The organism is Aneurinibacillus sp. REN35 (genome assembly GCF_041379945.2).
Classification (GTDB): domain Bacteria; phylum Bacillota; class Bacilli; order Aneurinibacillales; family Aneurinibacillaceae; genus Aneurinibacillus.
This window is the reverse complement of sequence record NZ_JBFTXJ020000010.1, coordinates 1-57,671: the sequence shown is the minus strand read 5'-3', so window position 1 is coordinate 57,671 and position 57,671 is coordinate 1. Positions and strand designations below refer to the sequence as shown.

At 41.9% G+C, this 57,671-nt stretch carries 50 protein-coding genes, 5 tRNA genes, 1 other RNA gene, 2 pseudogenes and 1 riboswitch (1 of these 59 running past the window's edge); of the genes and pseudogenes, 23 read left to right on the top strand and 35 right to left on the bottom strand.

The genetic code is table 11. The features are described 5' to 3' along the window. Nucleotides 1–83, top strand: partial view of a hypothetical protein gene (locus tag AB3351_RS17150; protein ID WP_371148369.1) — the 3' portion only. 49 nt of this gene lie to the left of the window's left edge; the window shows 83 of its 132 coding nt (coding positions 50–132); its start codon lies off the left edge, out of view; its stop codon occupies nt 81–83. A 24-nt stretch (nt 84–107) separates the two neighbouring features. Here the strand turns inward: AB3351_RS17150 and AB3351_RS17145 are convergent, their stop codons facing one another. The 3 genes from AB3351_RS17145 to AB3351_RS17135 form a co-directional block, all read right to left on the bottom strand. Continuing rightward, complete coding sequence (locus tag AB3351_RS17145) at nt 108–1,484, bottom strand: ammonium transporter (protein ID WP_371148368.1); 1,377 nt, start codon at nt 1,482–1,484, stop codon at nt 108–110. A 154-nt stretch (nt 1,485–1,638) separates the two neighbouring features. Beyond that, nucleotides 1,639–2,370 (bottom strand): class I SAM-dependent methyltransferase, encoded by a 732-nt coding sequence (locus tag AB3351_RS17140; protein WP_371148367.1) that lies wholly within the window; start codon nt 2,368–2,370, stop codon nt 1,639–1,641. Between the two features lie 149 nt (nt 2,371–2,519). Then, nucleotides 2,520–2,591, bottom strand: a tRNA-Gln gene (locus AB3351_RS17135). A gap of 77 nt (nt 2,592–2,668) precedes the next feature. Between AB3351_RS17135 and AB3351_RS17130 the strand changes: the two genes are divergently transcribed. From AB3351_RS17130 to AB3351_RS17120, 3 genes are all read left to right on the top strand, one after another. Then, a complete protein-coding gene (locus AB3351_RS17130) occupies nt 2,669–3,436 on the top strand; it encodes a glycerophosphodiester phosphodiesterase (RefSeq protein WP_371148366.1) in 768 nt (255 codons plus the stop codon). A gap of 80 nt (nt 3,437–3,516) precedes the next feature. After that, the gene (locus AB3351_RS17125) at nt 3,517–4,035 is read left to right on the top strand and encodes a TlpA family protein disulfide reductase (protein ID WP_371148365.1); all 519 of its coding nucleotides are present in this window, start codon (nt 3,517–3,519) and stop codon (nt 4,033–4,035) included. Nucleotides 4,036–4,142: 107 nt separating this feature from the next. Next, nucleotides 4,143–4,277, top strand: coding sequence for a YqzM family protein (locus AB3351_RS17120; protein WP_371148364.1), 135 nt, complete (start codon nt 4,143–4,145; stop codon nt 4,275–4,277). Between the two features lie 110 nt (nt 4,278–4,387). Here AB3351_RS17120 and ssrS read toward each other — a convergent pair. The 3 genes from ssrS to AB3351_RS17105 all read right to left on the bottom strand — a co-directional run bounded on the left by ssrS (nt 4,388) and on the right by AB3351_RS17105 (nt 5,498). Further along, a non-coding RNA gene (ssrS, locus tag AB3351_RS17115) (6S RNA) lies at nt 4,388–4,568 on the bottom strand. Between the two features lie 117 nt (nt 4,569–4,685). Then, complete coding sequence (locus AB3351_RS17110) at nt 4,686–4,886, bottom strand: hypothetical protein (protein WP_371148363.1); 201 nt, start codon at nt 4,884–4,886, stop codon at nt 4,686–4,688. 93 nt (nt 4,887–4,979) lie between these two features. Beyond that, on the bottom strand, nt 4,980–5,498 hold the full coding sequence (locus AB3351_RS17105) for a ferritin (RefSeq protein ID WP_371148362.1): 519 nt from the start codon (nt 5,496–5,498) through the stop codon (nt 4,980–4,982). 151 nt (nt 5,499–5,649) lie between these two features. On the opposite strand from AB3351_RS17105, the gene AB3351_RS17100 reads away from it, so the two are divergent. The 4 genes from AB3351_RS17100 (at nt 5,650) to AB3351_RS17085 (ending at nt 9,704) form a co-directional block, all read left to right on the top strand. After that, the gene (locus AB3351_RS17100) at nt 5,650–6,249 is read left to right on the top strand and encodes a DedA family protein (protein WP_371148361.1); all 600 of its coding nucleotides are present in this window, start codon (nt 5,650–5,652) and stop codon (nt 6,247–6,249) included. Between the two features lie 107 nt (nt 6,250–6,356). Further along, entirely contained in the window at nt 6,357–7,511 is a 1,155-nt protein-coding gene (locus AB3351_RS17095) for an S-layer homology domain-containing protein (protein ID WP_371148360.1), read from the top strand. Nucleotides 7,512–7,533: 22 nt separating this feature from the next. Next, nucleotides 7,534–8,013, top strand: a complete 480-nt coding sequence (locus AB3351_RS17090; RefSeq protein ID WP_371148359.1) for a dihydrofolate reductase — start codon at nt 7,534–7,536, stop codon at nt 8,011–8,013. A 383-nt stretch (nt 8,014–8,396) separates the two neighbouring features. Continuing rightward, nucleotides 8,397–9,704: a PAS domain S-box protein gene (locus AB3351_RS17085; protein WP_371148358.1), complete on the top strand. Its 1,308-nt coding sequence runs from the start codon at nt 8,397–8,399 to the stop codon at nt 9,702–9,704. A 52-nt stretch (nt 9,705–9,756) separates the two neighbouring features. Here AB3351_RS17085 and AB3351_RS17080 read toward each other — a convergent pair whose 3' ends face one another. The 3 genes from AB3351_RS17080 to AB3351_RS17070 form a co-directional block, all read right to left on the bottom strand. Further along, the gene (locus AB3351_RS17080; RefSeq protein ID WP_371148357.1) at nt 9,757–11,688 is read right to left on the bottom strand and encodes a heavy metal translocating P-type ATPase; all 1,932 of its coding nucleotides are present in this window, start codon (nt 11,686–11,688) and stop codon (nt 9,757–9,759) included. Between the two features lie 470 nt (nt 11,689–12,158). After that, on the bottom strand, nt 12,159–13,019 hold the full coding sequence (locus AB3351_RS17075; RefSeq protein WP_371148356.1) for a DegV family protein: 861 nt from the start codon (nt 13,017–13,019) through the stop codon (nt 12,159–12,161). A 223-nt stretch (nt 13,020–13,242) separates the two neighbouring features. Further along, entirely contained in the window at nt 13,243–13,677 is a 435-nt protein-coding gene (locus AB3351_RS17070; protein ID WP_371148355.1) for a Dps family protein, read from the bottom strand. 410 nt (nt 13,678–14,087) lie between these two features. Here AB3351_RS17070 and AB3351_RS17065 point away from each other — a divergent pair, with 410 nt between their 5' ends. After that, complete coding sequence (locus tag AB3351_RS17065; RefSeq protein WP_371148354.1) at nt 14,088–14,342, top strand: DUF1507 family protein; 255 nt, start codon at nt 14,088–14,090, stop codon at nt 14,340–14,342. A 60-nt stretch (nt 14,343–14,402) separates the two neighbouring features. On the opposite strand, the gene AB3351_RS17060 is transcribed toward AB3351_RS17065, so the two are convergent. Beyond that, the gene (locus AB3351_RS17060; RefSeq protein ID WP_371148457.1) at nt 14,403–15,347 is read right to left on the bottom strand and encodes an ABC transporter substrate-binding protein; all 945 of its coding nucleotides are present in this window, start codon (nt 15,345–15,347) and stop codon (nt 14,403–14,405) included. Between the two features lie 250 nt (nt 15,348–15,597). On the opposite strand from AB3351_RS17060, the gene AB3351_RS17055 reads away from it, so the two are divergent. Genes AB3351_RS17055 through AB3351_RS17045 form a run of 3 tightly spaced genes read left to right on the top strand, consistent with a single transcriptional unit; the run spans nt 15,598 to nt 18,466 of the window. Next, nucleotides 15,598–16,608, top strand: a complete 1,011-nt coding sequence (locus AB3351_RS17055) for a FecCD family ABC transporter permease (RefSeq protein WP_371148353.1) — start codon at nt 15,598–15,600, stop codon at nt 16,606–16,608. Next, on the top strand, nt 16,605–17,645 hold the full coding sequence (locus AB3351_RS17050; protein WP_371148352.1) for a FecCD family ABC transporter permease: 1,041 nt from the start codon (nt 16,605–16,607) through the stop codon (nt 17,643–17,645). The genes AB3351_RS17055 and AB3351_RS17050 overlap by 4 nt, the downstream gene beginning before the upstream one ends. Before the next feature lie 20 nt (nt 17,646–17,665). Further along, nucleotides 17,666–18,466, top strand: a complete 801-nt coding sequence (locus tag AB3351_RS17045) for an ABC transporter ATP-binding protein (protein ID WP_371148351.1) — start codon at nt 17,666–17,668, stop codon at nt 18,464–18,466. 48 nt (nt 18,467–18,514) lie between these two features. Here the strand turns inward: AB3351_RS17045 and AB3351_RS17040 are convergent, their stop codons facing one another. Next, nucleotides 18,515–19,786 (bottom strand): ATP-binding protein, encoded by a 1,272-nt coding sequence (locus tag AB3351_RS17040; RefSeq protein WP_371148350.1) that lies wholly within the window; start codon nt 19,784–19,786, stop codon nt 18,515–18,517. Nucleotides 19,787–19,999: 213 nt separating this feature from the next. On the opposite strand from AB3351_RS17040, the gene AB3351_RS17035 reads away from it, so the two are divergent. After that, the gene (locus tag AB3351_RS17035) at nt 20,000–20,725 is read left to right on the top strand and encodes a sulfite exporter TauE/SafE family protein (RefSeq protein WP_371148349.1); all 726 of its coding nucleotides are present in this window, start codon (nt 20,000–20,002) and stop codon (nt 20,723–20,725) included. A gap of 53 nt (nt 20,726–20,778) precedes the next feature. On the opposite strand, the gene AB3351_RS17030 is transcribed toward AB3351_RS17035, so the two are convergent. From AB3351_RS17030 to AB3351_RS17015, 4 genes are all read right to left on the bottom strand, one after another. Further along, complete coding sequence (locus tag AB3351_RS17030) at nt 20,779–21,588, bottom strand: MetQ/NlpA family ABC transporter substrate-binding protein (protein WP_371148348.1); 810 nt, start codon at nt 21,586–21,588, stop codon at nt 20,779–20,781. Between the two features lie 143 nt (nt 21,589–21,731). Continuing rightward, nucleotides 21,732–23,327, bottom strand: coding sequence for a class I adenylate-forming enzyme family protein (locus tag AB3351_RS17025; protein WP_371148347.1), 1,596 nt, complete (start codon nt 23,325–23,327; stop codon nt 21,732–21,734). Between the two features lie 17 nt (nt 23,328–23,344). After that, the gene (locus tag AB3351_RS17020; RefSeq protein WP_371148346.1) at nt 23,345–24,109 is read right to left on the bottom strand and encodes an SDR family NAD(P)-dependent oxidoreductase; all 765 of its coding nucleotides are present in this window, start codon (nt 24,107–24,109) and stop codon (nt 23,345–23,347) included. A gap of 203 nt (nt 24,110–24,312) precedes the next feature. Next, nucleotides 24,313–25,680: a sigma-54 interaction domain-containing protein gene (locus tag AB3351_RS17015; RefSeq protein ID WP_371148345.1), complete on the bottom strand. Its 1,368-nt coding sequence runs from the start codon at nt 25,678–25,680 to the stop codon at nt 24,313–24,315. A gap of 216 nt (nt 25,681–25,896) precedes the next feature. Between AB3351_RS17015 and AB3351_RS17010 the strand changes: the two genes are divergently transcribed. Genes AB3351_RS17010 through AB3351_RS16990 form a run of 5 tightly spaced genes read left to right on the top strand, consistent with a single transcriptional unit; the run spans nt 25,897 to nt 31,531 of the window. Continuing rightward, complete coding sequence (locus AB3351_RS17010; protein ID WP_371148344.1) at nt 25,897–27,123, top strand: acyl-CoA dehydrogenase family protein; 1,227 nt, start codon at nt 25,897–25,899, stop codon at nt 27,121–27,123. After that, on the top strand, nt 27,083–28,132 hold the full coding sequence (locus AB3351_RS17005; protein WP_371148343.1) for a phosphotransferase family protein: 1,050 nt from the start codon (nt 27,083–27,085) through the stop codon (nt 28,130–28,132). Before AB3351_RS17010 ends, AB3351_RS17005 begins: the two co-directional genes overlap by 41 nt. A 3-nt stretch (nt 28,133–28,135) precedes the next feature. Then, a complete protein-coding gene (locus AB3351_RS17000; RefSeq protein ID WP_371148342.1) occupies nt 28,136–28,897 on the top strand; it encodes a 2-phosphosulfolactate phosphatase in 762 nt (253 codons plus the stop codon). 42 nt (nt 28,898–28,939) lie between these two features. Next, nucleotides 28,940–30,298 carry an MFS transporter gene (locus AB3351_RS16995; RefSeq protein ID WP_371148341.1) on the top strand — a complete coding sequence of 453 codons (1,359 nt, stop codon included), beginning with the start codon at nt 28,940–28,942 and terminating at the stop codon, nt 30,296–30,298. A gap of 27 nt (nt 30,299–30,325) precedes the next feature. Continuing rightward, a complete protein-coding gene (locus tag AB3351_RS16990) occupies nt 30,326–31,531 on the top strand; it encodes a M20 family metallopeptidase (protein WP_371148340.1) in 1,206 nt (401 codons plus the stop codon). A 132-nt stretch (nt 31,532–31,663) separates the two neighbouring features. Here the strand turns inward: AB3351_RS16990 and AB3351_RS16985 are convergent, their stop codons facing one another. From AB3351_RS16985 to AB3351_RS16975, 3 genes and pseudogenes are all read right to left on the bottom strand, one after another. After that, nucleotides 31,664–32,854, bottom strand: a complete 1,191-nt coding sequence (locus tag AB3351_RS16985; RefSeq protein ID WP_371148339.1) for a beta-ketoacyl synthase N-terminal-like domain-containing protein — start codon at nt 32,852–32,854, stop codon at nt 31,664–31,666. A 236-nt stretch (nt 32,855–33,090) separates the two neighbouring features. Beyond that, nucleotides 33,091–33,585: pseudogene (locus AB3351_RS16980) on the bottom strand (ABC transporter substrate-binding protein); the annotation flags it as partial. A 40-nt stretch (nt 33,586–33,625) separates the two neighbouring features. Continuing rightward, nucleotides 33,626–33,847, bottom strand: coding sequence for an SRPBCC family protein (locus AB3351_RS16975; RefSeq protein WP_371148338.1), 222 nt, complete (start codon nt 33,845–33,847; stop codon nt 33,626–33,628). A 297-nt stretch (nt 33,848–34,144) separates the two neighbouring features. Between AB3351_RS16975 and AB3351_RS16970 the strand changes: the two genes are divergently transcribed. The 3 genes from AB3351_RS16970 (at nt 34,145) to AB3351_RS16960 (ending at nt 37,847) form a co-directional block, all read left to right on the top strand. After that, nucleotides 34,145–35,836, top strand: a complete 1,692-nt coding sequence (locus AB3351_RS16970; protein ID WP_371148337.1) for a methyl-accepting chemotaxis protein — start codon at nt 34,145–34,147, stop codon at nt 35,834–35,836. Nucleotides 35,837–36,022: 186 nt separating this feature from the next. Further along, on the top strand, nt 36,023–36,619 hold the full coding sequence (locus AB3351_RS16965) for a TetR/AcrR family transcriptional regulator (protein ID WP_371148336.1): 597 nt from the start codon (nt 36,023–36,025) through the stop codon (nt 36,617–36,619). A gap of 34 nt (nt 36,620–36,653) precedes the next feature. Further along, nucleotides 36,654–37,847 (top strand): MFS transporter, encoded by a 1,194-nt coding sequence (locus AB3351_RS16960; RefSeq protein WP_371148335.1) that lies wholly within the window; start codon nt 36,654–36,656, stop codon nt 37,845–37,847. Nucleotides 37,848–38,042: 195 nt separating this feature from the next. Here the strand turns inward: AB3351_RS16960 and ggt are convergent, their stop codons facing one another. The 8 genes from ggt to AB3351_RS16920 form a co-directional block, all read right to left on the bottom strand. Further along, nucleotides 38,043–39,704: a gamma-glutamyltransferase gene (gene ggt, locus AB3351_RS16955; protein ID WP_371148456.1), complete on the bottom strand. Its 1,662-nt coding sequence runs from the start codon at nt 39,702–39,704 to the stop codon at nt 38,043–38,045. 152 nt (nt 39,705–39,856) lie between these two features. Continuing rightward, nucleotides 39,857–41,605, bottom strand: coding sequence for a methyl-accepting chemotaxis protein (locus AB3351_RS16950; protein ID WP_371148334.1), 1,749 nt, complete (start codon nt 41,603–41,605; stop codon nt 39,857–39,859). A 156-nt stretch (nt 41,606–41,761) separates the two neighbouring features. Continuing rightward, nucleotides 41,762–41,845, bottom strand: a riboswitch (cyclic di-GMP riboswitch). 441 nt (nt 41,846–42,286) lie between these two features. Beyond that, entirely contained in the window at nt 42,287–42,979 is a 693-nt protein-coding gene (locus tag AB3351_RS16945; RefSeq protein ID WP_371148333.1) for a YetF domain-containing protein, read from the bottom strand. A gap of 440 nt (nt 42,980–43,419) precedes the next feature. After that, nucleotides 43,420–43,593: a hypothetical protein gene (locus tag AB3351_RS16940; RefSeq protein WP_371148332.1), complete on the bottom strand. Its 174-nt coding sequence runs from the start codon at nt 43,591–43,593 to the stop codon at nt 43,420–43,422. A 352-nt stretch (nt 43,594–43,945) separates the two neighbouring features. After that, nucleotides 43,946–44,116 (bottom strand): hypothetical protein, encoded by a 171-nt coding sequence (locus AB3351_RS16935; RefSeq protein ID WP_371148331.1) that lies wholly within the window; start codon nt 44,114–44,116, stop codon nt 43,946–43,948. A gap of 167 nt (nt 44,117–44,283) precedes the next feature. Continuing rightward, nucleotides 44,284–44,355 (bottom strand): hypothetical protein, encoded by a 72-nt coding sequence (locus AB3351_RS16930; RefSeq protein WP_371148455.1) that lies wholly within the window; start codon nt 44,353–44,355, stop codon nt 44,284–44,286. Continuing rightward, entirely contained in the window at nt 44,352–45,059 is a 708-nt protein-coding gene (locus AB3351_RS16925) for an alpha/beta fold hydrolase (protein WP_371148454.1), read from the bottom strand. The genes AB3351_RS16930 and AB3351_RS16925 overlap by 4 nt, the downstream gene beginning before the upstream one ends. Before the next feature lie 44 nt (nt 45,060–45,103). Then, on the bottom strand, nt 45,104–45,697 hold the full coding sequence (locus tag AB3351_RS16920; protein ID WP_371148330.1) for a TetR/AcrR family transcriptional regulator: 594 nt from the start codon (nt 45,695–45,697) through the stop codon (nt 45,104–45,106). Between the two features lie 626 nt (nt 45,698–46,323). Here AB3351_RS16920 and AB3351_RS23700 point away from each other — a divergent pair. After that, nucleotides 46,324–46,467 (top strand): annotated as a pseudogene (locus tag AB3351_RS23700) (tyrosine-type recombinase/integrase); the annotation flags it as partial. Nucleotides 46,468–47,499: 1,032 nt separating this feature from the next. Here AB3351_RS23700 and AB3351_RS16910 read toward each other — a convergent pair. The 5 genes from AB3351_RS16910 to AB3351_RS16890 all read right to left on the bottom strand — a co-directional run bounded on the left by AB3351_RS16910 (nt 47,500) and on the right by AB3351_RS16890 (nt 55,375). Beyond that, nucleotides 47,500–49,935, bottom strand: coding sequence for an AAA family ATPase (locus AB3351_RS16910; protein ID WP_371148328.1), 2,436 nt, complete (start codon nt 49,933–49,935; stop codon nt 47,500–47,502). Further along, nucleotides 49,928–50,467 carry a hypothetical protein gene (locus AB3351_RS16905; protein WP_371148327.1) on the bottom strand — a complete coding sequence of 180 codons (540 nt, stop codon included), beginning with the start codon at nt 50,465–50,467 and terminating at the stop codon, nt 49,928–49,930. Before AB3351_RS16905 ends, AB3351_RS16910 begins: the two co-directional genes overlap by 8 nt. Then, a complete protein-coding gene (locus AB3351_RS16900) occupies nt 50,464–52,086 on the bottom strand; it encodes a hypothetical protein (RefSeq protein WP_371148326.1) in 1,623 nt (540 codons plus the stop codon). Before AB3351_RS16900 ends, AB3351_RS16905 begins: the two co-directional genes overlap by 4 nt. 528 nt (nt 52,087–52,614) lie before the next feature. After that, the gene (locus AB3351_RS16895) at nt 52,615–54,546 is read right to left on the bottom strand and encodes a hypothetical protein (RefSeq protein ID WP_371148325.1); all 1,932 of its coding nucleotides are present in this window, start codon (nt 54,544–54,546) and stop codon (nt 52,615–52,617) included. Nucleotides 54,547–55,012: 466 nt separating this feature from the next. Beyond that, nucleotides 55,013–55,375, bottom strand: coding sequence for a hypothetical protein (locus AB3351_RS16890; RefSeq protein WP_371148324.1), 363 nt, complete (start codon nt 55,373–55,375; stop codon nt 55,013–55,015). Nucleotides 55,376–55,711: 336 nt separating this feature from the next. On the opposite strand from AB3351_RS16890, the gene AB3351_RS16885 reads away from it, so the two are divergent. Beyond that, complete coding sequence (locus tag AB3351_RS16885) at nt 55,712–56,800, top strand: tyrosine-type recombinase/integrase (protein WP_371148323.1); 1,089 nt, start codon at nt 55,712–55,714, stop codon at nt 56,798–56,800. 117 nt (nt 56,801–56,917) lie between these two features. Here the strand turns inward: AB3351_RS16885 and AB3351_RS16880 are convergent. From AB3351_RS16880 to AB3351_RS16865, 4 genes are all read right to left on the bottom strand, one after another. Beyond that, nucleotides 56,918–56,994, bottom strand: a tRNA-Val gene (locus AB3351_RS16880). Between the two features lie 60 nt (nt 56,995–57,054). After that, nucleotides 57,055–57,141: transfer RNA gene (locus AB3351_RS16875), tRNA-Leu, on the bottom strand. A 72-nt stretch (nt 57,142–57,213) separates the two neighbouring features. Beyond that, nucleotides 57,214–57,285 (bottom strand) — tRNA-Cys (locus tag AB3351_RS16870). A 15-nt stretch (nt 57,286–57,300) separates the two neighbouring features. Further along, nucleotides 57,301–57,377 (bottom strand) — tRNA-Pro (locus AB3351_RS16865). Nucleotides 57,378–57,671 lie beyond the last annotated feature (294 nt).

The following is a 57,671-nucleotide window of genomic DNA, read 5'->3' as shown; positions in this document are numbered from 1 at the left end:
TCCCCATCTTTGCATTCCAATCCTTAGAGGCAATTCAAGCATTAATTGAAATCAGTGGCGAGATTGCAAAATTAGGCAAATAAAAACGAGGCTGTACAGCCTCATTTTTATTTCTCTTTTTTTATTGTTTCCTCTTCCGTGACGATCGTTTTCTCCGTTTTCCCGTCTTCTCTTTGCTTAATCTCTTCCTTTTCCTTTTTAATTTCTATTTCTTTATCTTTAATAATTTCTTCCTCTTTTTTCTCAATCGCTATCGTATCTTCATCAGGCATAGCAATCGTACCATGCCAAGCAAGATCCAAACCGACTTTTTCAAGCTTTACCGGCACACGCAGCGAGGTGACTTTTGATATCAGCCAGAAGGTCAATCGTGTTGCGGCATAACCCCAAGCACAAATTGCTATTAGACCAATCAGTTGGACACCTAAAAGCTCCCATCCATCACCATATAAAAGCCCTTTTTCTGTGGAAAAAAGCCCTACCGCAATCGTTCCCAAAGCGCCTGAAACACCATGTACAGGAAAAGCTCCTACAGGGTCATCAATCCCCCATTTATCAAGCAGTGTTGTGGCATACATCATGGCTAACCCGCACACCGCTCCAATTAAAATCGCAGCAAAATTCGTTACGAACGCACTGCCGGCTGTAATGCCCACTAACCCTGCAAGCGTCCCGTTAATAACCATCGTTGCTTCTGCCTTGTTATAACGAAAAAGTAAATATAACATTACGGCCGTTCCCCCCGATGCGGAGGCCAGCATCGTTGTCAGTGCGATGTGTCCGATACGGGGATCTGTAGCGCTCAACGTAGATCCGGCATTAAATCCGAACCAACCAAACCAAAGCAAGAACGCACCTACCGAAGCAAGCGGCACATTCCATGGAACTAGCGCCTCTCCTTTTCGTTCCTTATATTTATCTACCCTGGCTCCAAGTACCGAGGCGGCTGCCAATGCACTAAAGCCGCCAAGTGCGTGAATAGCCGCTGAACCTGCAAAATCGCGCATGCCCATATCAGCCAGCCAGCCACCACCCCATATCCAATGACCCGAAATCGGATAAATAAGCGATGTCATAACGATGGCATAGACGATGTAAGCCTTAAACTCCATTCGCTCAGCTACTGCCCCGGAGACGATAGAGACTACCGCAACAACAAAGGCAGCATGCAGTACAAAGAATGTCTCATTGCCGAATGGATGGTCTAAATGAGATAGATCCCCTTTCAAAAAGAAACCGCTGGTGCCGATGCTGCCAAGCATGTCCTTACCATGCATAAATGCAAAACCTACCGCAAAAAAACATAAGACGCCGAATAAAATGTCGACGAATATTTTCATAATAATGTTAACGGAGTTCTTCTGGCGCACAAGCCCTGCTTCTAGCAGTGCAAAACCGCCTTCCATCAGAATAATCATTGCTGCAGCCAGAACGATCCAAATCGTATCCATGCCTGCGCTCAACAGTTGCAATTGCTGCTCCATCGAATGCCCTCATCCTTTCCACTTCTCTACCTGAAGCTTGTCATACATTCCCTTTCTTTTTATACCCAACTAAGACGCTCCTGAATGGTCTCCTTTATTTTTGCACATAAAAAAAAAGCTGATCCCCACTAAGGGAAATCAGCGCTTCGCTCCTTTATTTATGGCAGCGGCCGTAGATGATCATCCGCTTCCCGTCTTTAGAATACGGACGGAAATCATAGTCACCATATACTTCTGTAACGTCAATACCAACACTCTCTAGCATAGACTTCATCTCTTCACGGTGATACAACCGCACCCGTTCAAAGAATTGCCGGGTTGTCCCACCCTCTGTAATAGTAATTTCTTTTATGACGAAGCCATTCTCGATTTTGCGCCGTTCCACAATTTGTTTTCCTTCCGCTTCACGTGTGGATTCCGGTACAAGATTCTCTTCGATATATAGTGGATTCAAATAATCGATCACCAAATGACCCGTGGGCTTCAATGCCTGACTCATCCGCTGCAGCACCTTGATATTGTCCGCATCTTGCTCAAAATAGCCAAAGCTTGTAAACAGATTGAATAACACATCAAATTCATCCTCGAACGGGATTTCCCGCATATCATATCGGTAATACGTAATGTTTTCCTGTTGTGTTTTCTTTTTTGCTTCAGCAAGCAGATACTCCGATAAATCAAATCCGACTACTTCATAGCCATGCTGTGCAAGCGCGCGCGAATGCCGTCCATCTCCACAGCAAAAATCCAGCACGCGGCCGCTTTTTGGCAGAGGAAGCCGGGAGAGCAGATTATCGATTTCTTGGCGTGCTGACGCTTCATCCCGATGTTGATACAGTGTGGAATAGTCTTCTTGAAACGATCTTACAAACCATGCAGTATCCATTCTTTGTCCCTCCGATCTCATTATTCTAAGTATACTCATACTGGGGCTTTTGTGTACATTTACAAATGTGTTTGATCGTAGACCAACACAAACAACCAGGCTTTTCGCCCAGTTGTTTTACGCTGTTACAGCACTATGTAAGAATGGAACTGGACAGGAAGGGTTCGAACCTTCGCATGACGGAGTCAAAGTCCGTTGCCTTACCGCTTGGCTACTGTCCATCATTATCATTAGTATGGCTTTTGCCGCATACGTTATACAGACAAAATCAAGAAAAATAAGCGAGGCTGCTTGCCATATGAATAATATGTTTCTGATCTACGCGCATCGCGGTTCTTCTATTACCCATCCGGAAAATACGCTCACTGCCTTCTCACGCGCTGTAGACGAAGGCGCAAACGGAATTGAGCTTGATGTACAGCTAACAAAGGATCGCCATGTGGTTGTCTTCCATGACTGGACGCTGCAGCGCATTACGGGACATAAAGGAATTATAAGCGATTATACACTTAAACAGCTTAAGGCGATGGATTTTGGTATATGGAAGCATGCGAAGTTCAAAGGTATTCGTATCGCTACGCTTGATGAGGTACTTACCCGATTTATGGGGAAAAACATCATGATCAACATTGAGCTTAAAAATTTTTTTGCTATGCGAAACGGGCTTGAACAGAAAGTGTTGGAATTGGTAGGCCGCCATAAAATGGCGAAGCAAGTGATTATTTCAACCTTCAACCCGTTCAGCCTCGAACTTTTACGCAGAAACGGATGCCCCTGTGAGATTGCGTTTCTTTATTTTGGGCGCCTCAAGGAGCCTTGGACATACGCAAAGGAATATGCATGCACCTACCTGCATCCCCCAGTACAGGAAGTTACGAGGGAACTGCTCACGTCCTGCCGTAATGAAGAGCTTAAAGTTGTCCCCTATCAAGTCGATACTTTGCTCGAAATAAAAAAAATGATTGATTTGGGAACAGACGGCATTATCACGCCACGACCTGCTCTTGCCCATCAATCCCTGCACGGTACAACAACTACGAAGCGAAAGCGAAAACGAACGCGCTAAGAGTTAAGACCTGTTCCCTCCGCGTAACACAGACTATAATAATAGTTGCTTGCAACCTGTGAAGAAACGGAGTGACTCTTGTGAAAAAAACTTTCGTTGCACTCATTGTCATTGTTGGACTTATCAGCTATTCAGTCTACATGAACGGGGGCTTCACACCAAAAAAGGAAGAAAAAGCAGCCGTAGGCTTCCTTGCTCCGGACTTTACACTGAGCGGATTGGACGGCAAATCGTATCGCCTCTCCGAGATTAAAAAGCCGACAATTATCAACTTCTGGGCCTCTTGGTGCGGTCCTTGCCGGGCTGAAACCCCTGATCTTATGCGCTTGTATGATAAATACGATGGGAAACTTGAAATTCTTGCAGTCAACGTTACGGTCAATGATAAAGAAGAAAACGCGAAGAAGTTCGTACAATTTTTCGGCATGAAGTTTCCTGTTCTTTTTGACCGCAGTGGGGAAGTTGCCAACACGTATCAGGTCATGGCTTTTCCGACCAATGTATTCGTTGACAAGAACGGCACCATCGTACATATTGCTGACGGCGTGCTGCCTATGGAGCAAGTAGAAAAAATTCTGCAGCCGCTGCTTGACCACTAAGATAGTACGACTTAAAAACTAGCAGATTTGTCACTTGTTTGCCTCTTCCCCACATAGCCGGAAACATCTCCCATATGCTATGATGGAAGGACGGAGGTGAGTGACTAATGGCAGATCCAAACCTGAATTTAGACAAGAACCAAAACGATGTAATTGATTCTTCCCTCGGATTTGGCGTCTCATTCGGTGTTTTAATGGTTATCTTTCTGGGGATGATGATTGTTGATTATGTAATGCAATAATCCTTTAGACACAAGAAAACTCTCATCATGGGATGAGAGTTTTTTACACGATACGAAAAAAAAACGCAATAAAAAAGAACACGTCTTGTGAAGTGTCCTCTGCTTCATTATAAAACCCCGCCTATGCCGTTTCATCCTGATGTTTCAAAACCCGCTCTCGCAGGTGGGTGTCCGCAAAGCTATTTCCGCTGTCTTGTCCAAAGCAAGCATAGCGTCCATAACGTAATATTAGACTCCCTTGTAAATCGTAAGGTTCGAAACAAAAAAATGAAACGCACATCGCAGGCTGTATCGTTTACTTCGTTATTTTCATATTAACAGGTTGGCGCGGTTTTTGCAAGTCCAGCAAAAAAAGCATCCGCCATAATGAATGTTGTGGCGAATGCTTTTTTCTGCCTGCTCATGCACTTAGAACATACGCATCGATTCTTCATGAACCTGTTCTTGCTGCTCAGTTCCGTACAATGCTTCATAATGGGTAATAAATTTTTTCGAATGATAAGTGCGTTCATCATCATTGTACGTATCTGTGTACTTATCCAGGTCCTCAATCTTGGATGCGTAGTAATTTGCCCAGGCAGTATGCCATTGCTTAGCAACCCAATTCATCGTTGAAAACCCCTTTACAAAAATGTAGTGCTGATTAATTATTACCCACATTTTTCAGGAGTTATAACATTTCGTTCAAATTTTTTTCAAAAATTATTTAACGCCTTCCGCTTCTTGCGGATCAAACGTCCGTTTTCCTAATTCATCATCAAGCATGTACAATGCATTTCCGTCTCCGCCTATGCGCTCTAGCTTCTTTAAGATACTACTGAATGTAGCCTCCTCTTCAATCTGTTCATCAATGAACCAATTCAAGAAGCTGCTCGTTGCATGCTCTCTCTCCTGTGCCGCCAAATCGGCCAGATGATAAATCCGCTTCGTAACCACCTGCTCATGCTCATACGCCGCACGAAACACATCGACAACAGATGCAAACTCGTTACGAGGTGCCTCCATCCCATCGATCAGCACACGATTTCCGGTAGCATTAAGAAAATGGAAGATTTTCATCGCATGAAAGTTCTCTTCTTGTGCTTGCACCGTAAAAAAGTTCGCGAACCCATCTAAATCTTCTGCTGCACAATAAGCTGCCATGGCTAGATACTGATTAGAAGAATAAAATTCAAAATTAATCTGCTTATTCATTTCCTCTACAAGGTGTTCACTCATCATAGCTATCTCTCCCTCTTCTTTACAAAAAACTCTTTCCATAGTAGCATATTTCTGCCGCTTTGTGGCTTACGCCAGGAATTTGTCGGCAAACTTTCAATCTTGTGCAAAAGTACTTATAATGGGGAAAAAGTAAAATCCATTGGGGGATTGTATGAGCGTCGATACACTGATTTCACTTATTGGACAATATGGATATATCGCTCTGTTTTTTTGTTTATGGCTGGGCATTGTCGGCATGCCGATTCCGGATGAAGTTGTCGTTATGACCGGCGGATTCGTCACGTCCTTACAGTTGCTTGAACCTGTGCCTGCATTTTTGGTTACATACTTAGGTGTCGTCTCTGGCTTATCCATTGGCTACGGACTTGGACGCATCATGGGGCCGCCTGTATTAAATAAACTAAAGAAGAAAAAAAATATCGATAAATATTTGACCAAATCCTATGATTTAATTAACAAATACGGCTCGTATTCCTTATGTATCAGCTACGCCTTCCCGATCGTTCGTCATCTGGTTCCTTATCTTGTGGGCATCGGACGCATGTCATATGCGCGATACGCATTGTTCTCCTATACGATGGGTTTTTTTTGGACGCTTTTATTCTTTGTTGTTGGCCGAACATTCGGGCATCATATTGATAAAATTGGCGTTGCTGTTCATGATTACGGCCTGCTTGCGCTTGGTGTCGTTCTCGGTATGAGCGCATTCCTGTGGATCATTGTACGCTTGCGCAGCAAACCTGCTGCATAGCGGAAAGGCAGTAGGTATAAAGTTTTGTTTCCCTTCCAATGAAGAACCTTGCTTCTTCTATCTTCGTCTAAAATAACAAGAAGAACCTTATAGGAAGGGGACTGCACATGAAGAATCATATGTTTATACGTACTGCCGCTTCTACAGTGATTGCCGCTGCACTACTTACCGGAGGAGATGTGTCGGCTAAGACACCAAGCTTTACAGACATCCCCTCTACGCATTGGGCGCAGAAGAGCGGTACCATTGCGTGGGGAGTCGAGGAGCATGTGATTTCCGGATACAAGGACGGTACATTTAAACCGGATCATCCGGTTACAGAAGCCGAATTCCTCTCCATGCTTATTGGTTTGTATATAGCAGACCTGGGTACGGAAGGAACTCATTGGGCTGATCCTCATTATAAACACGCCCAAGCTCTCAGCTACCCGCTTGCAGGTCTTCAGCATACGCAAGCACGCCAAACCAAGCTTACCCGGACGAAAGTAGCGGAGCTGCTTGCAGCGGCTAACGGGGTACACTATACAAACAACAATGCGATTCGTTATGTGCTTGGAAAGAAAATGGCACAAGGGAAAATCCCTGGCGTCATTAGTATTGAATCTTATCGCGGGCAAGATCTGCTCACACGTGCTGAAGCACTGCAGATGTTACGAACTGCAAAAGAGCGCGGGCTCACGGAATTAAAGCCGCGGCCGGTTGCTCCATCCGATCCCGCACTTCTGCCTCCCCTGCCGGGTGAGCAGGAGCAGCACCTGCCTAAAACAAAAGACAGCTCCATCATGATCGAAGGCATGCCACAGAAAATCACGCTTGCCTTATTTCAGAAACAAAACGTGCCATTTTATACGTATTATCCAACAGATATGATTGCTGAAACAATGAGTTCCGATGAAGGCGGTGCCGCACGCTTTATTGCCAACTTCGGCGGATTCCGCAACGACAAAGCATTCATGCATGTATATTTTCCTGCCGCACATATGCAGACAGAACAAAAGGTCTTGTCATTAATCCAATCATACGGGTACAAAGAGACACAACAACAAAGCACTACGGATGTGTCTTGGGCAGAGAAAGCGTATATGTACACAAAAGACGGACAGAACCACCGCCTGCTGCTTGGCAAGCATGCCGGGCAGTATTTTATCGTACAAATCCAATATCCTGTAGAATACGGTGACGGCATCTCGCCGCGCATTGCGAAGATTTTTGAAGAATGGCGCTGGAGCGATACAAAAAAACCGCTTGTTCCTAGCAAATAATTCCGATGTAAGGAGTTCTGTTATGATTTCCATCGTAGTCGCTATGGATAAGGAACGGGTTATTGGCAGGGATAATCAGCTTCCCTGGCATTTGCCGGCGGACCTTACGCATTTTAAAAATATTACTATGGGGCATGTCATCGTCATGGGCAGAAAAACGTTCGAGGCTATCGGACGTCCTCTGCCCGGACGAACCAATGTCATCCTTACAAAGAACCCAGCTTATCAGGCGGATGGCTGCCTAGTTATGCACACAGTAGAGGATGTGCTGCAACGTTTTTCTAACGAGCCCATAGATGTAATTGGCGGTGCACAAATTGTGCGCCTGTTTCTTCCGTATGTGGATACGCTCCACCTTACTATTATTAATGCCAGCTTTCCTGGTGATGTGTACTTCCCTGAGATTACTATGGAAGAATGGAAACTCGTCTCCAAACAAAAAGGAATCAAGGACGAAGCTAATCCATACGATTATTATTTTCTTACGTATAAAAAATCATAGCTAGCGCAGCCAGTAATGCATATTTTTTACATCGTTCTAACAACCTTTTACATCACAACCTGTTCAATAAGCTTCCTCTTCTCGTATCTTTTCTCCATCTAGCCAGGCCAGCCTGCGGTCAAGCAGGCTCTCAAACCTTCCAGAACGGTTTATCGTACATCCTTTCCTATCAATTCAATCTAAATACACTCGCATGTACCCGACACAGCCATTTGACACCGCTATGAATTCTCCCTTTATATATGACAGAGATGTTTCCTTTATAATCTTTCTCATCGACACTTACTAATGAATACAAAAAACTTTTTCTAACTTTAACTCTAATAAAAACTATCTATATAGTAATATTGAAAAGAACAAGTTCAAAAGACGGAGGAATAAGGATGACGTCCAATTTTAAACCATATAGAATCCCACTTCTTTATGTCTTATTTTCTACAATGTATCTTATGTTATCTGACACAATCGTCGTGAATATACTGCAACAGCCATCTATCGTATTCTGGATGCATTTCACAAAAGCGATTGTATTTACCCTGCTCACCGGATGTATACTCTATTTTGTCATCCGTCGTGCTCTGACATCCATCCAACTCTCAAAGCAGGCGTTAGAAGAAAAAGAAAGCCAATTACGTGAAAGCGAGCAGCTATATCGGCGACTCGTGGAGCTCTCTCCCGATATCATTATTGTTCATCAGCAAAGCAAGTGTCTTTTTGTGAATCAATCAGGAGCGCGTATGCTTGGTTATGAGGCACAAGAGCTGGTGGGAACCTCCCTCTTCGATCATGTACATCCTGATTACCATGAAGTAGTGAAGCAGCGCATTCAGAGTATGCATGAGGGACAGTGCGATTTAGAACCAATTGAAGAGAAGATTATTTGCAAAGATGGCACTATCATTGATGTCGACATCGCAGCTACCTCTATCCAATACAATCATCAAGCTGCGGTCATGGCCGTTATTCGCGACATTACAGATAAGAAAAAAACAGAGGATGCGCTGCGTAAAGCCGATACGCTCTCCATCGCTGGAAGTCTGGCCGCCGGAGTCGCACATGAAATTCGCAACCCACTTACCGTTTTGAAGGGATTCATTCAACTTGTCAACGAGGGAAATGATAAGCGGTGTCCCTATTCGAATATTATGCTGTCCGAAGTAGACCGGATCGAAACAATCATTGGCGACTTTCTCATGCTTGCGAAGCCGCAGCATGTACAGTTCAAAAAAAATTCCTTGCAAGAGATTATACAGCACACGATCATCTTATTTGAAACGCAGGCAATTATGAAGAAAACTCGAATCATTCCAAGCTATGATCCTGATCTGCCGCTCGTTGATTGCGAAGCGAACCAGCTAAAACAAGTATGTATTAATATCTTAAAAAACGCATTGGAAGCGATGCCTGACGGCGGAGAGATTCATGTACGGGTGCTGCATAAAACACAGGATCATATTATGATCCGCTTTTCCGATCAGGGCATCGGCATCTCTCCTGAAAAAATAAACAAGCTCGGTGAACCTTTTTATACAACAAAGGAAAAAGGCACCGGCTTAGGCCTGATGGTCAGCTATAATATAATTAAAAATCACCACGGCGAAATTGAAGTCTACAGCGAACCGGGTGTTGGCACAACCTTCGATATTATTTTACCTGTATCCTCTTGCCTTTCTTCCACAGTTACAGCTTAGATAAGCACAACAAAAAGGAGCCGTCCGATCTCGGACAGAGCTCCTTTTTTCCTTATCCCTTCAAAAGCCGTAATCCGTTTAAAATAACGAGAATCGTGCTTCCCTCATGCCCGATCACACCGAGCGGAAGTGTAAGTGATTGGGTGAAATTAGAGAGAATTAATAAAAGTATCACGCTAAGAGAAAAGACGATATTCTGCTTTATAATGCGGCCGGCCTTTTTACCTAGACGAATAGCTAGTGGAATCTTCTGTAAGTCATCGTTCATTAAAACGAGATCTGCCGTCTCCAGCGCCGCATCACTGCCCGCACTTCCCATAGCAATACCAACTGATGCAGCAGCGAGTGCTGGCGTATCATTGACTCCGTCGCCGATCATGGCTACCTTGCCGTAACGCTGTGTCAGCTCTCGGATGCTCGCAAGCTTTTGCTCTGGCAGAAGCTCTGCATACACTTCATCAACGCCCGCTTCTAGAGCAATAGCCTGTGCAGTCTGACGATTATCTCCGGTTAGCATCACCGACATAATGCCCAATGCCTTTAACTGTGCGATCGTCTCCACCGCTTCAGGACGAAGCGTATCCTGCATTGCCAGCATCCCTGCAATCCCCTGCTCGTTCTGTATAAAGATAACGGTCTTGCCTGCGCGCTCAAGCTGCGCCGCCTTCTTTGCTGCCTCTATACACGCGTCAGCATCTATAAATGCTTCCTTTCCTATCTTCCACATCTGTCCTTCGAATTCTGCCACTACGCCAAACCCTGTTACAGCCTTTAAGTGCTTCGGCTTTTGCAACGGTTTTCCTGCTTGCCGAGCGCGTTCCTCTATCGCTTTCCCAATTGGATGTTCAGACAGGCTTTCAATGGAGCCTGCGATCCATAATAGCTCTTCTTCACTATATGATGGCTGAAGGGAAACAATATCCGTAACCTCGGGACGCCCAGATGTCAGGGTGCCGGTTTTATCAAAAGCGATGACTTGAATCCCCGCCAGATTTTCTAGATGGGCTCCCCCCTTAAAGAGCAGACCTTTACGAGCACTGCTGGAGATGGCTGACAGCATCGCAGGCATAATAGAGGCAACCAATGCACACGGCGAAGCTACTACAAGAAATACCATAGCCCGATACAGCGTCTCTTCCCATGTCCAGCCTAATGCATAATGCGGAATTGTCATCAGCAACAATGTAATACCGATAATGGTTTTGGCGTATCCGCCTTCGAAACGTTCGATGAACTGCTGCGAGGGTGGCATTTCACTCTGGGCATCCTGTACAAGCCGTATAATCTTTGAAAACAAGCTTGCTTCACTTTCACTTGTCACTTCAATAAGTAATGATCCTTCTCCGTTCAATGTCCCTGCAAATACCCCGTTCCCTGCTTCTTTCTCCACCGGAATGGATTCACCTGTGATTGATGCTTGGTTAATGGACGAAGCGCCTTCCTGAATCACACCATCAGCGGGAATGCGCTCTCCCGGCTTGACAATCACACGATCTCCTACCGTAAGCTCTTCGATACGCACCCGCTTCTCTTCCCCGTCTTTATACAATAGAGCCGTCTCGGGCTTTAAATCCATCAAGGAGGCAATATCCCGATAGCTGCGCTCCATCGTATAACTCTCCAACGCACCGCTCAAAGCAAAAATAAAGATAAGAACCGCTCCTTCAAACCAATATCCGATGCTCGCTGCCCCAATCGCGGCCAAAAGCATGAGCAGGTTGACATCAAGCTCCCTTTCTTTAACGAGGGTAAGCAACCCTTCTTTGGCTTTTACATATCCCCCGATACAGTAAGCGAGCAGATACAGTGTAAAAGACAAAGCGACTTCATTTGCTTGCGCCATCCACGCACCAAAGGTTAATACACCACATGCTATGGCCGCAATCCCTTCTCCATGCCGCGTAAGCGTCTGCTTCCACTTCATCTGTCCGCTTTCATGCTGCACCGACAACAGCTTTGTATCCGTAGACTTCGCTTCATTCATTTTTGCTCACCTCTTGATTATGATAATAACTCTCATTTTTACTATAGAAAGCACGAATGCTGCTGTCCGGTAAGGACAGCAGCATATCGTCATCTAATTAAGAATGATTTTCATTTTTGTTCAAGGCTAATTTTTTTGCCTAAGGGAAAACTACATATACATATTATAATCCTCTCCAGCTCCATTGGGAAGTAAAAAGTTAAAAATAGGCGGATTTTTATTGACCTGAATGAACGGTCACTTTATAATTGAAGATAATAATTATTTTCAATTAAGGGGTGGAGACCCGATGAGTGTATATGCAATCGAAGTTTCTTTATTTATGGTATTGTTGATTTCTTCTCCTTTTCTGCTGTATTCCTTTGCCACTACAGGGCATGAGGAGCACAAATAAGCATATTTGCTGACAAAAGATGTGATAAATAAAAAAGCCCGGAAAACAGTCGCATTTGTTTTCCGGGCGTTTATTATTATTCGGCAAAGGATACCGCAAGCGCTCCCACGCCGCCATATACACCAACCACCGGGCCTATAAAATGTACAAGTACATCTTTCACCTGCACGCGTTCTAGAACCATTCTTTTAATTTCTAATGCATCTTCAAGACAGTGTCCATGCGAAATCGAAATAACCTGCCCTTGAGCATGCTTAATCTCATCTACAATACGCTCAACCAAATATGTCAACGCTTTTTTACGTCCACGAATCCGTGTCAACACCTCTACCTTTCCTTCCTCCGTCAACCGCAGCATCGGTTTCACATTCAGCAATCCCCCGATGGCCGCCTGCAGCTTCGTCAAGCGGCCGCCACGTACGAGATGTCCAAGGTCATTGACCGTCATATACGTACGGAATCGTCTAACCTTCTCCGTAATCGCTTCAACAATCTCATCAGCCAGCTTTCCTGACTTCTGCAGCGCTAATGCTTCAAGTACAAGAATACCTTGTCCTAGCGAAGCGGTACGCGTATCCACGAGATGAATTACTGCAGCGGGATACTCTTCCTGCACCATCGCTTTGGCCACTGCCGCTCCGCCGCACGTCCCGCTTAACCCGGAGGAAACACCCAGATAGATAACGTCGACTTCCTGGCTTGCATATCGAGTAAACATCTCGCAGAAATCCTGTGTAGATGGCTGCGATGTGGTAAACTGCTCACCTTGCGCCATGCGCTCATAGAATGATTCGTGCGTAAGCGTCTGACCAAAATCGTCCTGATACTCTCCATCATTGCATACTCCAATTAGACTTACATAATCAATGGATTCCTTTGCCACGACCTCTTTAGGTAAATCGCAGCAGGAATCAGTCACGATGACAAACTTCCTCATACCCCACCTGCTTTTCGTTTGCTTTTGTATCATCTTAGATGATGAAAAGGTATAAAAATCCTCCTAACACCATACAAAGGAGGTTATAAAGAGAACAGCCACGAAAAGCATACATGATTTCATCTGTATGGTAAATCAACAATTTCTTGTCTATATTTGTTTAATAAAAAAAGCGGAGCTGCTTCTGCATACTCCGCTATCCATCACATTATATCATCTTGTATTAGCCAAGAAAGGACGTCAGCATCCAAATGTGCTTCTCGAGCGAAGAATGAATCGCAAGCAGCATATCGCCTGTGACTTCATCTCCTTCTTTATCAGCTAACTCCATACCTTCCTTCAACTCTTCATTGATCTTCTCAAAGTCATTGATGAGCGTCTGTACCATCTCACGCGCATCTTCTTTATTCGTGGCTTCTTTAATGGATGCGAGTTTAAGCGATTCGCCTAGTGTAGCAACCGGCGCTCCCTTTAGAGCCAGCAGGCGTTCAGCTAACTCGTCAATATGCAGCGACGCTTCTGTATAGAACTCTTCGAATTTTGCATGCAGTGTAAAGAATTGATTTCCTTTTACATACCAATGATAGTTGTGAAGCTTCGTATACAGCACGGTCCAGTTCGCGATTTGTAGATTCAATACTTCTGAAATATTTTTCATACTACATCCTCCTATCATTTTATTGTTAGATTAATTATCTATTTGTAATCAATATAATTAACGTACTTTTATTATACTCTTACCCTAATATAAGTCAAGTTTTCTCCAAGATTACTTGCATGATCTATCCTAATTGGGGGCATATGCATACATACCCATGGACTAGGTGCATAAAACCGAGTAACGAAGAACACACCCTAGATATCTGCCTTTCCGTTAGTTTCCCACAAGAACAGTACTTCTATACTTCTTCCACATGCTCAATTCAATTCCTTCTGCGCCTGATGAAAACGGAATAAAACACCAAAGAGTACACAATGTCTTCTTTTTTGCTATACTCAAGGTAACAAGCAAAAAAAGACTTCCTTCTAATCATTGCAAGGATAATTAAGGAGAAGGTGGCTATTCATATGGATACTATGAAGGAACAAGCACTGCAACTGCTGCGGGCAGAAGCCGACAAGATCGAGCATCTTATCGAGGTACAGCGCAGCAACCTAACGATGCCGAAGTGTCCACTCTACGAAGAGGTACTGGATACACAGATGTTCGGTCTCTCACGTGTTGTCGAGTTTTTAATCCGTCTTGACTTGCTAAATAAAGAAGAAGGCAAAGATATTTTAGACGGGCTTGAAAAACGTGTAGCGGCTAAGATCGAACCATAATAAAAAACGAGAAGGGCAAGCTCACCGCTTGCCCTTCTCGTTTTTTTATGTGCTATGTTTTTATTTCAACATATACTTCTCTAACTCATCTAGCATGAGATTGGCTGCCTTTACGCCGCCCGCTGTGTTCCAAATAATATCATTCACTTTATGGGCATTGCCTTTCTTCACTACACTCAAATTCTTCCAAAGCGGATCATTCGTCCATTCTTTCTCAGCTTGAGAAGCCTTGCCATCACCAGTCTCATACGTGAAGTAGAACAGAATATCTCCATCCATCTCCGGAATACGTTCTTTTGTCACTTCATCAGCGAATTCGTCTTTGTCTTGTGAAGCCGGACGTGCAAATCCGATTTCATTTAGAATCATACCCGAGAATGTATCTTTGTAGTAAATACGTGTCTTACCTGTCATAAAACGAACGATTGATACTTTCTGTGAAAGCTTGTCACCGGCTTTTTGCTTAATATCAGCAATACGCTTATCCCAATCGGCAAGCACCTTGTCGCCTTCCGCCTTTTTGTTCAATGTTTCGGCATACAGCTTAAAGTTATCCTTCCAGGCACCGCGCAGTTCTTCAGAATATACGGTCGGTGCAATAGCGGAAAGCTGCTGATAAATTTTCTCCTGACGCATCTTGTTACCGATAATTAAGTCTGGCTTCAGTGCAGCAATCTTCTCAAGGCTCGGCTGATGCTCATCACCGACTACCGTCACGCCTTCCATTTCTTTGGCAATATGCTCATAGAACGGAGCATCCGTTCCTGTCCAAGATTTCACCGCTCCTACTGGCTTTACACCAAGCGCAAGTACCGCCTCTGTACCTTCATTCGTTAAGATGACAACCTTTTGCGGATTTTCGGGTACTTTTGTCTCGCCCATCGCATGTTTAACTGTGCGGGTCGCTTCCTGTTTCTGTCCCCCTGCTTCTCCACCGTTTTTCTCAGGTGCCGCCTGTTGCTGTGATCCACAGCCAGATACAAACATCGCGAATGCAAGAAGCATCGCAAGAAGTGTAAATATGTTTCGTTTTTTACGTGCATATGTAGTAGACACTCTTTTTTCTCCTTTCCCTTCATATTTTATGATAATGATTATCAATTACAGGTATTATCCTATCCTGCTTTGTTTTCTTTGTCAATAAATAACGTAAAATAAATGATAATGAATTTCAAAATCATTGACACATCCTAAAATTCCCCGTAAACTTTATCATTGTAATGATAGAAACGGACTTCGGGAAGTAGGATTAGAAATGAAAGTTATGCTGCCAAATACACAGTTAAAAATCATAGGGCTTTTCATCGGTGCGATTTTGCTCGTACTGGCGGTGTATGCCAGCATTGTTCTTGGTGTAATTGACACAAGCTGGCGTACCTTGATTGAAGCATACACGAATTTTAACGGAACAAATGAACATATTGTCATTAAGGAAGTCCGTATTCCACGCGCCTTTATTGCGGTAGCAGTAGGCATATGCTTAGGAATCTGCGGGGTGCTGCTTCAAGCATTAACACGTAATCCAATGGCTGATGTCGGTATTTTGGGTATTAATGCGGGCGCTTCGCTGATGATCGTTATAGCTGTTGCTTTCTTTTCGGTTAGTACATTAACATCACTCACTTGGATCGGTTTTTTTGGTGCCGCACTAAGCGGTGTTATCGTATATATTCTCGGTTCACTCGGGCGGGAGGGCGCAACACCTCTTACGCTTACACTGGCTGGTTCGGCGATGTTTGCACTCGCATCTTCATTTACACAAGGGATCTTGCTGTTCAAAGAGTCAGCCATGGAAGAAGTGCTCTTCTGGCTTGCTGGTTCCGTGGCCGGACGCAGTCTTGATGTCCTCATCTCAGTCCTGCCGTATATGATGATTGCTGTTATCGGCTCACTGTTCATCGCAGGCCCGCTAAATACGCTTAAGCTTGGTGAAGACGTCGCCAAAGGAGTCGGCCAGCGTACCGCGCTCGTTAAGATCATGTCCGGTCTGCTAATCATAATGCTTGCCGGCAGTTCCATTGCCGTAGCCGGACCAATCAGCTTTGTCGGATTGCTTGTTCCGCACATCGCCCGTTCCGTAGCAGGCAGCGATACACGCTGGATGATTGCCTACAGCGCATTATTCGGTGCCTTGCTGCTTCTTGCATCCGATATTCTCGCCCGCTTCGTCGCTATGCCTAAAGAACTTCCGATCGGTGTCATGACAGCACTGATTGGTGCTCCTTTCTTTATTTATACAGCGCGTAAGGAGGGCGGGGCTTCATGAGAAAATATATACCTGTGCGTGGGGGAGGAGATGGCGGCTTCTCTTTCCTGCTTGATAAGCGAGCGATTCTATTCTCGCTGCTCTTTCTGATCTTAACATTGCTCTTGTTCTTGCTCAGCTTAGGCATGGGCGATTTCTTTATCGCACCGATAGATGTTATCAAGGTATTGCTCGGTACCGGCGCCTCCGATCATACGCTCGTCGTACAGACATTCCGTCTGCCTCGTGTGCTGGCGGCAATTCTTGTCGGAGCATGTCTGGCCGTATCGGGTTCAATTTTGCAGGGGATGGTACGCAATCCGCTCGCATCTCCTGATCTGCTCGGTATTACCGGCGGAGCATCTGTTGCGGCTGTTGCTTTCATCACTTTGTTCCCAGCCGCTTCGATTCGTTGGCTTCCTTTATCAGCGATGATCGGTGCAGCCATCGTAACAGCGCTTCTCTACGGATTCGCCTGGAAAAAGGGAATTAGCGCCCTGCGTCTTGTTTTAATCGGCGTGGGCATTCAAGCATGTACATCAGCGCTCAATACGCTGCTTCTCGTTACAAGCCCTACTTATTTAACAAGCAAAGCGATGGTCTGGCTGACAGGGAGCGTATATGGAACGGATTGGAACGCTATTCTTACGCTGCTTCCCTGGGCTCTTATTTTTATTCCGCTGGCATTTCTTTTTGGACGCAGCATCAACGTCCAGCAATTGGGCGATGATGTAGCACGCGGTGTCGGACACCATGTAGAAAAATATCGTGCCTTGCTGCTTCTGCTCTGCGTGGCCCTTGCAGGAGCTGCGGTCGCAATCGGCGGAGCGATCGGTTTTGTGGCGCTGCTGGCTCCGCAAATTGCCCGCAAGCTGGTCGGTCCAACCTTCGGGGCGTTGCTTCCAGTAACTGCGTTAACCGGCTCATTCATTGTTACGGCGGCTGATTTGATTGCTCGTACCGTATTTTCACCACTTGATCTGCCGGTGGGAATCTTTACAGCAGCGATCGGCGCACCGTTCTTTATGTATTTATTATTTAAATACCGGAACCAATAGATAGGAAGGGGTTTTCTCTTATGAAATCACTCGCGGCAGAAAACGTCACGCTCTCTTACGGCAATCGCACTGTCATCAAAGACTTGGACATTATAATTCCAGAGGGAAAGGTTACCGTCTTTATCGGAAGCAACGGATGCGGCAAATCCACGCTGCTCCGCTCGCTCGCCCGGCTCTTAAAGCCCGCAAGCGGCTCGATTCTCCTAGAGGGGCATAGCATTGCCAAGCTATCGACAAAAGAAGTCGCGCGACGTCTCTCCATCCTGCCGCAGACGACCGGCGCACCGGAAGGCTTAACTGTACTTCAGCTTGTAAAACAAGGACGATATCCATATCAATCCTTTCTGCAACAATGGTCTGAAGAAGATGAATCTATGGTGCAATGGGCGCTTGAAGCAACGCAATTAACCGAACTTGCAGAGCGTCCGGTCGACTCCTTATCCGGCGGGCAGCGTCAACGTGCCTGGATCGCTATGGTGTTGGCTCAGGGAACGAACGCGATCTTGCTTGATGAACCAACTACCTATCTAGACATGACTCATCAGATTGAAGTGCTCGACATTCTTGCAGAGCTTAACTATCATCAGAAGCGAACGATTGTTATGGTTCTGCACGATATTAACTTAGCCTGTCGATATGCCGACCATATTGTTGCCCTTCACAACCAAAACGTGTATGCACAGGGAGCCCCTGAACAGGTCGTGACAGAACAGCTTGTCCGCTCCGTCTTCCAATTGGACTGCCAGATTATTAATGACCCTCTCTACGGAACCCCGATGTGTGTACCCTACAGCAAGCACCGTGCTCGCAACGTATCATAGGGATCAAAAAAGACGGCGCCATCATGAGCGTCGTCTTTCCTGTTTATATTATGACTTTACAGGACATGGAAGAATCACTGAAAAGCATGTCCCTTTTCCTTGTATACTCTGGACCGTTACTTTTCCGCCCCATGCCTCAACGATACGATAGCATACCATTAGGCCAAGACCTGTACCTTTTTCTTTTGTTGAGTAAAAAGGATGACCCAGTCGCTTGACCTCTTTCATACTCATTCCTTTTCCCGTATCGCTTACTTCCACAATGACCATCTCACCCTGCCGAAATCCACGCACGGTCAATATGCCACCCTCAGGCATCGCTTCCACTGCATTTTTCATTAGGTTAATCAGACACTGTGAGAATTGTGAACGATTCAGTTCAACCTCAAGTTCCGACTCAACTTCCATGTGAATCTCCACATTACTTAACATAGCGTACGATGTCATAACACCGACAACCTGCTGAATTCTCTCCCCAATCTCAATACGTTCTCTCTTCTCAACATGAGGCCTAGCGAATGTTAAATAATCACTGATGATTTCTTCGGCACGATTTAACTCTTCAAGCATAATCTTGATATAATCCTGCCGCTTCTCCATAGTAATCTGCTGCTGACCAAACAGTTGAATGAAACCGCGTACAACCGTAAGCGGATTGCGTATTTCATGTGCAACAGATGCAGCCAACTCTCCCATCGCATATAACTTCTCCGCCCGCTGGATCTCCTGCTGCATCCTTAAGTTTTTATACATATTCTCAATCAAATACACAACCATCCATATTCCAGCCATCTGGATCAATGTATATTCAAAAGAAAATTGTAGAAACTCCGCCTGCATCTTGTGTTCTTCAGGCAGACGAAACAAGCAGAGGAAAATGATAAGGGATGAAGAAAAAGCAGCAAGCCACATAGCCAGCACTTCCCGCCTCTCTTTCTTAGCGGCTTGAAAACGTGGAGCAAAAAAAAGGCAGGCGATCATTATTAAAGGATAGATGTAGAACGTCGTATAAAACCCGTCTCCCCCAATATAGAAGCGATATATGAGCAGCGTAAACAGTGTAAGCAACCCTACTTCATATCCACAGTACAATGTGGCGACAATCATCGGAATCGCCCGCATATCAAAAATATAACCCGGTAGAAATGTGAACGGAAACGTCATACAGAGCACAATCGTTAGAGAAGCGAGAACGGCCATGCTGGCTTTACATCGCCATCCCGGATTCCTAAACACCTTCTCCGCAAAGAAAATCTGAAAAAAGAAAATCGGCAAGATAACGAACAAAATATTTAATAACAGTCTTTCAATTCCTAGCAACCTATTCTCCCCCCAGTATACAGCGCCAACTTTCTTTTATATATCTACTATTTATATTTCGAACCATTGAATGGCAAACGTTTTTTTTATACTACCATATTTTAATAAAATCGCATCTATAAAGAATACGCTTATATGCTAATGTCCTGTTAGATAATCGGTGTAACAATGATAAAATACTACTAAGCGAGCTCGTTAAATAGGAGGTATGTTTTGGGGAATGAATTCATCTTCATATGTATTATATTAGTGGCTTCTATACTGCAAACAAGTACAGGCTTCGGTTTTTCTGTCATGGCAACACCTTTTTTACTATTGCTATTTCTACCAGAGGAAGCCGTCCAAATCAACATTATTTTATCCTTGCTGATCTCCATATTACTAAGCATAAAGATAAGAAAAGATATTAATTTTATGCTATTAAAACGACTTACTTTAGGAAGTCTGGTTGGTGTCCCTTTTGGTGTTTTGCTTTTTATGACCGTCAACATTACTTCGTTAAAGTTAGGGCTCGGCCTACTTCTCTTGCTATTGACATTATTATTGATATGTAATTTCAAGATGAAGGCAACCCAATCTAGGGATTTCATAGTTGGTGGATTATCAGGAATTTTGACAACGAGCATCGGTATGCCGGGTCCTCCGTTGCTGCTTTACTTTACAGGAACCGATACTGAAAAAGAGAAGGTACGAGCCACAACACTAGCCTTTTTTCTCTTCATATATTCCATTAGTCTACTAACCCAGATATTCTTTACCGGGACCAACAAAATAGTATGGGAATCAAGCTTGTATGCCCTCCCCATTGTATTTGTTGGTTTATTTACAGGTCAAATGATTTTCAAATGGATTAATCAACGTGTTTTTAGAATGTTTACATATACGTTGTTGATTTGTACCGGAGTTTACCTTGTTATAGAAAGCTTGCGTTCATTATAAGCAAGAAAGCCGGAGCATCCTCTCCCGGCTTTCTCTTATTTCTGATTCTTTTTTTAGAATACAGGTACTACCGCCCCCTTGTATTCCTCCTCAATATATCTCTTTGTATCCTCAGAACGCAGCACTTCAATAAGCTTGCGAATTGCTTCCCGCTTCTCATCGCCTTCTCGTACAGCAATAATATTGGCATTCTCCTGCGCCGCTTGCGATCCCTTCTTCTCAATTTCAAGGGCTGTCTTCGGATCAAGTCCGGCCTGAAGCGCATAGTTCCCATTCACGACCGCATAATCAACTTCTGTTACGGCGCGTGATAACACGGCACCTTCCATCTCTTTAAATTGAATTTTCTTCGGATTCTTGATTACATCCTGCTTCGTAATACTGTTTATATCCTTGCCCGGAGTCAAGGTAATCCATCCCTGTCTCTCTAGAAGCTTCAGTGCACGTCCACTGTTCGTCACATCAGACGGTATTCCGATGACAGCACCCGGCCTCGGCTCCTCTGCCGTTTGTTTTCCCGGATACAGTCCCATCGGCTCAAAATGGATTGGCTCAAGCGCCGTAATCGACGTATTGTGCTGCTGATTGAATTTCTTAAGATAGGGTACGGTCTGAAAATAGTTGGCATCAATTTGCTTATCCTGAAGTGCCGTATTCGGCAGAACATAATCATCAAAAGTCTGTACCTGCATCTCGATACCTTGTTCGGCCAGCTTGTCTTTGACATGATCAAGAATCTCGGCATGAGGCATGGCGCTTGCACCTACAATAATCATATTTTGACGCCGCTCCTCACCCATACCGCAAGCCGATAACAAGCCGACAAGCAAGAGCAAAAGAAAAGCGATATTCCACTTCTGCATGGTGTCCCTCCTGGTGTGTTTTTACAAGTTTTATTTGCACATAAATCAAATCACAAGAGTATGTACAGTGTAAGGCACTCACACCAATCAGTCAACAAAGCATCCCCGTCTCCTTCTAAGAAACGGGGATGCTTTATTACCATTCATTTTTTAATGATCGCCTCATTTTTAAGACGCGCTTTCATAATCTTTCCGCCTGGATTGCGTGGCAGCTCTGTGAGGAACTCTACCACTGCTGGCACCTTATATTCGGCTAGGTGCTCCCGTACGAATTGTCTTATCTCTTCAACGTTTATCACAGCACCATCCCTTACGACGACAAATGCTTTTACGAGTTCCCCATACATCTTATCTGGAATCCCAATCACGGCCGCTTCGAGAATAGAGGGATGGTTATACAATACATTCTCAACCTCTACTGAAAATACTTTTTCTCCCCCGCGATTAATCATATCCTTCATCCGATCCATAATGTATACGAATCCATCCTCATCCATCATCGCCATGTCACCCGAATGCCAAAACCCGTCTGCAAATGACCGCTTCGTTGCTTCTTCATTATCCCAATACCCTTCAATTACAGTCGGACTCTTAATCAGCAGTTCACCCACTTCGCCTGCAGCACACTCCTCGCCATTCGCATTTACTACCTTAACGTCTGCTACCGGAATCGGCATCCCCACAGACTGCAGCTTCTGTTCAGAAACATGTTGCGGCATGATTGTCGTAGGCGAAGAGGTTTCTGTCGCACCATAGGCGTTATGCAGGATCGCTCCAGGAAAGGAACGCTTCAGCTCATGAATCGTATCCATGGACATCGGTGCACCGCCGAATGCCAGCGTACGAACTGCGTGATACGTATGCATGGAAAAATCGGAATGCGACATCATCATGACGTAAATGGTGGGAACATTAAATAAGAACGTAACATTCTCTTCAGCCAATAGACGAATATAGGTATCCGTTTTATATTTCTTCATTAATACCGACGTGCCGCCAACCCGAATCATATGCAGCAGTTGGCCGACAAGTCCTGTCACATGAAACAGAGGTACTGCGATTAACGTTTTTGCTTGTTCATCCATGCCCATCACGCACTCATAGCTCATCGCTCCATGAATGGCACCCAGATGACTTATGACGGCACCCTTTGGCATTCCGGTTGTTCCTGATGTGTACATGATGAATAACGGGTCCGTCTCCCGCACATGAACGATAGGAGCTACAGCTGGCTGAAGCAGGATCTCAAATGGTATATATGCCTTCTCAACCGCTGTGCTGTCAATCAGAAAAAATCGGCGAATATAAGACAGCGCCCCCTCCTCCCGCAGGTTTTCTACCTTTTCCATACACTCTGCATCAGAGCATAACAGCGAGGCACCGGAGTGTGTGAGCATATAAGCAAGTTCTTTCTCCTTCAAACGCGTATTCAAAATAACAATAATGGCTCCAATCCGAGCACAGGCGAATAAAAGCAGCACGAACTCAATTCGGTTGCCCATCAAAAGCGCAACCCGATCCCCTTTCTGGACACCGTACATTCCAGATAGATTCCCTGCGATACGTTCAATCCGCTCGCCAAGCGTCCTATAGGTCACCCGCTCCTCATCGGCAATGAGCGCTTCTTTATCCGGAAAGCATCCTTGCGTCCGGGCAAGCATGTCCGTAATCGTTTTCGGTCTGTTGGTGAATACTTTCAACCGACGTCCAAAGTGCGTCTCCACCACAACATTCATCATGGCTCCTCCTCGTTTGGTTATCGTGCAGTCCATCCGCCATCCACATTCAGCACCTGTCCTGTCACATATGATGATGCATCGGAAGCAAGGAAGACAATCGGCCCTACCAGATCGGAGAGTTCACCGACTCGCTTCTGCATCGTCGCAGCAACAATATGCTGATACCGTTCCGGATCACTCATCCATCCTTCTGTCATCGGTGTCCGAATATACGCAGGCCCAATCGCATTGACCGTAATATTATACGGCGCAAGCTCTTCGGCCCATACTTTCGTCAATTGATTTATTCCGCCTTTGCTTGCGGCATATGAGGTCTGATAAGGCATGCCAACCGTTCCCAGAATCGAAGAGATATTGATAATTTTACCGTACCGCTGCTCTATCATCTGTCTTGCCACTGCCTGTCCAACAAGAAAGATCCCCTTTAGATTTACATTAAGCACTCCATCCCAATCGTTTTCCTCTACGTCAATGAGCGGCTTACGAATGTTCATGCCCGCATTATTAACCAGAATATCAATCGCTGCAAATTGTTCCACTATCTCTTGCGTCATACGCTCAACTTCTTCTCTTTTGGTAACATCACATGCAAGATATGCCGCATCAAAGCCAGCTTCCTTTAGCGTTTCTTCTGCTCTGCGCCCCTCTTCCTCACCCCGGCTTGTAATCACGACCCGTGCACCGTACGCGCCAAGCGCATAAGCCATCCCAAGACCAATCCCCTTACTTCCTCCCGTTACCAACGCCGTGCGGCCTGTTAAATCAAACGTCGGAATGTCCATGGTTCTCTTCCTTTCTCTTCTGTTTTCTAGCGTGCCTTATACTAGAGCAATTTTTATGCCATCTTAGGCTGCGGCGCATAGGTATCAGACTGTACCTTCATTGCCGCTACAAATAAAAAAAGGAAAGGATGCGTCGTATGCTATCCTCTCCTTCTCATACAAATGATTCCAAATCGAATCATTGATGAATATTGTAATCGTTTTCATTTCATACCCAGCTTCTGCATTTTTTTGACGAGGGATGACTGACTAATCCCCAGTATTTTTGCCGTTTTTCGTGTTGTTTTGTGCTGAGCCAGATTCTGTGCAATCATATCCCGCTCTACATGTTCAAGCCTCTCCTTTAGCGTCGCGCCTTCAGCATCTTTTTGTGCGTCAGAAAGGGGAAGCATAGAGGGGAAGTCGCATAATCTAATCTCCCGCTGATCCACCGTTACCGCCAGCCGCTCAATCAGGTTCTCCATCTCGCGTATATTGCCAGGCCATGCATACGCCTCCATAAGCGGCAGCACCTCTGGATGAAATAACTTGTCCAATCCATACTTCTCATTCATTCGATTAAGGAAAAAATGGGCAAGCGGTATAATATCTTCGGTACGCTCCCGCAATGGAGGAATCTTAATCGGCACAATATTTAAACGATAATACAGATCCTGCCGGAATGTACCCTCCTGCACCATCGTCTCCAATGATTGGTGCGTAGCCGATAATACGCGTACGTCTACCTGTATGCTTTTCGTTCCGCCAACCCTTGTAATCTCTAACTCCTGCAGCACACGCAGAAGCTTCACCTGCAAATCAAGGGGCATATCTCCAATTTCATCAAGGAAAAGGGTGCCGCCATGCGCCTGCTCAAACAATCCGGGCTTGCCTCGACTATCCGCTCCTGTAAACGCGCCCTTTTCATATCCAAAAAGCTCTGCTTCTAACAAATGCTTCGGGATCGCTGCACAGTTCACTTTAATCATCGGCTTCTTGGCTCGATCACTCACTCTGTGAATCAGCTTGGCGATTACTTCCTTGCCTACGCCCGATTCTCCAAGCAGAAGAACGGTTGAATCCACACAAGCTACCTTCTGTACAAGACGGATCACCTGCATCATCTTATCACTATGAGCAATCATCCCATCAAGCAGCAGCCGCACTCTATCCCTGATCTTAAAGCCTTCGATTTCATGTACATATTTTTGCGTCAATGCCCTTGATTGTTGCAATTCCAGCTTCAGATGATTCAGCTCGGAGATATCGCGCACATTCGTAACAATATATTCAATCACACCTTCTTCATTCCGCACCGGATTTCCGGTAACAAGCACTTCTTTTCCCTTTACCCGTTGTACTATGGTCATCGGCTGCCCACTTTTCAACACTTTTAAGGAGACCGATTCAGAAATAATTCCTTCCTTTACAAGCTCCCGCAGGTTTTTCCCGATTAACTCTTCTTCTCCCACATCCGTAATACGCGTGTATGCTTCATTCACCATGACGCCATATCCGTTTGCATCCGCTACATAAATACCATCATAGCTGAAGCGAAAGATAGCGGTAAGCAGTGTCTGCAGTTTATCCATCTATTCTCACCGTCACTTTTCTATCATTCTTTCATTTACACTATTATTATACTATTTATTTAGAATATAATAACAGTTATAAATTTAATGTCTATTTTCTTTTGATTCCATTTGTGTTCACCTAGTTAGCCATAAGCCTCCCTACTGCCGAATATAATTTTGGCATCTGTTTTGCTTGAATATACTGATAAATCTATCTAGTAAGGAGTGATTCAGTTGTTCGACTTTAGTCCAACATCAGAGCAGCAAGACATGATTGATAAAGCTACCGCATTTATGGAGGAATATGTCTATCCGAATGAAAAACATATGGTTCCGCATCGTGGGCTTCCCGAGGATATTTTACGACCGCTGCAGGAACGAATTAAAAGCATGGGGCTCTGGGCAGGTCATCTGCCGAAAGAAGTCGGTGGAATGGGCATGGGATTCGTCTCGCTCGGACTGCTCTCGGAAGTAATTGGCAGAAGCCCTATCGCTCCGTATATCTTTGGCTCGATGGCTCCGGATGCGGGCAATGGTGAAATATTATGGCAGGCCGGATCGCCGGAACAGAAGGAAAAATATCTTCTTCCACTTGCCAATGGAGAGGTGCGTTCCTGCTTTGCGATGACAGAGCCTGAAGTATCCGGCTCCGATCCGACAACGCTTGTGGGGCGGGCTGAACTTGACGGAGACGAATGGGTAATCAATGCACACAAGTGGTTCACAACCGGCGCTCTCGGTGCCTCCTTCTCCATCGTGATGGCCATGACCGATCCGGATGCTCCCCCTCATCAACGGTACAGCATGTTTATCGTAGACGCTGACACTCCCGGCTATGAAATAGCACGAGAGGTGCCTGTCATCGGGGATCATTTCACTGGCGGACATTGTGAAGTACGGTATACAAATTGTCGTATACCAAAAGAAAATCTGCTCGGTCCGCGTGGCCAAGGGTTCGCTTTAGCCCAATTCCGGCTTGGACCCGGTCGTATTACACATGCGATGCGCTGGATTGGCGTAGCAAATCGCAGCTTCGATCTGATGGTTGAATATGCAACAAAACGGGTGACGCGCGGCAAACCGCTATCCGAGTTTCAATCGATTCAGAATTTCATCGCCGACTCGGCGGCAGAAATTGAAGCTTCCCGTCTCATGACGCTGTATGCAGCGTGGAAGATGGATCAAGGCGATCAGGCACGCAAGGAAATCTCAATGATTAAATTCTTCGGCGCCAAAGTACTGCACGATGTCATTGACCGAGCGATCCAAGTGCATGGAGCACTCGGAGTTACCGGCGATACGCCGCTCGAAGGATTCTATCGGGAAGCACGTACAGCGCGCATTTACGATGGGGCTGATGAGGTACACCGTATGGTTGTCGCCAAACAGGTTCTAAAAGCGTTCAAAGGAGGCGCATCTAATGGGCGAAAACAAAGTGAAACCGCCAATCACATCCGTTAAATGGGATGTGATCGAGCACTATATTCGGGAAAACATCCCTAATCTTCCAACGGAGACAATGAAGATTACACCTTTTTCCGCAGGTTATTCCAATTTGACATACCGGATTGCGATCGGAGAATGGAGGGCAGTATTCCGCCGTCCACCCTTTGGCTATATTCCGCCAAAAGCACATGACATGAAGCGAGAATATACCATTTTGCAGAAGCTATACCCTGTCTTTCCCCTTGCACCACAGCCATATGTATACTGCGAGGACCCTGCTGTCTCCGATAAGCACTTTTATATTATGGAGCAAAAGGAAGGGCTCGTGCTTGATGACACGCTACCGCCTGAATATATAGGGAATACCGCCTATGCACATGCCATATCCGACACGGCAGTTCGTACACTTGTTCGCCTGCACAGCATTGATTATGAAGCAGCGGGGCTTGCAGAAATCGGCAAACCGAGCGGATATCTTGAGCGTCAAGTGCATGGCTGGATCAAGCGCTATGACCAGGCTAAAACCGATGACATCGCTGGAGTAGCTGAGCTTGAACAATGGTTGATCCGCCATCTACCTTCTTCGCCCGCGCCGACGATTGTACACAATGATTTTAAGCTCAATAATATGATGTTCTCCCCTAGCAATCCACAGGAAGCTGTCGCCGTATTTGACTGGGAGATGTGTACGATAGGCGATCCGCTGACCGATCTTGGATGTAGTCTCGCATATTGGACGGAAGCAGGTGAGGCAGAGACGGGACTTACCTCTGTTACCATCTATCCAGGGTTCATGACACGGCGGGAGTTCGTCGAACAATACGCAGCCAAAAGCGGACGCGACGTATCGGACATTGCTTATCATCTTACTTTTGCCTTCTATAAAATTGCGGTCGTGCTTCAACAGCTTTATTTCCGCTGGAAGCGCGGTGAAGCCCAGGATGAGCGATTTGCGAACCTTGATATCGGCATACGCAACTTAATGCAACAGGCCCATCTAGCAAAGAGTGGGGAGATGCTGTAGAGAATGAAACGCAAAATCCATGTATTGACGCACAAAGAGGAAGTACAGCCCGAGCGGCTCACACAATGCACCGTTATCGTCATCGATGTACTGCTGGCGACTACTACGATAGCACTTGCGCTCCGACATGGAGCCAAAGAAGTCATCCCGGTGCAAGGTGAAAGCGAAGCAAGGCGGATTCATACTGATCTGGCTGATCCCTCCTCTCTTCTATGCGGGGAGAGTGGAGGATACACAATCGACGGCTTTCACAACCCGAATCCGGCCAGCCTGCTTTCATGCAGCCTGGCAGATCGGCGCTTAATTCTTGCGACGACCAACGGAACCGTAGCCCTTGAAGCCTGCCGTACTGCCAAGAGATTGTATACATCCTCTCTTGTAAACGGAGCGGCTGTCGCCCATTATATTCGAGGCGACACCGAGGAAGGCTCCATCGTCATCGTCTGTTCGGGATCGAATGGACGGTTTGCACTGGAGGATTTTCTTGGGGCCGGAAGCCTTATTTCGCATCTCTTATATGAGAATGAGCAGGAATGGCAGCTATCCGATGCAGCCATAGCGGCTCATGCATTATACACAAGCAATGAAGCTGAACAGCTCGCCGCACTGCTTCAGCGCACGGAAACAGCGCAGCTTCTTCAGACGCTTGGCTATGCTGACGCTATCGAATATGCGGCTCAAGTAGACAGTATTAACGTCGTACCCCGCTGGATACATGGCCGACTCACCAACATGCAGCATACCTATCCGCCGGCATATATGTAAGCGTGAACAGTACTCCATCCCAAGAAAAAGGAGGCGCATCCGATGGGCGCTATTGCAAAAAAAGCGTGGGGCTATCGCCATGTAATTCTTGTCGTTTTGTGGCTGCTCTACATTATTAATTACTTCGACCGTCTGGCTGTTCTAACATTTCTTCCGTTTATTCAAAAGGACCTTAATCTTACACCTGTCGAAGTCGGTCAACTTGCGTCTGTATTCTTCTTCGCCTATTCGCTAGCGCAGGTTACTGCCGGTTTCCTCGCAGACAAAATTGGACCTAAAAAAGTCATGAGCATTGCGATCATTGTATTCACGACAGTGACCGCACTAACCGGAATGGTCAAGTCATTCGGCCAGTTTATCGTCCTGCGACTCGGTCTAGGACTTGGAGAAGGACACCACTTTGCTCCGGCCTGCCGTACCATTAATAACTGGTTTCCAATGGCTGAACGCGGACGCTCCGTCTCCTTCTTCACTACATCATGGGCTGTTGCCCCAGCTATCGTTCCCGTATTAATTACAACCATCTCGTTTTACTTCTTTGGCGGGGAATGGCGCCCTATCTTCTATCTCCTGGCAATTCCGGGAGTCATCGGTATGTTTGTTCTCTGGTATTTCGTAACGGACACACCAAAGGAAATGCTTGATAAGGGACGGCTTAGCACGGAGGAGTATGATCACATTACTGCTAGCGCTCTCCAAGAAGAAAGCACAGAAAATGCAGCAGGTGTGGTTGAAAACAGAAGCGCAGTAACCTTTTTGCGCGACCCGTCCTTCTATCTGTATACCCTGCTACTCTTCTGCCAGTTAGCCGTATACTGGGGAACGACTACATGGCTCACAACTTTTCTTGTACAACAGCACGGCCTCAACATTAAAGACATGGGGCTGTTCGCTTCCGCACCGTATCTCGTCGCCATTGTGGCCATGCTTCTCGGCGGCTGGCTCATGGACAAGGTATGGTATCGAATGAAGCCTGTTGGTGTAATCGCTTACTTAGGAAGCATTCCGGTGCTCTGGATGCTTGGCAGTGTAGAAAAAGGACAGACAGGCATGCTGCTCCTTCTTCTTCTACTGGTTGGATTCTTCGTCAACCTTAACTTCGGCTCGGTATACGCTTATGTACAAAAACGCTATCCGAAGGAAATTGTTGGACGGGCAACCGGCCTAGCCAACGGCATCGGACAGCTCGGCTCGTTTATTTCTCCACTGGTGGCCGGCTATTTGGTCAAGGTAGGGACAGACGGGTCACAGGATTTTGGTAATGTCTTCATCTTTTTCTCCATCTGCTCTATGGTCGCAGCTATCTGCGCACTGTTGCTAAAAGAGCAAAAAAGCATTCCGGTGCTGCCGGTGTTTACGGAGAGAAAGGCAGAGGAAGATGAAGCAGCTAACGCTCGCTAACTCTATCTTATTGAAAGGGTGAGAGGAATGAAAACAACACACACGGATGCCATTCATAAGGCTTGGGAGCTACTAAACGAGGAGGAAGCTGTAGCCTTTCTTCAGGAATTAATTCAAATTAACAGCATCAACCCGCCCGGAATCGAAAAACCGGTCGCCGAAGCGATCGAACGTCGTCTGCAGGCGGCCGGAATTCCAGTCGAGCTCGATGAAGTAGCAGCAAACCGCACCAACCTGTTCGCAAGCCTACCAGCGGATACGGCACATACGAATACCGACGGACGTGTACTGATTTACAGTGGACACTTCGATACAGTTCCTGTAGGAAGCGTGGAGTGGACACATGACCCACTTGGTGCAGATATCGTAGAGAACAAGATGTACGGCAGGGGAACAAGCGATATGAAGGGCGGCGTAGCTGCGATGATTATGGCGATGAAATGCCTGCACCAAGCTAACGTTCCATTGCGAGGAACCCTACGGTTTGTCGGCACAGTCGGAGAGGAGGTGGACTGCTTCGGGGCTAAGCAGGTCACAGCTAAAGGCCAAATCGATGATGCGACAGCGATGGTGATTTCTGAACCGAGTGCCAATGAGTTATTCTGCGCCCATAAAGGTGCGCTGTGGCTAGACATTCGCATCTTCGGCAAGACGGCCCACGGCTCCATGCCCGAACAAGGCGTGAATGCGATCCGTGTGATGAATCAGTTCATCAATGAACTGTCTACATTCTCATTCGATTATGAGCCACATCCGCTGCTTGGTGAACCCACAATGAACATTGGAACGATTCAAGGCGGAGTAAAGACGAATGTCGTACCCGATGCATGCACGATGACGCTTGACATTCGTACAGTGCCGGGGCAAGCTCATGATGTCATTATCGAAGAACTGCAGGCGCTTCTTAAGCAAGTATGTACAACAGCACAGGCAACGTATGAACTCGTAGTTGCCAATGACATGCCTGCGGTAACCACGCCAGAAGATGATGCATTTACACAGCTTGCAGTAAAAACAGGAGAACAACACCTTACACAGCAGCTCACGCCAAAAGGTGTCCGTTATTTTACGGATGGATCGGTTTATGCACCTCATCTCCAGATTCCTGTACTTATCTACGGCCCAGGAGAGCCGACGATGGCACATCAGCCCGATGAATGGATCGAGATCGATAAATATCTTGAATCCATCCGTTATTATATTGCACTTGCTGTAGAATACCTCGATGCCTAATTTTTCACGCTACATAAAAAAGGAACAAGAAAACGCATAGGCGTTACTCTGTTCCTTTTTTATTTCTGCCATTCCTTTACGAGAGTTCTCCGGCTTATTAGGCCTGTCCGTTCTGTATGTATCCATTTACAATCAATATTTAGAAACAAAGAGGGAGGCGTTATTTCCCCCGTATCCGTGCGATGTGATAACTGCGCTCTCTACCTCCGTCTGAATCGTATGATATACAATAGGCAGTTCAGGATAGTCATCTAAAGTCGCATGCACTGTACCGGGAATAAAGCCATGCTGCATGCTGATCAGCGAAGAAACAAGCTGTGCTCCGGCACTTGCACCAAATGTGTGACCCGTGATGCTTTTAATGGACGTAATCGGAATGGAGGAACCAAACAGCTTCATATGATTGGTCGCTTCAATGTTATCGTTTTCCGCCATTCCAAGCGCTTGACTGTTCACATATGTTGGCGCTTTTCCTTCTGTCACACACTTTAGGGTATGGAGCATGTGTTCTCCTTTATTATCCGAGAAAAATATCCCTTTTGCATCATTAGACGTACTTACCCCATCTATCACGCCTAGAATGTCAGCACCTCTTTGCAAAGCAGTAGATTCCCTTTCAAGAACTACTACACTTGCTCCTTCCCCCATCACAAATCCTGCGCTTTTCTTTGAAAAAGGGACGCCCATATGATGGAGTTCCTTGTTTTGTGATAAGCACCTTATCTTTGCAAAAGCATACAATACGGTTTTAGAAAGGGGGGCATCTGCTCCTCCAACAATGCAAGTATCCAGCTCGCCAGCCCGCAAATACATCATCGCGTCCTGTATGGCCTCAATTCCTGCAGCACATCCTGTCGCCACTGTTCTGGTCACTCCATTCACCTGCAACATCTCTGCCACAGAAGAAGCCAGACTATGATAATGTACGACTCCACATCCGCTAACCGGTATATCCTTAAAATTATTCTGCTGCGCAAGAACGACCAATTCATCATAACCTAAGGTACCGCCTACAGCTGTACCCATAAAGATTCCTGTTCGATATGGATCAAGCTTAGGATTTCCCGCCATAAGGGCTGCTTCTTTTACAGCCGCCATTGCCAACAGACTAATCCTTGGGTATCTGCGGTATTTTTTCTCCATGACTTCTTCTAACTTGTCATGCACGACACCGAACGCAATATCTTTTCCCTCTGTTCCTTTTCCTTTAAAAAGCGCAAGCGCACTATTCCCTGTCAACAACGTATCGGTAAAATGTGCTGCATTGTATCCGCCCGGCACTTTGATGCCATAGCCTGTAACTACAATTCTCTCTTTGTCCATCGACTTCATCCCCCATAACATGAAATGGCCATGCATGATGCAAGATAAGATCTAAGAAGCAGGAAATATCGAGTCTTTATCTTTTTATACTAGTAAATATAACCTCTTTTTCTCCCTTTTTATTGATGAAAAAGAACCATTGTTCTAACTATTATAAATTCTATCATTGTATCACATGTGTAACCTCCATAAAAAAACCGCCAGAGCGTTTTTCGCGCCTCGGCGGTCGTATCTTCTTATCTTAATTTCAACCCTTTATCCACTTCTTTTACCATCTCTGAGACAGAAACCAGCCCACCACCGGAGAGATACCAGTAGTTTGCATCTAAGTAGATAATGTTGTTATTTTTGAATGCCTTTGTATTTTTTACAATATCATTCTTAATTGCCTGCTTTGCAGAGGATGTACCACCTACAGCCGCTCCCCGGTCAACAACAAAGAGATAGTCCGGGTTTTTCTCGGCAATATATTCAAAAGAGATGCTTTGGCCGTGCGTTGATACTTCAATATTCTTATCAACAGGTGCTACACCAAATACGTCATGAATGATGCCGAAGCGAGAGTTTGGTCCGTATGCGCTAACCTTTCCTTCATTAGCCAGAACAACCAATGCATTTTTACCGCTTGCCGCTGCCTTCTCGTTCAATTTTTTAATCGAATCATTTATTGCAGTAAGCTCCTGCTCTACAGTAGCCTCTTTACCGAAAATTGTACCAAGCGTTTTTATATTTGCAATGATAATTATTATCATATATATTGTCAACACCTTTTCACCTACTGACACATTCCCCTTCAGCAAGCCGCTTTAATTCCAACGCCCGCCCAATAATAAAGCGCCTCATATACCGCTCTAATAGACCGGATGTTACACCCCCAACGGCCATCTCTTTCGTCCTAGAAACAGTTCTTGTATGAACATCTACATCTCTTGCCAGATCAAAACATAACGCAATAGGTGCTCCAATAAATAGTTCATGATAGATCGTAGGCACGGTTATCTCCTTCTTTGTATAGCTTTTACTTACATCATTTACAATTAACGTAATATTTGTTCGCTTTCACTTACATAAATATCGAACGTTTTTTGTACATTTTTTGTACGTTTTTTAAAATAACAGGAAATATAAGGTAATTAAGTGGTCTGCCGTCCTTTAATATAGTACATTTTTAATAGGTATATATAAATACAACGAAATTTTTCAGGAGGCGATCAAATAAAAGCGAACAAAAAATGAACAAAAAGAAAACAAAATAAGAAAGAGTAACTAGGAGAACGGAGAGAAAAAAATATGAAAATAACGATTCGAAAAAAATTGTTAGGCAGCTTTTTAATCGTACTACTTTTTTTAGGTACATTGGCAGGAACAGGCTATTTCCTTCTATCTACTGTAGATAAAACGTATAACAATCTACTTCATGTTGAAAGCGAAAAAGAAATGCTGATCCTAGAAATGACATCTATAATTAACGAGCAATCCAAAGCGATCCGAGGGTATTTGCTCATCGGGGACGAAACCTCGCTTCAAACATATAAACAAGCCGATCAGGGCTATCGCAAAATAAGCGAAAAAGTTCATACGCTTCTCTCTACAGACAAAGGGAAGCAGCTTGTAGGAGAACTGGATCGCTTAAATGATGACTATGATGCGGTCGTACAAAAACTTATTACGTATAAAAACCAAAATAATACGGCCGCATACCAACAGCTTATCCAAACCAAAGAACGTGAGGTTGCCAATCAGTTTATTGAAAAGGCAGGTGAAACAAAAAAATTCTTCCGGGATTATGTTGATACGACCAGTCAGCAGGTTAATGAACAAGTAGTAAAAATCAAGCGTTTTATACTTATTATTAGTATACTGGCTGCTGTGGTCGGAATCGGGATCGCATTTTTTGTCAGCCGTCTTATTTCTTCTCCCATCATTACTCTTACCCAATCGGCTAAAGAGCTTTCGCTTGGAAACTTGACGATACAAGATGTGCAGGTTAAAAATAGGGACGAGATTGGAGAGCTTGCCCTATCCTTTAACGAAATGAAGCATAATCTTCGCGAGCTTATCAGCAAAATCAGCGCAAGCTCGGAACAAGTAGCCGCTTCATCAGAAGAGCTTTTTGCCAGCTCTGAACAATCCTCTCATGCGACCAATCAAGCTGCCGCCTCGATCGAGGAAGTGGCGGGCGGAGCTGAGAATCAGATGCGTGGTATGGATGAGACCAAACGAGCCGTTGAAGAAAATGCGATCGCCGTGCAACGCATCGCTGAATTAACTTCTGCGATATCAAGCTCAGCCGGTGTAGTGCTTGAAGAAGCACAACAGGGAAATGAAGTGATTGAACGAACCATCAAACAAATGCAAACCATTAGCGTCACAGTTGATGACTCAGCAGCCGTTATCCGTACGTTGGGGGAGAGCTCGCAGGAAATTGGACAAATCGTTGCGGCGATTACTCAGATTGCTGAACAGACCAATCTGCTTTCTCTTAATGCAGCGATTGAAGCAGCACGTGCCGGAGAACATGGCAAGGGCTTTGCTGTAGTTGCAGATGAAGTACGTAAATTAGCTGAGCAATCGAGACAGTCCACCGAACAAATTTCTGTCTTGATCGAAGAAATCCAAAAAAATACATCGCGCGCTGTCTACGTCATGGAAAAAGGAACAAAGGAAGTCGAAAACGGATCCATTGTCGTGAACGAAGCCGGACAAGCATTCCAGCGTATTCTCCTCTCTGTGCAGCAAGCCGCTGGAGAAATGCAAGAGGTCTCAGCAGCCACAGAAGAAGTCTCAGCAAGCACCGAAGAAATTACCGCTACGGTAGAACAATTAGCCCAAGTGTCCGCTGAGATTTCCGGAAGTACACAGTCCGTTGCCGCTTCTGCAGAGGAACAGCTCGCTTCGATGGAGGAGATTACCGCTTCCGCCGATGCACTTAGCCAGCTTGCCCAAGAATTACAACATGAAGTAACGAAATTCAAGTTATAACGATCGTAAAAGGGGCGTCCAAAAGTCAAAAAATCGACTTTCTGGACAGCCCCTTTTTGTAATGCGTATCTTATTGCACTGTACAGAGAGTACAAGCATTGACAATGTATCACCGTTTCCTCTAAAATAGTAAAGAAATTGACTTGTTAGTCAATCAAAAATTGTAATGAATAAGGAAGATACACGATGGCACCGAAAAGTGATGAGCAATATAAAAAGATTCGGGATAAGCGGTATGAAGAACTCAGTAATGCTGCCCTAAAAATCTTTAGCAGTAAAGGATTTGCAGCAACAAAAATCAGTGATATTACCTCGTCCGTAAACCTAAGTCACGGCTTGTTTTATCACTACTTTCAATCCAAGGAAGATATTTATATTTCCTTGATTATGAACGTATTGGATATGTTTACTGAAGCAGTGAATGATATCGAGCGACGGGATGGTACGCCGTGGGAGAAGCTTACATGGCTTACGGAACGAACCTTTTCAGCATCATTAGAAGAAGGACTGTATCGCCATATATTGGTCATTCAAGCATTTCAATCCGAGTCCATTCCTCTTGAAATAAAAAAGGCAATGAGTGAAAAATATCAAGCGGCAATGCAGGGAATCAGCCGCATCATTGCTGCAGGACAACGGGATGGTGTATTTGTAGAGGATGATCCAATGGAGCTGGCCATTTACTACCTTTCCCTTAGTCATGGACTCACATTATGGAATGTAAAAGGATTTGCACCGATTACTGTTTCGGTTGAAAAAGTAATGCGCCACTTAAAGGCGTAGATGTAAAGAAAGTAGAGTGGTTTCTATCAATAAAATGCTCAAGCCAACAATCATCTCAATTTCAATGGCAACCGTGATGGCTGGAGCCGCTATTTCACCTGCTCTCGGGTTGATTGCCAAAGCGTTTCCTGATGCAGACCCAGTTATTATCAAACTGATCTTAACTGCACCATCTCTTATGATTATTCCCTTCTCGTTTTTGGCAAGCTTTCTCACAAGCAAAATAAGAAAGCGCACCATTGTGCTTACCGGCTTATTGATCTATCTGATCGGTGGAGTCGGCGCACAGTTTGTTAACTCCATCGAAGCCATGCTGGCCTTCCGCCTCCTATTAGGTGTAGGCGTTGGTCTGGTTATGCCGCTGTCCATGTCCTTAATCAGCGACTACTTCTCAGGAAAAGAACGGGCCAAAATGATGGGCTACAATGCTGCTTTTAGCAACTTTGGCGGCATTGTCACCATGATGTTCGCCGGTTTTCTTGCAGGCTACGGCTGGCGTGTCCCTTTTAATGTTTACTTTATGGGACTTGTCATCATGGTTCTGGTGTATTTCTTTTTACCTAAAGACAAGGTACAAAAAGCAAAAAGCGATGGACCAAAACAGAAAATCGCACTTCCTGTATACGGGTATGCCCTCGCTATGGGCGGAGTTATGCTTGCCTATTATTCCATCGCAACCAATATGGCGCTCTATCTCGAACAGAGTCACTTAGGTGGCGCCGGACTCGCCGGTTCCGTCATTTCCTTTACAACCGTTGGTGGTATGATTACAAGCTTACTACTTGTACGCTTGCAGGAAGTATTCAAGAAATTCATCATACCGATCATGCTATTCAGCATGGGTATTGCGTTTACAATCTTATCGTTCACACATGCCGTTCCGCTTATTATTGTCAGTGTTTGTCTCGTCGGATTTGGGCAAGGGGTACTCTTTCCCCTGCTGACCCTCAAAGCAATGGACTACGTCGCACCGCATCAAAGTGATCGGGCGGTAGCCATTACATCGAGCTGTACATTTATCGGTCAGTTTCTCTCGCCAATCGTACTTGATAGCATGGGCAAACTATTCCACACTTCGTCCATACGTTTCCAATACGGAGTACTTGCTGCTTGCTTGCTGCTAATCTTTACAACCATTCTGTTTTTCATGTTCAATCGCTCCCGTTCGACTGCAATGAGTAACAAAACTAGCACTGGCAACGCAACAGACAATCAACCTGTCGGCTAACAGTTTCTTCATTACAAAAAAATGCATAACAACCAGTAAGCAAAGAAAGAGGCTGTCCGAAAAGGGCAAATTCCCTCCAATTTAAAAATCAAGAACACTGATATATCAACGTTCTTGAACATAAAAAGGGGCGTCCAAAAGTCAAAAAATCGACTTTCTGGACAGCCCCTTTTCTTACATATTTATATACAATGATTAATATCCGACGGCAGCGCCATCTCCACGCGGATCTGCACCACCGTATTTAATATTCGTTACAGGGTCAATTAAAATCGCACCAGCATGTCCCATTGTGTCCGAGTAGTCTGGGAACACATTGACAGGGTGACCACGCTTGATTAATTCTTTTGTAACGTCAGCAGGTACGCGTCCTTCGATTTTCATATCGTTGGATACTGCCCCCCATGTACGCCCATGCAGCCATCTTGGTGCTTCTAGCGCATCTTGTACACTGAAGCCGTAATCGACAATTCTTGTTACGATTGCGGCCTGCGTCTGAGGCTGTCCTTCTCCACCCATCGTTCCATATACCAGATACGGCTTTCCGTTTTTCATCAGCATAGCAGGATTCAATGTATGGAATGTGCGCTTTTTCGGCTCAAGGTGATTTACTTTTGCTTTATCTAATGAGAAGAAACTTCCTCTGTTTTGCAGGACAACACCTGTATCTTTTGGAATAACCGCTGAACCAAACTCATGGTAAATACTTTGAATGATCGATACAGCATTTCCTTCTTTATCAACAACACCTAACCATACTGTATCGCCTTTTGGATCAAGGGGTTTTACATCCATTGCTGCCTTCTTCATATCAATACGTTCTGCTAATGCTTTTCCGTGCTCTTTTGATAACAGCTTGTCAAGCGGGATATCACTGAACTCTGGATCTGTTAAGTATTTATCACGGTCAGCAAACGCCTGCTTAATCGACTCAATCATTACATGATAATAATCAGCCGTACCTTCACCTATTTTTTTCATATCATAGTTGTTTAGGATATTTAGGATCTCTAATGAAGCCATGCCCTGCGTATTCGGTGGAAGGTTATATGCTTGATAGCCACGGTAATTTACCGTAATCGGTTTTACCCAATCAGCACGATGATCAGCAAAGTCTTTTGCTGTCAATAATCCGCCGTTTGCCTGTAGATCGGCAACGATTTTTTTCGCGATTTCACCTTTATAAAAACCGTTTGCTCCTTGGTTGGCTATCACTTGCAATGTGTTACCCAAATCCGGCTGCTTGAACAGCTCGCCTTCTTTATACGGCTCCCCATTAGCTTTCAGGTAGGTTTTTACGAAGCCTTCAAAACGCTGCAGATTGCGGAACTCTTTATCCTTTTCATCCAGGCTCATTTTTGTGTTTTTCTCCTGGCTTTGCGTTACAGGGAATCCGTTTTTCGCATAATGAATGGAGGAATCTAGCAGCTTATTCCAAGGGACGCTATGGCCCATGCTTTTTTTAGCATAATCATAAGCCTCTTGCCATCCTGATACCGCACCTGGCACGGTATTAGCAGCTAAATAACCACGCGCTGGAATCGTGTTATAGCCTTTGTTTTTATAGAAATCAATGGTGGCTTTTTCACCTGAACGACCGCTTGCATTCAGGGCTTTGAGTTCGCCCGTCTTTGCATTATAGATCAGCCAGAAATTATCGCCGCCGATGCTGTTCATATGTGGATATACAACTGCCAGCGTAGAAGCCGCCGCAATCGCACCGTCCACCGCATTCCCGCCCTCTTGTAATACCTTGATTGCTGCTTGAGAAGCGAGATAATGCGGAGTTGTTACCATACCGCCAGAACCCATTGTTGTCGGTCGATTTGCTGCGAGAGCACTAAAGGAAGTAAACATAAATAACACAACTGCCAATGTAGCCCCTACTGAAGCTCTTACAATTCGATTCATCTTCTTTCCCCTTTTACTTGAAGATTTTTGTATCATAAAGCAACTGCCTAAACTGATCTACTCCGCAGCATCACCTCCCTTACAATGCTCATCTGGGCTTATACGGTGAAACGCTTTGTCATATCATCTAGACTATTTGCCTGGTGAGCCAATGTCTCTGTTGCGGCATGAATTTCCTTCGCCATCGCATTCTGTTCTTCAATTAATGCAGCTACGTTTTGTGTGCTCGCATTCGTCTGCTCATTAAAAGCCCCAAGCTCGGTTACAGAGCTAGAAATGTCCTGAGCCCCTTTGTTTACCTCTTGGATGGATCGATTGACATTCTCGATTCCCTGTGCCACTTGATTTACAAATGATAGAATCTGATCAAAGCCTTGACCGGCCTCTTTAACCACTTCCGTTCCTTCTAGCACAGCTTCACTGCTGATCCGAACCGTCTCTCTACTTCTTTCTGATTCCTCGATAATGCTGCCGATAATACTTTTGATTTCTTCTGCTGATTTTGCGGACTGCTCAGCCAATTTGCGAACCTCTTCTGCTACAACGGCGAAGCCTTTACCATGTTCACCCGCACGAGCTGCTTCAATGGCAGCATTCAGTGCAAGCAAGTTTGTTTGTGAAGAAATATCTGTAATGACAGTGACAAAATTGCTGATTTCTTTTGTACGCTGATTAAGCAGCGTAATGACTTCCTGGATCTCTTGCACAGAATCCTTGATCGATCCCATTTGCTTAATCGTTCCTTGAATGTTTTCCTTTCCGTCTATACTGGCCTCTCTTGCTTTGACTGCCATGCTATTAACAGATGCCATATTATGCGATGTATCCTCGAAGCTCGCTGCAAGCTCCTCCATATAGCTGGAGAGATTTTGCAGAGTATCAGATTGCTGCTCCGATCCTTGTGATACGTCTTCTACAGAAGAGGCAATCTCTGTTGAGGCGCTCTTTAATTGATGTGCTCCCTCAGCTAGATGATCGGCAGAGTTTTTCACAAAACGAGAGGATTCTTTAACCTGGGAAAGTACCTCGGAAATCTTATCAATGGTTTCATTGAGGGCTTGTCCCATCTGTCCAAGCTCATCCCGCTCATCTCCTGCAACCCTTGTGGTGAAGTCACCTTGACCCATACACTCCATCACAGTTTTAACCCGATTGATCCGCTTCGTGATACTTGATGCAATTAACAGGGACACCGTCGTTACCAGCACCAGGCCTACAAGAAGCATATAGATTGTGATTTCCTTACTCTCTTGTGTTTTTTCATAGAAATTATCGTAATAGGAGCCCATTACAATAACCCAGTCCCATTCCTTAAAATAGCGAAGATATGCGATCTTCTCACGCGGTTCTGTTTCACCCGGGTTCTTCCATAAGAATGTGTAATAGCCTTCTTTTTGGTTGTACATATCACGGTTTGCATTTACACCTAATTCATTAGGCTGATCCTTGATTTGCCCCTCAAAATTCTTCGGGTGCATCACAGCACGAATCTCTTTATTGTAGGCAAAGAAATAGTCGCCATCGCCAATGCGCGGCAAATTGGTTGGCGTCTTCCTTGTTCCGTCCGGTTGCTTCTCCCCAGCTATCGCTATTCGGAACTTTTCCTGCGCTTCTTCCTGTGTGATCTTTCCCGCCTTTGCCTCGTTATTCAACGTCTCGGCCAGAATGTACGCATTATCAACTAAGGATTTTAAATGCCCTTTGTTTGATTCAATCATCGCGTCTTTTGAAAAGTAGAAATTAATGACGCCAAGAGCAATCAAAGGGATTAACGAGACAGCAAGAAATGATCCAAGCAATTTTGTCTTAATCGATGGTGTAGCTAGCTTTCCCAACCACTTTTTCATTGAAAACCCTCCAGTAATGACCTTACAATTTTTGGAGCATAGTACAGTCCTTCTTGCAAAGTCGTATGAGTCACTATGATAGTTAGACAAGTTGTATGAAAACAGCACAAAAAAGGCTATAAAAATGGGATAGCCTTGTCGAAAAACGTTGCGGAGTTCGGTAACCCAGCCATCATAGTCATTGACCTTAGATCTGTGGTTTTGCGAGCACATTTTTCAATGTGGGTGCCGTTTCGTTCGACATCATACGATATTAAGTTTTAAAACAACCCATGACACGACATACTTAGACACTACAACAAAAGATCCGAAAAAATGAATGTTTTACTTTAAATGTAAAAATATCTGGTGATATTATACTAATCGGTCAATAAAACACTATTCTTTATACCTATTTTGATATTTTTTTCTTTTTTTTAGAATTTTTTTCTAAGTTTCTTTGTCGAATACATTTGAAAACGCTTACGCATATATCTACATTTCATGACAGTGTTCGACAGCGGTAAAACAAGCACTTCTTATTTAAGTGAAATCACAGGTATGCTCTGTCGAATGGAATTACACTATGCACGTCCTACTTACGCACTTGTAAAAGCAGATTAAAAAACTTCTGACAGACTGAACTGTAACTCGAATGATGAACACTTTAAAAAAAGTCCCTTATTCGGGTTACAGTTCAAGCTAATACAAAGCATCTTTTCTTTTATCTATGTACACAGTACCATCACTTTGTAGTTCAGCGTAAAATACCTCTTCAAGTGAGTGAAGTCCTGTTTTCCGAATCTGTTCGTCTAACCATGCTACATCCAAATTTAAATCTTTGAGATTTTTATATACGATCTCCCCGTCTACGATTAACTCGGTAGGTACATACCTGAATGGTTTTGTAGCAATATTTATATCTTTGTTTATTGGTGTTTGATAAACTGGTTTCTTCAGAACAGACAGCTGCCCATCCGGCTCTAGAATAGCATATTCTATTTCCTCAATAGAAAAGAAACCCTTTTCCCGTAGCATCATACTTAAATCATCCATATTGTAGTGTGCATCTCGCATTGTTTTTTCTAAGATCTTTCCTTTCTTGATAATGATTGTAGGCTCCCCGTCTAATAGCACACGTGCTCTCGGTACTTTTAACCCAATGTAGCCTACAAGCATTGTTAGTATGGTCCAAACGATTAAACCTACTATACCTTCAGCGGCTGAAATTCTTCTGTCAACTGCAATCATAGCTGCAATCGAACCAAATGTTATCCCTGTTACATAATTAAAGAATGTAAGTTCACTCACTTGCTTTTTTCCTAAAATTCGCGTCAAAATAAGCAAGATAATAAAAGCCATTATCGTTCGTATGAGAACTTCTAGCACATTCATTCCTGCCCTTCCTGATAGCTTCGGACACTCTAAAGGGTGCCTATAATCCATTAACTTGTAATTGGATATATCCATAACCCCTTGCCTGTTACTGGTTGAATAAGCAATGTACCAATCGCCACCATCATAATCACAGTTTCCGGTATTTTCATCTGAGAGATCGATCTTCTCCCACTAATCCTTAATAGAAGCACGCCCACTACAAAAATTAAAAGTGTTTGCCAGATCCAATTTATATCCATGTCTTCCCTCCATATACACCATTATCTGTACTAAAGGTGGTCTGTTATACATTAAGCGCATTTGCAACTTAATTGCCCTTCATTAAAAAATGAACTATTCTCTTGAAATAGTCTCTTTGCTTATCTTTTATTCAGGACACAGGAATCGAACCTATACATGCACCAGCGCCCACATAATGAATGATGTCGCTTCCACGCTCACCCAGGCAGGATTGGTTGATAATACGAGAACGCGACGCCAACGACACGATATACAACATAGTGCAGCGTCAGAGCTTGCATCTCTAACAGGTCCTTCCCACTTAATTCCGCCATAATGGCACATACCCGCTTTTTGATTTTAGCGCTGCCTGCGCGATGTTTCGCTGCCAATCATCAAGGATGTCGCAGGCAGATTCAATTACACCGATCTAATACGACATTTCTTCTACTTCTTTCTAACATTCTGTCAGTTTGCTGCACTGCTCCTCATTTCCTATAAGATGCCTTCTTTTCGTCGGTCCAGGCTAGCAACCTGCTGCCGATATTCTACATACTGCAGCAGGTGATATAGCATCTGATTTTGCACCTGTTTGTTCATCCCCTTCTTCCCTTTGTGCTTCCCGTTCCTGCAGCGAAACCAATAGCTGGTCTTTCGCGTTTTTTTATGAGGGCAACCAGCTTTGCCAGCATTAGCCGCTTAATTTTATAAAATGTTGTCGGGATATACCAGGTAGGCAACCATTTAGTTCACTCTCTCCCCGAACATCAAACCTTCCAGTATCCTGCGTTCCCCCTTGATCACTTCCGATACGATTCGCTCCCCAGTCCTCCGTTTCCATTTTATTTTAACCGCTGCTGGCACACCAAACGCAAAAAAGCCCGCTAAATCAGCGGACTTTCTCTTTGTAGACATCAAAAAAACTCTTATATACCAATAAATCATTTCCACTCATGCGCTTCTATAGGTAAATTCCTAAATTCCGCTGTTAATACTATCTTGTCAACCAGACTTTTATTTACCCTTTTATCCATTTGTGTATCAATATCGATAACTTGGAAATACTCCTGTTCTTGAATAGACTATTTATTGCTAAGTAGGTATTCTAAAGCATAAAATATAGAGCTCTTTCCAATGTTATTTTCACCTATCAAGAACGTTGCATCTGAGAGTTCAAAAAAGGCTTAACTACAGCCAAAAAAGCCGGGAAATTGGCATGATGAACATTGTGTCCAGCGCCTTCTATTGTCACGAGTTCACAATTAGGAATACGTTCAGAAACCTCTTTCAATTTTTCTTGAGGAACGTGGCTAGTGGCCCCCCCACCTATTATAAGTGTTGGTGAAACTATTTCGTTTAGACGCGCCCACCACTCAGGATTGGGTTCATTGAGTTGCTGTAAAATCGAGGATATTACGAGCCAATCAAACGGCAGGTCTTCTGATGGTTCTGGTGGTATTTCGATCTTCTTATCAAAGAATGGAGGAGGAGTATCCTCAATAACGAGCTGTTCGACCCTTGTTGGATATCTTTCCGAGAAGAGGTAAGATACGGTTCCACCCATTGAATGACCGATTAATGTAAACCGCTCTAGACCCATTTCATTTGCAAAAAGATGCAGGTCTTCACACATCAGTTCAAATGAATAGATACCCGTCCTTGTACTGCCGCCATGCCCGCGTTGATCCAAAGCCAATACACGGTAATTTTGCCCTAACACAGCAGCAACTTGATCCCAGGATTCTGCGTTTTCACCTAACGCATGAAGGGCAATAAGCGGGGGTGCAGATGGGTCCCCAGTCTCGCGATATTGAAATATAAGACCATTCAAATCAATTTTCATAATTCGTGTTTCCATCACTATTTAACTCCTCCTTGTTCGGATGATAAAATGCATATTTATTATGCTGGACGGACACAAAAATCTCGAACAATCTGTTCCTTGATCTCATCAACCAAAATTCCCTTAGAGTACGTAGTCATCATCAGCATCGCACCATGAAGTGCTGCAGAAAAACAGAGCGATCTCAATCTGGGTTCTTTCACCCCAAGCTGTTCAAACATTTTGCACTGCCGTTCAAACTGCTCACGAGCCGCCTCGTTCAACTGCTCACTATAGACGGCAAGTATACGATCATCTTCTGGCTGTGTTTGCAAATTCAAGTAAAATCGATATACGTCCGGCTGCCGGAACACGTTATCTATTGCACCCTCGACAATATGACGAAGCTGCTCTTCCGGCGTCTTCAGCTTACCGGCGGCCTCCATTACTTCTGCTATTTCTCTAATCCGGATCTGGACCATAGCCTCCAGAAGTTCTTCCTTTCCTTTATAATAATTGTAAAGCAGACCCTTCGATATTTGGGCCTGTTTGGCTACATCGTTGATAGAGGTAGCGTGGTAGCCTTTTTTTACGAAAAGCGTCATGACTGCTGCATGGATTTTATCTTTTGCTGCTTGTCGAATCCGTTCATTCTCTGCAGGGGTACGAGGCACGGCTAAGTCAACCCTCCTAAAATTCGGTAATAAAAGAGCAGCTTTCTTTCGGATGAGTCCATGCTGCCACTTACTATTGCCTAAAAATTTGTATTTCCATTTGCCAATCCTCTATGAACTTTCGCTTAGGATTTATTAGTATTTTATTAATGAATGAACGTTTGGTCAATATAAATGTTTCAATTATGCTTTCAGGGGTTGGAAGGCTGCTCTACTCTATTCTGCTCGCTATCTCAATAAGAATGTTGGATTGAAAATCTCTACGTAGAAAATGAAATTTGGTAGCCGCAAGATTTACGAGTGGAAAATATGGCTCGTACCTTTTCCATTTGCGTGAAGCAGCAGCATCGAACCGGTGGTTTGCCCTATTTACACTCATGCTGACGACCGGAATGCGCCCTGGTGAGGCTCTAGGCTTAAAGTGGGGATGTATTATAGAAGAGGATAAGATTCACATGCAGCGTTCCCTTGTTACCAGAGGCAAGGGATGGTCTTTAACCGAACCAAAAACCTCCCGCAGCCGTCGCACCATTTCGATACCTGCTTCTGTTGTGAGAGTGCTGCAGAAACACAAGATGATTGAGAATCAGGAGCGTAGGCTCAAAGAAGCCGGATTACCGGAAACGATCCGCTTGTATGATTTGCGGCACACCTGAGCTACACTGCTTCTCAAAGCGGGGGAGAATCCGAAAGTCGTCAGTGAACGGCTAGGACATGCCAGCATTGCTATGACCCTCGATGTGTGTTCTCATGTGCTGCCAGACATGTAAAAACAAGCGGCTGAGAAACTTGAGACGATGTTATTTTAACTGCTGCCGGCACACCATTGGCACACCAAACGCAAAAAAGACCCGCTTACTTAGCGGTCCTTTCTCTTTATAGGCATCAAAAAAACCCTTATATACCAAGGGTTTGAGTGTTTATAAGTATGGTGGACTCAATTGGATTCGAACCAACGACCTCTACGATGTCAACGTAGCGCTCTAACCAACTGAGCTATGAGAAAGCCATATAAACACTGGATTTTCTATATATTATCAGGTTGAATCTTAATTAATATCACTAATGCTTGTCACCAAAATGTCACCAAGCTTCATCAATATAAAACTCCCTTAATGCTAATTGATTCCGCTTCTTATCTATATTTTTATTTTCTGTCGTTAAATAACTAAGATTCTTTAGGTAAAATAAATGTATTTCAAGTACAGTTTATTCTAGGATACAGGAATATTAAGCATGCAGCTATTTAGGTTAACTATGTTGATAACGATGTCAAAGAACTACATGCTTAAATATCACCTTTTTATAACATAATTAATCATTCATCAAAGTTAGAAGAAACAGTGAAATATAAATAGATCAGTATATTTAAGCGGCAAGGCAAGTATCTATACTGTCGCCTTTACTTTTATAAATAGCGTCTGGTTTATCATATACTATATCAATTAATAAATCATTTCAGCATAACTGTCCGATCCACATTATTAGTTGTACCGCCCAGAATAAAATAAACACTATCTCAGTATTTTAATTTACTATTCACTATGCCATAACAAAAAACTCCCAATTTAGATTAGCTCTCCTCTTTATTCTATTTACTTTTAGCCCAGAGACTAATATCCAATTTTCAACATTCGTATTAGACACATGTGGAGTCAAACAGCCACTCCCAATTGTTTGTTAGTATAATTCAATTCTTAAAACCTAATTTTCTAACTATTTTGATACGAGCTCAATAAAGTACTAAATTAGACTTATTAGAATAACACATAAATTCTCCTATTCGTTTCAGGTTAGAATTATTAATAATTCACAACGTGGTATTCACTATAATTTTTAAAGATATATTTGGTTATTCCAACATTAAAATGTTTCATTTTTGATACGAATAAGCCTTCAATATCTTCATTACATGTTGAGAGAAAAATTTGATTAGCAAAATTATAATCACTTAAATGAACCCTTAACAAATCTACAAAGGATAAAACATTTAAATCATCCATGTGCTGTATTGGATCATCGAAAAAATATGCCCTAAATCTAGAAAAGTTCTGTTTAAAAGCAATCCCTAGAAAGAAACTTAAAGCTACCGTAGTTATTTGACCAGAACTGAGAATGTTGGAAAGATTAACCGAATTTTCTACATCTCCGACAGTTGTATCTGCTTTCTTGTTAACCCCTTTATTTAAAAGAGAAATATTTATCCCAGAAAAATTACTATGTCTATTAATTTTTTTGTAGACATAGTTAATAGGTTCTTCTAAATCGTTTTTATAGGTTTCCTCCAATTCATTAATAGCATTATTTATTTTTGTCCTTATTTTTTTTATAACGTCTAATTTTTTTTGTAAGATATCCCTTTCTTCTTTCAAATCTTCCATTTGCTTTTTTATAGTTAGGTAAGTAGTGTTGCCTTGTATTTTATCTAAATATGAAATTTTTTTATTTAAAATTTCTGAGTCAATACTAGGTAAGACATGAGCATATTTAATATAGCTAGGTTCATATCTTGAAATAAACTCTCTAACCTCGATCTCTTCTAAACTTATCTTTTCATAGTCTACTTCTCTTAGTGCCAATTCCATCTCTTCTTGCATCCTTCTTTTTTCTCTTTTAATCACCTCTTCGTTTAAATCTCCCATAGAAATTCCATATCTCTCACAATCTATCCTAAACTTTTGTATTTCATTCTTTTTACGAATTATTTCCAAGCATTTATTTATTTCACATTCTATAAAGCTTAAAACCTCTTCTATCTCAGTATTAAGCTTAGTTTTCATTTCTTCTATTTTTCGACTTAATTTTTTCTGTTTATCAGTTAGTTCCGCAATTTCACTATCCCATTTACTAAAAAGCTCTTGAGACTGCTTTATTACTTCTTTTAACTTCATTAAATTGACTTGTTGTTTGCATAACGGACAACTTTCTATTTCATTTACTCTTTCAATATGTTTCTCTGCATAATAAATAAGATTAATTAAGTTATCATTCTCAGTTTTATAAGCACTTTTATTTTTACTTATTAACTCAATACGTTCCTTGTTTATCTCTCTTTCCATTAAAGTTTTTGAAAAATCAGTTGAAAAATCAGCTTCAATTTTTTTAGTTTCATAATTCATTTCATATTTTAGATAATCAAGTATTGCTAATTGTCCATTTTTATATTTGTTTTCTTTAATGTCAGTTAACAATTTATTAAATCTCAACTTAACATCTATTAGCTTATTTTGTTTTTCTTCTAATGTTTGAAATCCATTTCTAACGTAATAAAGCAAATTTTTCACATCACTAAATCTATTTTCTATATTTTTAACAAATAAAAGATAACTTTTCTCTTTATCCTTTGCTTTTATATATATCTTATAATTCTTATAGTTATCCTCATTCTTTTTTAGATTAGCAATTTCATTTAATAACTGATACCGATTTGCTAACTCTCCATTAATCACCTCAACATAACCCAGTTGATTTTCATGAAGAATCAAGTTTTCATTGTACTTATTTATATAATAATTTATGTTGTCGATACTATAATCCTGGTCTAATATAGCCTTGCTTTTTTTAAAAAAGCTAATATATTCATTGTTTTTTGCTTCGTACCTTTCCCTAGTCTTTTCAACAATATATTTTATATTGTCTCGGTAAGTATCAAATTTATTTTCTCCAAACAAAATAGAAAGCATACTATGGATGCCTTCTCTATTCTTTTGTAAAATCCTTAGATTTTTTTCATGCGAACTTAAATGGTAACTAGCAAACTTTTCAACAAAATCATACGTTTTTAAGCTCTCATCACGGAATAAAGAATTAATCCATTGATTATCTTTTTCTATTTCTTCTTGCTTCCTAATAAGATATATCCTAGTATTTTCTTCTAAGTAGTCTTTTTTATATTCTATACTTTTCCTTTTTATTTCATATTGTTCTTTATCTAGATAAAATTTTAGTTTGACATTAGCTAACACTTTGTTTCTCTCATTATTTATATTGTTTATTATGGTTTGTTCGGACGGATTTCTTTTATCTTTTTTTATCTCAATATTTTCTATAATCCTTTCTATCTTTCCAGTAAAAGCCCACTCAACAGCGTCAAAAAATGTCGTTTTTCCATATCCATTAGACCCAGTAAACAAAAAAAATCTTTTGTCTGTTGGGAATATAAATTCCACTTTCTTCTCGTAACCTCTAAAGCCTTCAATTTCAACACTAAGTAATCTAAAACCTTTGTTATCAATCATTATTATCACCTAAAATATCAAGTATTTTATCTATACTTTCTTCATTTATTTCCTCTGTTTTCAGGTAATCCAATATATATTTTGCAGGTTTTAACTTAGCACACTTTGCAATAATTAACTCATCCAGACTTTTATCAAAATCAGTTTTATCAAACAACCTTCTTTTAAATGGTAGCAGTTCTATATCCTCATCAAAATTATTAACGTCTATAATAATTTTTTTTGATGTATATTTATCTTGTTCTAATATTCTCCTAGTTGACTCATTTATTTTATTAGCAAATACAACAAAGTTTAGGTTATAAATAAAATCATTATTATTACTTATGTTGTTACTTTGATAATCGTAAATTTCATTCTCGTATTCCCATATTTCTTCGGGATTTTTTAATTCATTTATGTATTTTATAAAATAAACTTCATATTGGTTTTTAAAAATAAAATTAAAGATTTCGCTCCTCTCCCCAAGCAGTGTAGAATCTTCTACAAAATCTTGACTAAATTCTCCCTTAACCCTATTCTCTAGATTCATCTTCTAACTTCACATCCAAATTTGAATATATTATTACATGTATGGTAATTCTCATAGTTATCTTCATTTAAACAGCCTATACATTTTAAAAATACATCCCTTTTTTTTCTATCTATTCTTCTTCTCATATCTAGAATGTCTACGTTGTTTCCTTTAGTAATATCTATTTCTGATATGCGACCATATTTATTACCTCTTAAAAGAACTAAATCAGGAAAATTGTTACCATAATAATATCTATATTTCTTCATAAGCATATTAACTTGAGATGTCCTGCTTGAAGTGTCTTCCCCTCCTAATAGGTTTACATAATATCCTTGATTATCTGGATCTTGAATCATCCAATAGCCCTTATCTATAAATTGAAATATTTCCTCTACTTTATTAATTTTTTGTTCAGTATACTTTTTAAAATAGTAGACTTTAAGAACTCTTTTAATAAACGTTTTAATATCATTAGCATGTTTATAAAAATAATCTGCTTTTTCTAAACTAAACTCTTGTTCATTTACATAGGATGGAATAAGACTAATAAAAAAACAAAATTGACTTTCTTCATTATTTAACTTTCTTATTATAAACTCACATATTTCGTTAAGAGCTTTTATTAGAATTTCTCCTAATGTTTGATAATCATACAATTCTAATTCTTCATCATATCCATCGTTTTCAATAGAAGTTTCAATTTCAGAAACACAGTCACGAATTAATTTAAGTATCTTGCGATTAGCATCTGTGCTCTGTTGCTGATTATATTTTTCTATAAGTACTTTGCTATTTTGATTACTCTCATTAATTTTATTATTTAACTCATCTATTTTTACATTTAATCCATAGAATTGTTTATCCATTAATACCCAATTCTCATCATTTAAGTAACCTTTTATCTCTTCTATCTTTTCTTCAAATAAATCCCTTAAAATAGATTTGCTAATAAAAAAACCCTTTATAGAAAAATTATTTATTATATAAACCCAAGCCCAACCGTAAAAATCTTTGGCTAGTCCTATCTTTTTAGAATCACCTTTATACATCTGTTCTATAAGTGTTACATTCATTCCTTTTGTAGTTTCTAGATCATCAGCACTTAATATAGTACAAGATGTTACAAACTCACTCTCAAGTTGTTGACGAGTTAACCCTAACTTTTCTTCTAAATCCTTAATCTCATCTATTAACTTCAAAGCCTTTTTAGAAGTTGATGCTAATGATTTAGTAAAGATTGTACCTATATCCTTTTCGCCCGATAAATCATATTTTACTAGAGTAAAGTTGAAGTACTGAGATAATCTATTTATCTTAGCGATAAGGAAATTCTTATAAAAATACAATATAGCCTCTGTGTAGGTGGAATCATAAGTTTGTGTTTCATGATGTTTGACTTGGATAATATTTATTTTCTCATCCTGTTTTATAACATCAGTCTTTTCTAATATATCTTCAACTTTTTCAATATAGAATTTTCTATCTTCATCTACACAGGCTAAGACTTCACTAAGCGTGATATGTATTTGAAAAAAATAACCCTTTATAGAACTATCAGCTTGTCTTTCTTCTACATCCATCTTTTGAATTATATGATCTAATTGATCTTCCAAGTTAATATCTAACTCGCCCATTAGTTATTCCCCCTTAACTTAAAGACAGGAAATAATTTCTTTTTAACCTGTAGTAAGATATTTTGCAATAAAGATACTAACAAACCAATAATATCCATTATCATATTATAATATTACACTATAACAAGTCTTTTATCCTAGCGTTATATGAATTTTCATGCCTATTTAGTAATAAATCATTATCGTAATCTTATCGTATATACCGATCAAATTTTTATGCTTTCATTTATCCCGATAGATACATATGTTTTTTAATGTTAGGGGAATAGATATCGAATCGATACAGATAAAAAACAGGTCTCGTTTTATATATCCTTATGCTTTATTATCAACATCAATGTGACTATTTAGTTAAAACACCGCCCCCTTTTTTGTTAAAAGCATCTTTAATCCATTAATTCAAATAAAACTTAGGCTTTATCTAGAAAACATAATAGACGAAAAGGCCAACATTCTTTTAGAGAACATCGGCCTTGTTAAACTATATTTTTAGAACAAAAGCTTTTACACATCATGCATGTTACTTACTCAGTTACATTCCTGCTTACAATTTCCCAACATTTTTATAGAAAACAGTTCCCTTAGAGATAGCAGATGCGACTTCATCTGTTTCTCCTGATAAATTATAACTGGATATCCTTCAATCTCAATACTAAACTTGGCCTTTAACTCTTTATTAAGACGAGCTTTAATCAATCCATACTTTTCTTCCATCTCAGGGATAATCCTTTTTATTTGAGTTTGTATATGTGCGCTTTTACCCTGATAATTCAAATTTTCTATGATTTCTTTTTCCCTTACCCAGCCTTTTTCCTTTATCAAGGAAAATACAACTTGTTCAATCTCATGTGTTAGATTTTCACTGTAATTGGAAATCTTTCTTCCCTTCATCTGAGGATATACTCTATTAGCTTCATCTTCACCTAATGCTCGAAACAACATTTCTCTACTCCACCCCTTCATGGTAAAGCCCTTCTCTTCATACTCTTTTGCCTTAAACTCCGCAAATGATAGAAGTCTTTCATCATATGGAGGAACAGAGTAGAATGAAACTATATTTTTTGTTTTCTTTTTGGCTGCTTCGTGTCTTGCTCTCTTCAACAAAAAGTCTGGAATTTCATTTTCTGATAACTTTTTTATTAATCCTAAATATGCAAATAAAGCCATGATATTACCTGTTCTCTTTTCATCATTTTTATTCCATCTTTGCGCAATATAAGGTAAAGAGGAAAAAAATACAGGATTTCCATCTCCATCTGTAAAATTCTCTGTTACTATTTTCTCTTTCGCTATTTCATTGAAGATAAATAAGTAATTAATATACCTCTTTAGTCTCTTTTCTAAATTGGGGTATTTTTCCCGTAGTTCTTCTCCATATATATATCTTTTGTTTTCCTCTATAATAACTTTTCTTTCCTTCTGCCATTCCGTTTCAGCATATTCTACTCTGTATACTTGACGTAAAAAACGTAATACATCGTGAATATCTAATCCTGTTAGTTCCATTGCTATATCTATAATTGTTCCTTTATATCCACAGTTATCACTAAAACAATTATAGACATAATGTTCTGTTTCTTTATTAACTATTATTCCTGCACTTGGATTACTATCCTCATGAACAACACACGAAAAAGAATTTCCGTATACACCTAAAAAAGCATGTAGGTCTCGCTTCTTTAGATAGTCATATACTTCTTTATGATTGTGTAAGATTATAGATTGAGGATTTAACCTAGTTTGAAGCTTTTCGATATCTCTTTGTTTGATAAGGTCTATATTAGGAGTTTTGGTGTCGGGGATAGAATAATAATATTTATATTTTTGATTATCATAGACACCTTTACTATCAATTTCAACTTCTGGTAAAGCATCTATTATATCCTGAATGGCATATTCTACATTGCTAAACTCAATTAACGTTGCAAGGAATTTATTATTAGGGTCTTTACACCAATAATAATCTGGAACACGCATTATTCTATTTATATTCTTAACTTGTTTATCAGCATCAAAATATTTTATTAGCAGTTCTTCACATTGCGCAAATTGTTCATTTGTTGTACCTGCAACTAACTTCCAAAATATTTGCAATCCGTTTCTTGTTTCTACAATAGCTGTAGGTCTGTGTTTAAATTTACGTATCTCACTAAGTTTTTTAATTTTATATTGTTGTACTATTTCTATTGAGAAGTAGTTTTTATTTTCATCTCTTCCGCAATCTAAATCGATAAATACTGCATTAATTTTGTGAATTTCTTCACTTTTATATCCGCCACTATTAACTACAAAATATATATCGTAGTCTTGTTCATTAATTTTTCCAAGTTGATTAATAACTTCAAAGTTATATTTATCTTTTATATCCTTTGATGTTTGGCCACTTTTTAAACATCTAAAATTAATAAGTTCATTTTCACTAAAAATTTTGTTTAAAAAAAGTTCCGCATTTAACTTCATAATAATCCTCCTTTTGTTCGAGAAAACTCTTGTAAATCCCGAATAAAGAGGATATGTTACCTATACTTTAGTTTTTATTATTCTTTATTTTTGTTTTAGTACTATTTACATAGCAATTTTAATCACGTTTAGCTCTTCGCTTTTTATTCCTATTATCAGGTTTTAAAGGCAACCTCCCCTTGCTTCTTTGATTTACGTAATTTTACAATCCTTGCATTAAACGACTATTTAATTTTACTTTTTCAAAAAGATGCACCTACCTTTCAAAATAATCATTTAGAAATAAAAGAAGCACCCTCACTAAGTGCTTCTTTTACTCTCTATAATACAGTATACCATATTTTTTTATTTTTTTCAATAAAATTTTATTATATATCTTTTTTTCCGAAAAATCAAGATGTAAATTTGAGTAAATAACAAAAGTAAACACGTATAGCCTTCTCATAAGTAAATAGAATCTATATCTTTACCTCTTGTATTCATAATAAAGTTCCTCCAAGCACTTAGCATCATTATCCCATAAACTTCCGTTTGGCCTATCCTGTTTATAATGCAACATAACAATTTCATTAAGGTAAACGTCTGGATATTGTTTTAAAAGCAACTTCACGCTCTCCCTTTTAGTGGGAGTTAAGAGATAATCAGATTGTTTTCCTTTTACTACCCTTCGAGCTATTTCCTGATGATTTTTAAGTATGATAACCTCATACTGTAGTGCTCCAGCTAAAGGCTGTTTTGCTGTTAAAATATGATACTTTTTATTCTTTTTCCCTCTTTTTACATATCCTCTGAGTTTTAGATTCTTCCTAAATAAATCAAACTCAAGCATTTAAGCCCCTCCCTCTTATTATTTACTATTGTCTTAATTTTTATTGTCACTATAATTTTACATTACAAAATTATTATAATAATTAGACTTTTAAGCGAAAATATATATCGTCGTCCATGCGATTTAATAAGCTTTTCACTTTGTATTTTTAATCTTATTTATGCATTAAAAATTTTCTTTACCATAACCTGTTCAACTATTATACTCACTCTCATACTTTAAATTATTATTTTATGTCATTATTCTATATTTGACAATTAAATTGAGCTAAGATAGGCTTTTAAACAGAAGCGGAATCTTCTGGCATTGTAAGGGGCAATGTTAGGAGGAAGTTAGTTGAAAGGAACTGTCGATAAGGAAGGAAGCAGTTGGTTTTACGTGGTCGATTTAGGTAAAGATGAGAACGGTAAAAGGAAACGGAAAAAAAAACGGGGTTTTAAAACAAAAAAGGAAGCTCAGCAAGCATTAACTAAATTGTTACATGAAGTAAATAGTGGAACATATGTAGAGCCTTCAGGTATGAAGTATGGAACTTACCTGCATGAATGGCTAGAAGGTAAAAAACACTCGTTAAGTGTACAAACCTTCACTATGTATGAAATATACGCTAAAGCACATATATTGCCTGTTCTTGGTCATACACAACTGGATAAACTAACTCCTATCTCTATTCAGAAATTTGTTTCAAATATTCGTAGCAAGGAATTAGCCGATGCTACAGTAGAGCGTATTTACAGTATTGTTAATGCTTCCTTAAACACCGCTGTAAAGATGCAGCTTATCCCTAAAAATGTAGCCTCTCTAATTGATAAGCCTAAAAGAAACAAAAATCAATTAACTATCTGGGATGTATACCAAGTCAATAAGTTCTTGTCTACAGCTAAAGAAAGCCCTTATTATATGACATTTTTCTTAGCCATTATGACAGGTATGAGGCAAGGCGAAATTTTAGGATTGAGTTGGAAAGATGTTGATCTGAATAAAGGTTTGCTTTACATTACACAAACTCTCGCCCACAACGGTAAAAGCATTATAGTAGGGGCTAAAACCAAAACAAGCGTACGAAGTATAGCTCTTTCACCAAGTACTATAGATGCTTTAAAAGAACATCAAAACAATGCTGGCTATAACCCGTATGGATTGGTTGTATGTTCAACTACAGGCACACCTGTAAATCCTGCTAATTTACGTCGGGAATGGCTTAAGTTAATTAAAATGTCGGGAATACCACAAATCCGTTTTCACGATTTACGGCATACGCACGCAAGTTTGATGCTAAAACAAGGCGAGCATATCAAAGTAGTATCGGAACGGTTAGGACATAGCAAAATCCAGATGACATTGGACACCTACACTCATATTATGCCCAACATGCAAAAAGAAGCTGCAAGCAGATTCGATAACCTTATATCGGTCACCAAATGACACCATGTCACCAAATTTGTCACCAAACAAACATTACATCGTTTAGTTTTAGTGGCAAAAAGTTTTCTAAACATCAAAAAAGCCCTTGATTGATCAAGGGCTTCATCATTTTATGTATGGTGGACTCAATTGGATTCGAACCAACGACCTCTACGATGTCAACGTAGCGCTCTAACCAACTGAGCTATGAGTCCACTTATGTATAATTTCATCTGATCTGTGAAGTCTATTCGACGTTGTTCAGATGAGATATATGGTGCGGTCGGCGAGACTCGAACTCGCACGGTCGTATGACCACTACCCCCTCAAGATAGCGTGTCTGCCAATTCCACCACGACCGCATTTTTTGCATCAACCTCTAAAATCTATCATATTTTAAAGGATTTCGCAATATTTTTTTGAGGATAATATGAAGGGAGTACCCGGATTTGAACCGGGGAATAAAGGTTTTGCAGACCTTTGCCTTACCACTTGGCTATACTCCCATTATGTAAAACAACTGGTCGGAACGACAGGATTTGAACCTGCGACCTCACCCACCCCAAGGGTGCGCGCTACCGAGCTGCGCCACGTCCCGATATACACTCATACATCAATATATGCAAAGCATATGCTTTCCATGATTTTATGTAAAAACGTTTTTTGACGCAACGCTATGATGACTATTATGTTAATTATTATGGGTTCCGCAAAAGCGATTGGAATGAGCACCAGGGCTGCATTTCACTTTTGTAAATTAATATTTTGGTTGCACTTTTCAAGTACCACTGATTTCATCCGTCAAAGTTGTTCATTCGACGTAGTACGGATGATATTTTGGTTGCGGGGGCAGGACTTGAACCTGCGACCTTCGGGTTATGAGCCCGACGAG

Excerpts from the sequence above, each read along its gene's own strand:
- AB3351_RS16970 (WP_371148337.1), top strand. The coding sequence starts at position 34,145 with ATGAAAATAACGATTCGAAAAAAATTGTTAGGCAGCTTTTTAATCGTA.
- AB3351_RS17075 (WP_371148356.1), bottom strand. The coding sequence starts at position 13,019 with ATGAGGAAGTTTGTCATCGTGACTGATTCCTGCTGCGATTTACCTAAA.
- AB3351_RS17020 (WP_371148346.1), bottom strand. The coding sequence starts at position 24,109 with ATGGACATTCCGACGTTTGATTTAACAGGCCGCACGGCGTTGGTAACG.
- AB3351_RS16925 (WP_371148454.1), bottom strand. The coding sequence starts at position 45,059 with ATGGAAACACGAATTATGAAAATTGATTTGAATGGTCTTATATTTCAA.
- AB3351_RS16945 (WP_371148333.1), bottom strand. The coding sequence starts at position 42,979 with ATGAATGTGCTAGAAGTTCTCATACGAACGATAATGGCTTTTATTATC.
- AB3351_RS17130 (WP_371148366.1), top strand. The coding sequence starts at position 2,669 with ATGAATAATATGTTTCTGATCTACGCGCATCGCGGTTCTTCTATTACC.
- AB3351_RS17030 (WP_371148348.1), bottom strand. The coding sequence starts at position 21,588 with ATGCAGAAGTGGAATATCGCTTTTCTTTTGCTCTTGCTTGTCGGCTTG.
- AB3351_RS16890 (WP_371148324.1), bottom strand. The coding sequence starts at position 55,375 with ATGCTTGAGTTTGATTTATTTAGGAAGAATCTAAAACTCAGAGGATAT.
- AB3351_RS17060 (WP_371148457.1), bottom strand. The coding sequence starts at position 15,347 with ATGCTTCTTGCATTCGCGATGTTTGTATCTGGCTGTGGATCACAGCAA.
- AB3351_RS16990 (WP_371148340.1), top strand. The coding sequence starts at position 30,326 with ATGAAAACAACACACACGGATGCCATTCATAAGGCTTGGGAGCTACTA.
- AB3351_RS17015 (WP_371148345.1), bottom strand. The coding sequence starts at position 25,680 with ATGGATAAACTGCAGACACTGCTTACCGCTATCTTTCGCTTCAGCTAT.
- AB3351_RS16935 (WP_371148331.1), bottom strand. The coding sequence starts at position 44,116 with ATGTCTACAAAGAGAAAGTCCGCTGATTTAGCGGGCTTTTTTGCGTTT.
- AB3351_RS16985 (WP_371148339.1), bottom strand. The coding sequence starts at position 32,854 with ATGGACAAAGAGAGAATTGTAGTTACAGGCTATGGCATCAAAGTGCCG.
- AB3351_RS16950 (WP_371148334.1), bottom strand. The coding sequence starts at position 41,605 with ATGAAAAAGTGGTTGGGAAAGCTAGCTACACCATCGATTAAGACAAAA.
- AB3351_RS17120 (WP_371148364.1), top strand. The coding sequence starts at position 4,143 with ATGGCAGATCCAAACCTGAATTTAGACAAGAACCAAAACGATGTAATT.
- AB3351_RS17080 (WP_371148357.1), bottom strand. The coding sequence starts at position 11,688 with ATGAATGAAGCGAAGTCTACGGATACAAAGCTGTTGTCGGTGCAGCAT.
- AB3351_RS17055 (WP_371148353.1), top strand. The coding sequence starts at position 15,598 with ATGAAAGTTATGCTGCCAAATACACAGTTAAAAATCATAGGGCTTTTC.
- AB3351_RS17065 (WP_371148354.1), top strand. The coding sequence starts at position 14,088 with ATGGATACTATGAAGGAACAAGCACTGCAACTGCTGCGGGCAGAAGCC.
- ggt (WP_371148456.1), bottom strand. The coding sequence starts at position 39,704 with ATGTTTACTTCCTTTAGTGCTCTCGCAGCAAATCGACCGACAACAATG.
- AB3351_RS16995 (WP_371148341.1), top strand. The coding sequence starts at position 28,940 with ATGGGCGCTATTGCAAAAAAAGCGTGGGGCTATCGCCATGTAATTCTT.
- AB3351_RS17100 (WP_371148361.1), top strand. The coding sequence starts at position 5,650 with ATGAGCGTCGATACACTGATTTCACTTATTGGACAATATGGATATATC.
- AB3351_RS17005 (WP_371148343.1), top strand. The coding sequence starts at position 27,083 with ATGGGCGAAAACAAAGTGAAACCGCCAATCACATCCGTTAAATGGGAT.
- AB3351_RS17085 (WP_371148358.1), top strand. The coding sequence starts at position 8,397 with ATGACGTCCAATTTTAAACCATATAGAATCCCACTTCTTTATGTCTTA.
- AB3351_RS17045 (WP_371148351.1), top strand. The coding sequence starts at position 17,666 with ATGAAATCACTCGCGGCAGAAAACGTCACGCTCTCTTACGGCAATCGC.
- AB3351_RS16910 (WP_371148328.1), bottom strand. The coding sequence starts at position 49,935 with ATGATTGATAACAAAGGTTTTAGATTACTTAGTGTTGAAATTGAAGGC.
- AB3351_RS16895 (WP_371148325.1), bottom strand. The coding sequence starts at position 54,546 with ATGAAGTTAAATGCGGAACTTTTTTTAAACAAAATTTTTAGTGAAAAT.
- AB3351_RS17000 (WP_371148342.1), top strand. The coding sequence starts at position 28,136 with ATGAAACGCAAAATCCATGTATTGACGCACAAAGAGGAAGTACAGCCC.
- AB3351_RS17145 (WP_371148368.1), bottom strand. The coding sequence starts at position 1,484 with ATGGAGCAGCAATTGCAACTGTTGAGCGCAGGCATGGATACGATTTGG.
- AB3351_RS17050 (WP_371148352.1), top strand. The coding sequence starts at position 16,605 with ATGAGAAAATATATACCTGTGCGTGGGGGAGGAGATGGCGGCTTCTCT.
- AB3351_RS17025 (WP_371148347.1), bottom strand. The coding sequence starts at position 23,327 with ATGATGAATGTTGTGGTGGAGACGCACTTTGGACGTCGGTTGAAAGTA.
- AB3351_RS17140 (WP_371148367.1), bottom strand. The coding sequence starts at position 2,370 with ATGGATACTGCATGGTTTGTAAGATCGTTTCAAGAAGACTATTCCACA.
- AB3351_RS17095 (WP_371148360.1), top strand. The coding sequence starts at position 6,357 with ATGAAGAATCATATGTTTATACGTACTGCCGCTTCTACAGTGATTGCC.
- AB3351_RS16965 (WP_371148336.1), top strand. The coding sequence starts at position 36,023 with ATGGCACCGAAAAGTGATGAGCAATATAAAAAGATTCGGGATAAGCGG.
- AB3351_RS16905 (WP_371148327.1), bottom strand. The coding sequence starts at position 50,467 with ATGAATCTAGAGAATAGGGTTAAGGGAGAATTTAGTCAAGATTTTGTA.
- AB3351_RS16960 (WP_371148335.1), top strand. The coding sequence starts at position 36,654 with ATGCTCAAGCCAACAATCATCTCAATTTCAATGGCAACCGTGATGGCT.
- AB3351_RS17110 (WP_371148363.1), bottom strand. The coding sequence starts at position 4,886 with ATGAATTGGGTTGCTAAGCAATGGCATACTGCCTGGGCAAATTACTAC.
- AB3351_RS16900 (WP_371148326.1), bottom strand. The coding sequence starts at position 52,086 with ATGGGCGAGTTAGATATTAACTTGGAAGATCAATTAGATCATATAATT.
- AB3351_RS17105 (WP_371148362.1), bottom strand. The coding sequence starts at position 5,498 with ATGATGAGTGAACACCTTGTAGAGGAAATGAATAAGCAGATTAATTTT.
- AB3351_RS17070 (WP_371148355.1), bottom strand. The coding sequence starts at position 13,677 with ATGAAAAATATTTCAGAAGTATTGAATCTACAAATCGCGAACTGGACC.
- AB3351_RS17090 (WP_371148359.1), top strand. The coding sequence starts at position 7,534 with ATGATTTCCATCGTAGTCGCTATGGATAAGGAACGGGTTATTGGCAGG.